The 57,671-nt window shown below is 64.7% G+C and carries 50 protein-coding genes and 1 pseudogene; 29 read left to right on the plus strand and 22 right to left on the minus strand.

Annotated elements, in window-relative coordinates; translation table 11 throughout:
• Positions 1-111: 111 nt before the first annotated feature.
• Together M8523_RS07440 and M8523_RS07445 are read left to right on the plus strand one after the other, a co-directional pair.
• Positions 112-258, plus strand: coding sequence for a hypothetical protein (locus tag M8523_RS07440; RefSeq protein WP_282584220.1), 147 nt, complete (start codon positions 112-114; stop codon positions 256-258).
• 270 nt (positions 259-528) lie between these two features.
• A pseudogene (locus M8523_RS07445) lies at positions 529-873 on the plus strand (N-6 DNA methylase); the annotation flags it as partial.
• A 183-nt stretch (positions 874-1,056) separates the two neighbouring features.
• On the opposite strand, the gene M8523_RS07450 reads toward M8523_RS07445, so the two are convergent.
• The 3 genes from M8523_RS07450 to dgoD are packed head-to-tail and all read right to left on the minus strand — an operon-like array spanning position 1,057 to position 3,798.
• Positions 1,057-1,854: a FadR/GntR family transcriptional regulator gene (locus M8523_RS07450; protein ID WP_282584221.1), complete on the minus strand. Its 798-nt coding sequence runs from the start codon at positions 1,852-1,854 to the stop codon at positions 1,057-1,059.
• The gene (locus M8523_RS07455) at positions 1,847-2,620 is read right to left on the minus strand and encodes an SDR family oxidoreductase (RefSeq protein ID WP_282584534.1); all 774 of its coding nucleotides are present in this window, start codon (positions 2,618-2,620) and stop codon (positions 1,847-1,849) included. The genes M8523_RS07450 and M8523_RS07455 overlap by 8 nt, the downstream gene beginning before the upstream one ends.
• 5 nt (positions 2,621-2,625) lie before the next feature.
• On the minus strand, positions 2,626-3,798 hold the full coding sequence (dgoD, locus tag M8523_RS07460) for a galactonate dehydratase (RefSeq protein WP_282584222.1): 1,173 nt from the start codon (positions 3,796-3,798) through the stop codon (positions 2,626-2,628).
• A gap of 245 nt (positions 3,799-4,043) precedes the next feature.
• Here dgoD and M8523_RS07465 point away from each other — a divergent pair, with 245 nt between their 5' ends.
• From M8523_RS07465 to M8523_RS07535, 15 genes are all read left to right on the plus strand, one after another.
• Complete coding sequence (locus tag M8523_RS07465) at positions 4,044-5,021, plus strand: substrate-binding domain-containing protein (protein WP_282584223.1); 978 nt, start codon at positions 4,044-4,046, stop codon at positions 5,019-5,021.
• Positions 5,022-5,108: 87 nt separating this feature from the next.
• Positions 5,109-6,158 (plus strand): zinc-dependent alcohol dehydrogenase family protein, encoded by a 1,050-nt coding sequence (locus tag M8523_RS07470; RefSeq protein WP_282584224.1) that lies wholly within the window; start codon positions 5,109-5,111, stop codon positions 6,156-6,158.
• Positions 6,159-6,184: 26 nt separating this feature from the next.
• Complete coding sequence (locus M8523_RS07475; protein ID WP_282584225.1) at positions 6,185-7,099, plus strand: aldose 1-epimerase; 915 nt, start codon at positions 6,185-6,187, stop codon at positions 7,097-7,099.
• Positions 7,096-8,094: an ABC transporter permease gene (locus M8523_RS07480; RefSeq protein WP_428350035.1), complete on the plus strand. Its 999-nt coding sequence runs from the start codon at positions 7,096-7,098 to the stop codon at positions 8,092-8,094. The genes M8523_RS07475 and M8523_RS07480 overlap by 4 nt, the downstream gene beginning before the upstream one ends.
• Complete coding sequence (locus M8523_RS07485) at positions 8,091-9,608, plus strand: sugar ABC transporter ATP-binding protein (protein ID WP_282584226.1); 1,518 nt, start codon at positions 8,091-8,093, stop codon at positions 9,606-9,608. The genes M8523_RS07480 and M8523_RS07485 overlap by 4 nt, the downstream gene beginning before the upstream one ends.
• Positions 9,609-9,672: 64 nt before the next feature.
• On the plus strand, positions 9,673-10,659 hold the full coding sequence (locus M8523_RS07490) for an arabinose ABC transporter substrate-binding protein (protein WP_282584227.1): 987 nt from the start codon (positions 9,673-9,675) through the stop codon (positions 10,657-10,659).
• Between the two features lie 10 nt (positions 10,660-10,669).
• The gene (gene araG, locus M8523_RS07495) at positions 10,670-12,175 is read left to right on the plus strand and encodes an L-arabinose ABC transporter ATP-binding protein AraG (RefSeq protein ID WP_282584228.1); all 1,506 of its coding nucleotides are present in this window, start codon (positions 10,670-10,672) and stop codon (positions 12,173-12,175) included.
• Entirely contained in the window at positions 12,172-13,119 is a 948-nt protein-coding gene (araH, locus tag M8523_RS07500; RefSeq protein ID WP_282584229.1) for an L-arabinose ABC transporter permease AraH, read from the plus strand. Before araG ends, araH begins: the two co-directional genes overlap by 4 nt.
• Before the next feature lie 918 nt (positions 13,120-14,037).
• Positions 14,038-14,919 carry an AraC family transcriptional regulator gene (locus M8523_RS07505; protein WP_282584230.1) on the plus strand — a complete coding sequence of 294 codons (882 nt, stop codon included), beginning with the start codon at positions 14,038-14,040 and terminating at the stop codon, positions 14,917-14,919.
• 104 nt (positions 14,920-15,023) lie between these two features.
• A complete protein-coding gene (locus M8523_RS07510; protein ID WP_282584231.1) occupies positions 15,024-16,109 on the plus strand; it encodes an ABC transporter substrate-binding protein in 1,086 nt (361 codons plus the stop codon).
• A gap of 78 nt (positions 16,110-16,187) precedes the next feature.
• Positions 16,188-17,009 carry an ATP-binding cassette domain-containing protein gene (locus tag M8523_RS07515; RefSeq protein WP_282584232.1) on the plus strand — a complete coding sequence of 274 codons (822 nt, stop codon included), beginning with the start codon at positions 16,188-16,190 and terminating at the stop codon, positions 17,007-17,009.
• Between the two features lie 11 nt (positions 17,010-17,020).
• The gene (locus M8523_RS07520) at positions 17,021-18,256 is read left to right on the plus strand and encodes a sugar ABC transporter permease (RefSeq protein ID WP_282584233.1); all 1,236 of its coding nucleotides are present in this window, start codon (positions 17,021-17,023) and stop codon (positions 18,254-18,256) included.
• A gap of 92 nt (positions 18,257-18,348) precedes the next feature.
• On the plus strand, positions 18,349-19,077 hold the full coding sequence (locus M8523_RS07525; protein ID WP_282584234.1) for an SDR family oxidoreductase: 729 nt from the start codon (positions 18,349-18,351) through the stop codon (positions 19,075-19,077).
• Between the two features lie 38 nt (positions 19,078-19,115).
• Positions 19,116-20,657 (plus strand): FGGY-family carbohydrate kinase, encoded by a 1,542-nt coding sequence (locus M8523_RS07530; RefSeq protein ID WP_282584235.1) that lies wholly within the window; start codon positions 19,116-19,118, stop codon positions 20,655-20,657.
• A 676-nt stretch (positions 20,658-21,333) separates the two neighbouring features.
• Entirely contained in the window at positions 21,334-23,280 is a 1,947-nt protein-coding gene (locus M8523_RS07535; RefSeq protein ID WP_282584236.1) for a putative bifunctional diguanylate cyclase/phosphodiesterase, read from the plus strand.
• Between the two features lie 135 nt (positions 23,281-23,415).
• Here M8523_RS07535 and M8523_RS07540 read toward each other — a convergent pair whose 3' ends face one another.
• Positions 23,416-24,804 (minus strand): DUF2252 domain-containing protein, encoded by a 1,389-nt coding sequence (locus tag M8523_RS07540; protein ID WP_282584237.1) that lies wholly within the window; start codon positions 24,802-24,804, stop codon positions 23,416-23,418.
• Positions 24,805-24,897: 93 nt separating this feature from the next.
• Here M8523_RS07540 and gpmI point away from each other — a divergent pair, with 93 nt between their 5' ends.
• Positions 24,898-26,430, plus strand: a complete 1,533-nt coding sequence (gene gpmI, locus M8523_RS07545; protein WP_428350041.1) for a 2,3-bisphosphoglycerate-independent phosphoglycerate mutase — start codon at positions 24,898-24,900, stop codon at positions 26,428-26,430.
• A gap of 16 nt (positions 26,431-26,446) precedes the next feature.
• Positions 26,447-27,898, plus strand: a complete 1,452-nt coding sequence (locus M8523_RS07550) for a DUF6880 family protein (protein ID WP_282584238.1) — start codon at positions 26,447-26,449, stop codon at positions 27,896-27,898.
• A gap of 42 nt (positions 27,899-27,940) precedes the next feature.
• Here the strand turns inward: M8523_RS07550 and M8523_RS07555 are convergent, their stop codons facing one another.
• The gene (locus M8523_RS07555; protein ID WP_282584239.1) at positions 27,941-28,813 is read right to left on the minus strand and encodes a dienelactone hydrolase family protein; all 873 of its coding nucleotides are present in this window, start codon (positions 28,811-28,813) and stop codon (positions 27,941-27,943) included.
• 205 nt (positions 28,814-29,018) lie between these two features.
• Here M8523_RS07555 and M8523_RS07560 point away from each other — a divergent pair, with 205 nt between their 5' ends.
• The 5 genes from M8523_RS07560 to M8523_RS07580 all read left to right on the plus strand — a co-directional run bounded on the left by M8523_RS07560 (position 29,019) and on the right by M8523_RS07580 (position 35,633).
• Entirely contained in the window at positions 29,019-30,521 is a 1,503-nt protein-coding gene (locus tag M8523_RS07560; protein WP_282584240.1) for a replicative DNA helicase, read from the plus strand.
• A gap of 208 nt (positions 30,522-30,729) precedes the next feature.
• Entirely contained in the window at positions 30,730-32,163 is a 1,434-nt protein-coding gene (gene radA, locus M8523_RS07565; RefSeq protein WP_282584241.1) for a DNA repair protein RadA, read from the plus strand.
• A gap of 91 nt (positions 32,164-32,254) precedes the next feature.
• Positions 32,255-32,968, plus strand: a complete 714-nt coding sequence (locus M8523_RS07570) for a CvpA family protein (protein WP_282584242.1) — start codon at positions 32,255-32,257, stop codon at positions 32,966-32,968.
• Between the two features lie 114 nt (positions 32,969-33,082).
• Positions 33,083-34,549 carry an amidophosphoribosyltransferase gene (gene purF, locus M8523_RS07575; RefSeq protein ID WP_428350045.1) on the plus strand — a complete coding sequence of 489 codons (1,467 nt, stop codon included), beginning with the start codon at positions 33,083-33,085 and terminating at the stop codon, positions 34,547-34,549.
• Positions 34,550-34,883: 334 nt separating this feature from the next.
• Positions 34,884-35,633, plus strand: coding sequence for an SDR family NAD(P)-dependent oxidoreductase (locus M8523_RS07580; protein WP_282584244.1), 750 nt, complete (start codon positions 34,884-34,886; stop codon positions 35,631-35,633).
• A gap of 4 nt (positions 35,634-35,637) precedes the next feature.
• On the opposite strand, the gene M8523_RS07585 is transcribed toward M8523_RS07580, so the two are convergent.
• The 6 genes from M8523_RS07585 to iolB all read right to left on the minus strand — a co-directional run bounded on the left by M8523_RS07585 (position 35,638) and on the right by iolB (position 40,417).
• On the minus strand, positions 35,638-35,997 hold the full coding sequence (locus M8523_RS07585; protein ID WP_282584245.1) for a VOC family protein: 360 nt from the start codon (positions 35,995-35,997) through the stop codon (positions 35,638-35,640).
• Between the two features lie 21 nt (positions 35,998-36,018).
• Positions 36,019-36,708 (minus strand): glutathione S-transferase family protein, encoded by a 690-nt coding sequence (locus M8523_RS07590; protein ID WP_282584246.1) that lies wholly within the window; start codon positions 36,706-36,708, stop codon positions 36,019-36,021.
• 97 nt (positions 36,709-36,805) lie between these two features.
• The gene (gene recF, locus M8523_RS07595; protein ID WP_282584247.1) at positions 36,806-37,972 is read right to left on the minus strand and encodes a DNA replication/repair protein RecF; all 1,167 of its coding nucleotides are present in this window, start codon (positions 37,970-37,972) and stop codon (positions 36,806-36,808) included.
• Between the two features lie 32 nt (positions 37,973-38,004).
• The gene (gene dnaN, locus M8523_RS07600) at positions 38,005-39,123 is read right to left on the minus strand and encodes a DNA polymerase III subunit beta (RefSeq protein ID WP_282584248.1); all 1,119 of its coding nucleotides are present in this window, start codon (positions 39,121-39,123) and stop codon (positions 38,005-38,007) included.
• A gap of 130 nt (positions 39,124-39,253) precedes the next feature.
• Complete coding sequence (locus tag M8523_RS07605; RefSeq protein ID WP_282584249.1) at positions 39,254-39,520, minus strand: hypothetical protein; 267 nt, start codon at positions 39,518-39,520, stop codon at positions 39,254-39,256.
• A 93-nt stretch (positions 39,521-39,613) separates the two neighbouring features.
• Positions 39,614-40,417 (minus strand): 5-deoxy-glucuronate isomerase, encoded by an 804-nt coding sequence (gene iolB / locus M8523_RS07610; protein WP_282584250.1) that lies wholly within the window; start codon positions 40,415-40,417, stop codon positions 39,614-39,616.
• A gap of 169 nt (positions 40,418-40,586) precedes the next feature.
• On the opposite strand from iolB, the gene M8523_RS07615 reads away from it, so the two are divergent.
• From M8523_RS07615 to M8523_RS07625, 3 genes are all read left to right on the plus strand, one after another.
• Positions 40,587-41,804 (plus strand): mandelate racemase/muconate lactonizing enzyme family protein, encoded by a 1,218-nt coding sequence (locus M8523_RS07615; RefSeq protein ID WP_282584251.1) that lies wholly within the window; start codon positions 40,587-40,589, stop codon positions 41,802-41,804.
• Positions 41,805-41,821: 17 nt separating this feature from the next.
• Complete coding sequence (locus M8523_RS07620) at positions 41,822-43,447, plus strand: GMC family oxidoreductase (RefSeq protein ID WP_282584252.1); 1,626 nt, start codon at positions 41,822-41,824, stop codon at positions 43,445-43,447.
• Between the two features lie 457 nt (positions 43,448-43,904).
• A complete protein-coding gene (locus M8523_RS07625; protein ID WP_282584253.1) occupies positions 43,905-44,489 on the plus strand; it encodes a tetratricopeptide repeat protein in 585 nt (194 codons plus the stop codon).
• Here the strand turns inward: M8523_RS07625 and M8523_RS07630 are convergent.
• From M8523_RS07630 to M8523_RS07675, 10 genes are all read right to left on the minus strand, one after another.
• Positions 44,445-45,191: a hypothetical protein gene (locus M8523_RS07630; RefSeq protein WP_282584254.1), complete on the minus strand. Its 747-nt coding sequence runs from the start codon at positions 45,189-45,191 to the stop codon at positions 44,445-44,447. The two genes, M8523_RS07625 and M8523_RS07630, sit on opposite strands and share 45 nt — an antisense overlap.
• A gap of 50 nt (positions 45,192-45,241) precedes the next feature.
• Complete coding sequence (gene glpK, locus M8523_RS07635) at positions 45,242-46,738, minus strand: glycerol kinase GlpK (RefSeq protein ID WP_282584255.1); 1,497 nt, start codon at positions 46,736-46,738, stop codon at positions 45,242-45,244.
• Positions 46,739-46,799: 61 nt separating this feature from the next.
• A complete protein-coding gene (locus M8523_RS07640; protein WP_282584256.1) occupies positions 46,800-48,569 on the minus strand; it encodes an ABC transporter substrate-binding protein in 1,770 nt (589 codons plus the stop codon).
• Positions 48,570-48,626: 57 nt separating this feature from the next.
• On the minus strand, positions 48,627-48,920 hold the full coding sequence (locus M8523_RS07645; RefSeq protein ID WP_282584257.1) for a DUF2160 domain-containing protein: 294 nt from the start codon (positions 48,918-48,920) through the stop codon (positions 48,627-48,629).
• An 11-nt stretch (positions 48,921-48,931) separates the two neighbouring features.
• Positions 48,932-49,738, minus strand: coding sequence for a carbohydrate ABC transporter permease (locus M8523_RS07650; RefSeq protein ID WP_282584258.1), 807 nt, complete (start codon positions 49,736-49,738; stop codon positions 48,932-48,934).
• A complete protein-coding gene (locus M8523_RS07655; RefSeq protein ID WP_282584259.1) occupies positions 49,738-50,631 on the minus strand; it encodes a carbohydrate ABC transporter permease in 894 nt (297 codons plus the stop codon). Before M8523_RS07655 ends, M8523_RS07650 begins: the two co-directional genes overlap by 1 nt.
• Positions 50,628-51,731 (minus strand): ABC transporter ATP-binding protein, encoded by a 1,104-nt coding sequence (locus M8523_RS07660; protein WP_282584260.1) that lies wholly within the window; start codon positions 51,729-51,731, stop codon positions 50,628-50,630. The genes M8523_RS07655 and M8523_RS07660 overlap by 4 nt, the downstream gene beginning before the upstream one ends.
• Positions 51,732-51,743: 12 nt before the next feature.
• A complete protein-coding gene (locus M8523_RS07665; protein ID WP_282584261.1) occupies positions 51,744-52,832 on the minus strand; it encodes an ABC transporter ATP-binding protein in 1,089 nt (362 codons plus the stop codon).
• A 178-nt stretch (positions 52,833-53,010) separates the two neighbouring features.
• Positions 53,011-53,820, minus strand: coding sequence for a DeoR/GlpR family DNA-binding transcription regulator (locus tag M8523_RS07670; RefSeq protein ID WP_282584262.1), 810 nt, complete (start codon positions 53,818-53,820; stop codon positions 53,011-53,013).
• Position 53,821: 1 nt separating this feature from the next.
• Positions 53,822-54,454 (minus strand): TIGR02466 family protein, encoded by a 633-nt coding sequence (locus M8523_RS07675; RefSeq protein WP_282584263.1) that lies wholly within the window; start codon positions 54,452-54,454, stop codon positions 53,822-53,824.
• Between the two features lie 218 nt (positions 54,455-54,672).
• Here M8523_RS07675 and glpD point away from each other — a divergent pair, with 218 nt between their 5' ends.
• The gene (gene glpD, locus M8523_RS07680; protein ID WP_282584264.1) at positions 54,673-56,214 is read left to right on the plus strand and encodes a glycerol-3-phosphate dehydrogenase; all 1,542 of its coding nucleotides are present in this window, start codon (positions 54,673-54,675) and stop codon (positions 56,212-56,214) included.
• 15 nt (positions 56,215-56,229) lie between these two features.
• On the opposite strand, the gene M8523_RS07685 is transcribed toward glpD, so the two are convergent.
• Positions 56,230-56,517: a hypothetical protein gene (locus tag M8523_RS07685; RefSeq protein WP_282584265.1), complete on the minus strand. Its 288-nt coding sequence runs from the start codon at positions 56,515-56,517 to the stop codon at positions 56,230-56,232.
• Between the two features lie 650 nt (positions 56,518-57,167).
• Between M8523_RS07685 and M8523_RS07690 the strand changes: the two genes are divergently transcribed.
• Positions 57,168-57,563, plus strand: a complete 396-nt coding sequence (locus M8523_RS07690) for an NAD(P)-dependent oxidoreductase (protein ID WP_282584266.1) — start codon at positions 57,168-57,170, stop codon at positions 57,561-57,563.
• Positions 57,564-57,671 lie beyond the last annotated feature (108 nt).

Consider the following 57,671-nt stretch of genomic DNA (forward strand, 5'->3'; position numbering starts at 1 on the left):
TCAACAACCGACGGCTTCTCCAGCCCATCGGTAACATCCCGCCGGCGGAGGCCGAAGCCGCCTACTATGCCTCGCTCAAGCCTTCACCTATGGCGGCGTAACTCAAACCAAATGGCCTCCGGCAAACCCGGGGCGGTTCAATCCGCCTCTGCCTATCTCAAGACGCTGGTCGAAGTGGACATCCTGAAGGAGCTGAAGGTCGGCCGGGAAAAGCTCTTCATCAATCCGCGACTTCTGCAGACACTATCGATCCGATAGGTGTCGAGCAACTGCACATTGACGTTGGCAGTTACTCTGCCTCGCACCAGATCAAGAACACTGGTCCCACCTTTCGGTGGGATAGGCTGTGCCGAGCCCTGGGCACCATCAGCCTGCTAAGTGGCTGACGCTCAACAAGTTCGAGCATTTCGAGGCACTTACGGCTACCCGGTGGTATAAACGGCGGTACAAATGCCCTTGATGGTGGCACGTCCCTACAAGCATCCAAAGACCGGAATGTATTGGTTGCGGCGTGCCGTTCCGGCCAGCGGCAACTCGATTGTCTATGATCGCGTCATCGCCGACCGCTTCTCTCTCTATCGCTAGGGGCAGACGATGTGTCGGGCGATGCGGAGAAGCATGGCCACAACTGCTTCATCCATGGCATCCGCCCAAAAACATGCGCGACATGGCCTCAATCCAGCACATGGTGACGACGCCGAAGCCGTTTGGGCCTGTGCGGCGTGGTCATGCCTCATGGCGTGCTATTTCGCGGCTCGGGGATGGTCGGATCCGCGAGGGGATGCTGAAGGCCAATTTGTTCGAGGCGATCATCGGCCTGCCGGAAACCTCTTCGCCAGTACGGGCATTCCCGCAACCGTGCTGATCCTCAGCCTCGATCGCGACGGATAGGTCTGGAACGCCAGGTTTGGCGAGACGAGCTGCGGACGCTGTTCGTCACGTCACGTCATCCTGCTATGGGCTCGACGCATCCATGCTTGCCACGCACCCGGGCGAGGACGGCAGCATGGCGCTCGATGTCGGCATCGCCGGAGCGCCGACCTTTCGGCTCGCAGGTTAATGCAGGTGAAGATCCTCGGCCGCGAGATCGAGCAGGCGGCCCATTGCGGTGCGGGCGCCGGCGGTGTCGCGCATCCGGATCGTTTCCAAGACACGGCCGTGAACGGCAAGCGCCCTCGCTTGACGCTCCATGAATGTATTGGTGATTGTGAAGGAGGCGTTCAGGGCGGCCTCCATCAGTCCTGCGAGACTGCGGAGCACGACATTGTGGCTGGCCGCGATGACGCTGCGATGGAAGGCGAGGTCTGCCTTGCAATAGCCATCGAAATCCTCCGGCACGGCGGCGGACATCGCCGCGAAGGCGGCCTCGATCGCTGCGAGATCGGAGCCCTGGGCGCGACGGGCCGCGAGTTCGGCCGCGGCCGGCTCGAAGATACGGCGCGCTTCGATCAGTCCGGCCATCAGTTCCTCGTCGTCCTGGATGCCGGGGTGCCAGCTCAGGACCGCCGGATCGAGCAGACTCCAGTCCTCCCGGCCCCGCACCCTCACGCCGACACGGCGGCGCGCCTCCACGAGACCTTTGGCCGACAGGACCTTGACGGCCTCGCGAAGCGAGGTGCGACTGACGCCGAGCATGGCGCCGAGTTCCTCCTCGCGAGGCAGCATCTCGCCTGGCTTGTAGGTACCTCCCAGGATCTGCCGCCCGAGCACGTTGACGAGCGAGTCGTGCACACGGCTGCCGTTGCCGGCCTCGCGCTCGCCCGGCATGATCGTGAAGGTGGCTTGTCCGGTGGCGTCGAGCGGCATCGATTGTTCCAGCGCCACGACGGCGACCGGCCGCGTGCCTTTAGTCATGATAAAGCACGGATCGGCCGCCATCGATCACGATACAAGCCGCGTTGATGAACGGCGCCTCGTCGGACGCCAGGAACACCGCCGTCATCGCCACCTCGTCCGGCCGGCCGATGCGCTTGGGCGGATGCAGGTTGTACGTCCGCAGGCGTTCGGCCTCCGGGTCCGGGAAGGTGTTCCAATAGTCGACCGCGATCTGCGTCTCGACATAGCCGGGCGCGATGGCGTTCACCCGCACCCCCCGCGCCGCGTAGTCGATTCCGAGCGCGCGCGTGAGGCCGAGCAGGCCGTGCTTGGCAACCGGATACGGGAAACAACCCGGAATGATGCTGAAGCTGTGCGAAGAGGCGATGTTGACGATGGCCCCGTTGCCGCGCTCCAGCATGGCGGGCAGCGCCGCTTTGCTCATCCGCCACACGCCGTCGAGGTCGACCGCGAAGCAGCGCCTCCATTCGGCCTCGCTGGTGTCGAGCGGCTCGTGGAACACGTTGATGCCGGCGTTGTTGACGAGCACGTCGATGCGGCCGAAGGCCGACAGCGTATCGGCGGCAACGCGTTCGACCGAGGCTTCGTCGGTCACGTCGCAAGGCAGGTACAACGCCGAGCCGCTCTCCGACAAGGCCGCCGCCGTGGCCGCGCCGGTCGCGGCGTCGAGTTCCGCCACCACGACATTGGCGCCTTCCCGCACGAAGGCACGCGCCGTGGCCTCGCCGATGCCGCGCCCTGCGCCGGTGATGATCGCCACCTTGCCGGCAAGCCGGCCCGGCACGGCGCTCACCAGTCCACCACGGTGCCGTCGCCCAGAACGGCGTTCTGCGTGTGCAGCACCTCCTGGGCATAGGGGTGCCGGGCACAGGCCTCCTCGTCCACCTCGACGCCGAGGCCGGGCGCCTCGGGCACCTGCCAGAAGCCGTCGACCATGCGGATCGGGCCCCGCACCACCTCGAAATACCAGGGCACCGCCCCCACCATCTCCTCCTGGATCATGTGGTTGGGCGTCGAGACGGCGAAATGCAAGGCCGCGACGCCCGCGATGGGGCCGAGCGGATTGTGCGGCGCGACGCCCACCCCGACCGATTCGGCATGGGCTGCGATCTTCTTGGCCTCCAACAGACCTCCGCAATGGCAGATGTCGGGCTGAATCACCGCCACGGCGTTGGCGGCCAGCAGCTCGACGAATTCGGTGCGCTCGACCAGCCGCTCCCCGGTCGCCAGCGGAATACCCGTGCGGCCCACGAGCGCCTTCAGGCCCGCCGTATCGCCCGGCGGCACCGGTTCTTCGACGAACATCGGGCGGCCGGGTTCCAGCGCCTGGATGTAGGGAAGCGCCGCCGCGGCCGACGCCGGCCGGCCGTGGAAGTCGACCATGATCTCGATCTTTGGACCGACGGCCTTGCGGAGGGCCTCCATCAGCCGGCCCACCTTGTCGACCTCCGGCAGCGGCGCATGGAAATGCGTGTAGGGGATGAACACCGCCTTGAAGGCCCTGTATCCCTTCGCCATCAGCTCCTGCGCGCGGAGCACCAGCGGATCGGCATCCATCGTCTCATAGACGGCGCGCATGTCGCCGAGCCCGAGGTGCGTATAGACCGCCACCTTGTCGCGGACCTGGCCACCCAGCAGGCGCCAGACCGGCACGCCGAAATGCTTGCCCATGATGTCCCACAGCGCCATCTCGATGCCCGAAATCGCGCTCATCCCGATGGCGCCCAGCCGCCAGAACGACTGCTTCTTCATGACCCGGACCGCCTGCTCGATGTCGCGCGGGTCGCGCCCGACGATCAACGGGGTGAGGTCCTCGACCGCACCGACAACGGCGCGCGTCTTCCACTCGAGCGTTGCCTCGCCCCAGCCGTAAAGGCCGGGCACGTCGGTCTCGACCCGCACGAAGACCCAGTTGCGCATCTCAGCATTGACGACGCGCGTCCGAATGCCTGTGATCTTCAAGCTGATCCTCCTTCGAATTCTCGTTTAGATCGTATCTATCGGTATTTCTATCCGCTACCAAGCGAGAAAGTTTTCTACCGCAGTGCAGCAAGGGAATGACTTAGAACTCCGATGTAAATCTCTTGACCATGAACGCGGTCTGATCGTATCAAAAACGAGTTAGGTACGATCAATTACGAGTGGGCATTTAAAGCGAGGTGTCGGCAGAACACCCGCCCATCATCGTCACGGGAGGACGTTCACCAATGCGATTCACATCGGTTGCCGCCGCTGCGGCCATGACCCTGACGTCGCTCGTTCCGGCGAGCCTGCCGGCCCGCGCCGACTCCACGACGATCGGCGCCATCTATCTGGACGACGTCGGTTTCTATGCCGCGGTCCGCAAAGGCATCCAAGACGCCGCCACGGCGCAGGGCCGTGAGGTCAGCCTGCTCGAAACCAACGCCCGCGCCGATCCTGGCGCCGAGGGTTCGTTCATCGACCGGCTGATCTCGGCGAGCGCCAAGGCCATCGTGCTGTCGGCGGTCTCCTCGGACGGCTCCGTCCGGGCGATCCGCCGCGCCCACGACGCCGGGATTCCGGTGGTCTGCTACAATACCTGCGTCAACGATGACGCGATGAAGAAATACGTCTACGCCTATGTGGTCGCCGACCCCAAGACCTTCGGAGAGAAGCTCGGCGAGGTCGCGGCCGATTACTTCATCGCCCAGGGCATCAAGGCGCCGAAGATCGCGGTGCTGAACTGCGAATTCGTCGAGGTGTGCACCTTGCGACGGGAGGGCTTCGAGGCGGCTCTCAAGGCGAGGGTGCCGGATTATCAGATCGTGTCGAACCAGCGCGGCACGGTGCTGGATCAAGCCGTGTCGATCAGCGATCAGACGATTTCGGCGCATCCGGATGTGAACGCCTTCTTCGGGGAAGGCGGCGAGGCGGGCGTGGGCGCCGTGCGGACCATCAAGCAGCGTGGCCTCGCCGGCAAGATCGTCGTGTTCGGCGCCGACATGAGCATCGCGGCCGCCCAGGAACTGGCCGACAATTCGATCATGAAGGGGGTGGCCGACGTGTCGGGCCAGGGCATCGGCAAGCTCGCGCTGGAGCAGGCCCTCAACGGCGCCGACAAGAAGCCGATCGGCTCCCTGGTGGTGCCGATGACCATCAGCATCTTCAAGACCTCGCAGGACGGCAAGACCTGGCTCGACGCCCACAAGGACGGCTTGTCCTGACCCCAGCGATCGCGCACCGGGGCGCCCGCGCGGCGCTCGGGTCACGAGGGGTCGCGCACCGGCCTGAACCACACCGGACGACACGACATGGACATGATGCTGGCCGCCTACCTTCCGGGCAATTCGACCGTCGACCTGCGCGAGGTGCCGGTGCCGCAGCCCGGCATCGGGCAGGTCCTCATCCGCATGCGGGCGTCCGGCATCTGCGGCAGCGACATCCACTACATCTACCACAAGCACCTCGGCGACGATCCGCGCACCTCCTACCAGGGTGTCATAGCCGGCCATGAGCCTGCCGGCGAGGTCGTCGAGCGCGGGCCGGGATGCCGGCACTTCAAACCCGGCGACCGGGTCGCGGTCTATCACATCTCGGGCTGCGGCTTCTGCCGCAACTGCCGCAAGGGCTTCCAGATCTCCTGCGACGATCCCCTGCGCGCGGCCTATGGTTGGCAGCGCGACGGCGGCCACGCGGCCTATCTCATCGCCGATGAACGCGACCTCGTGCACCTGCCCGACAGCCTGAGCTTCAAGGACGGCTGCTTCATCTCCTGCGGTGTCGGAACCGCCTACGAGGCGGTGCTGCGGGGCAATGTGTCGGGCAGCGATGCCGTCGTGGTCGTGGGCCTCGGGCCGGTCGGCATGGCGGCCCTGATGCTCGCCAAGGGTCGCGGCGCCCGAACCCTGGTCGGGGTCGACGTGCAGCCAGAACGTGTCGAGACGGCCCGGAGGCTCGGCCTGCTGGAGCACGGTTTCGTCGCGGGTCCCGAGACGCTCGCGGCCCTCAACGACGTCACCCGCGGAGGGGCATCGGTCACGATCGATTGCTCGGGCAATCCGCGCGGCCGGGTGCTCGCCCTGCAGGCCACTCGGACCTGGGGGCGCTGCGTCTACATCGGCGAGACCGGGGCTGTGCAGTTCGATGTGAGCGATGACCTGCTCCATCGGCAACGCACGATCTACGGGTCCTGGGTGACGAGCGTGCACAACATGGATCAGTGCTGCGACGACCTCGACGCCTGGGGCCTGCATCCGCACGACATCATCACCGACAGCTTCGGCATCGCGGAGGCGGCCGAGGCCTACGCGCTGATGGCCGGCGGCCGTTCGGGCAAGGTCGTCATCGAATTCACGGACTGACGCAACGCCGGCCGGGACACCGACGCATGGATCTTGCCATCTCCAATGACGATCTCGGCCTCGTGGTCACCACGATGGGCGGGAGCGTGTGGCGTTTCTTCGCGAAACGCGACGGTGCGGAGGTGCCGCTGTTCCGCGCACCGCCGCCCGGCACCTCCCGGACGGCTCTGCAGGCGGGCTGCTTTCCGCTCGTGCCGTTCGGCAACCGGGTGCGCGACAATCGCTTCGAGGTCGACGGCACGGCCTACGCGCTCACGCCCAACATGCCATGGGACCGCCATTACCTGCATGGTGACGGCTGGACGAGCGAATGGTCGGTCGCGGCTCACGAGACCACAAGGCTCCGGCTCGCGCTTCGTCACCGCGATGGCGGCACGCCTTATTCCTATGACGCTGAGCAGAGCTTTACGCTCGAGGGCGCCACGATGAAGCTCACGCTCGCGGTGACCAACCGCGGCGACACCACGCTGCCGTTCGGCCTCGGGTGGCACCCTTATTTCCCGCTGACGCCGCGCACCACGCTGACGGCTGCGAGTCGCTCCTATTGGGACGAGGATGAGAGTTGGCTGCCCACGGTCCAACATGCGACGGCCGGGGACCTCGACTTCCGGGCTGGTGCGCCGCTGCCGCGCCGCTGGGTGAACACCGCCTTCGAGGGTTGGGACGGCCAAGCCACCATCCGCTGGCCCGAGCATGACGCGGAGATCGCCATCGACGCCGACCCGCTTTTTGGGCGCAGCCTCGTGTTCGTCTCGGACCCGGCCTTCGATCCCGGCTATCGCTACGACTTCTTCTGCTTCGAGCCGATGAGCCACAGCGTCGATGCGCACCACGCCGCCGAGGGCGGGGGTTTGCGCCGGCTCGCTTCCGGCGAGAGCCTCGAAGGCGGCGTCCGTTTCACCCTTCGCAAGTCGCCGCACACCACCGGGAGACCTGGATGACCGCCCTGACCGGCACGAACGCGGCACCTCGCCGGAGCTTTCGGCTCGGCACGCTGGAGATGAACGAAGTCGGTCTGCTCGTCATCCTGGCATTGCTCTACGTCGGCTTCGGGTCGACCACCAACGGCTTCATTTCGGCCAACAACCAGCTTTCAATCCTGCGCGACGGCGCCTCGATCGCCATCGCGGCCTGGGCCGTGACCCTGATCATCATCGCGGGGGAGATCGACGTGAGCGTCGGGCCCATGGTGGCCTTCACCTCGGTCTGCCTGGCTTTCCTGCTGCAGGGGCACGTGCCCGTGCTGCTCGCCATCGTGGCGGCACTGGCAATCGGCGGTGCGCTCGGCACGATCGCCGGCATACTGCGGGCATATTTCGGCATGCCGTCCTTCGTGGCGACGCTCGGCCTGTGGAGCGCGTTGCGCGGCCTCGCCTTCTTCTCGACCAACGCGCTGCCTGTCACCTTCCCGGATAACGATTTCCTTGATTCCCTCGCCGACGAGTGGCTCGGCATCCCGGCCTCGGCCGTCATCATGCTGGTGCTGTTCGCGGTCTTTACTTTCATCAGCCGCAAGACAGCCTATGGCCGCTCGGTCTTCGCCATCGGGGGCAACGCCAGCGCGGCCGAGCTCTGCGGCATCCCGGTCGCACGCATCCGCGTCCTGCTCTTCACGACCTCGGGCGCGATGGCGGCGCTAGCCGGCGTTCTGCTCACCGCGCGCCTCGGCTCGGGCAATGCCGGTACCGCCTCCGGGCTTGAATTCGACGTCATCGCAGCGGTGGTGATCGGCGGCACGTCGCTATCAGGCGGGCGCGGCTCGATGCTGGGTACGCTGCTCGGCGTGTTTGTGATCACGTTGATCGGCAACGGACTCGTGTTGCGCGGCATCAACCCCTTCTTCCAGGAAGTCGTGCGCGGCGTCATTATCGTGGTGGCGGTGCTGGCCAACACGCTGGTCACGCGGGTGCGCGAAGCCCGCCGAGGGCTGCGGTGAGCCGGTCGAGCACAGCCGTCATCGACCGGGTGGCACCGGTCGCCACCGTCCATGGCGCGACCAAGCGTTATCCGGGTGTGCTGGCACTCGACAACGTTGCGTTTTCGATCGCGCCCGGCGAGGTCCGGGCCCTGCTGGGCAAGAACGGCGCCGGGAAGTCGACGCTCATCCGCCTGCTGACCGGCGCGACGGAGCCCGACGACGGCGAGGTGCTGATCGGCGGCCGTGCGCTGACCGGCAGCGGCCCGCAGCGGACCATCGAGGCGGGGCGGCTCGGGGTGCGCGCCGTCTACCAGGAACTCAGCCTCATCCCCAGCATGAGCATCGCCGAGAACTTGTTCCTCGGTCATTGGCCGAGCCGCGGCGGCGTGCTCGCGCATGGCGAGATGGACCGGCGCAGCCGCGAGACGCTCGGTGGTCTCGGGCTCGACCTCGATCCGTCCCGCAAGGTGGAGACACTGAGCCCGGCCGAGCGCCAGCTCGTCGAGATCGCGCGGGTTCTAGTGGGCGAGCCCAAGATCGTGATCCTCGACGAGCCGACGAGTTCCCTCGCCGCCGCCGAGGTCGAACTCCTGTTCAAGGCGGTCCGCAAGCTCGCTGCGGCCGGTATCGCGGTGATCTACGTGAGCCACCGCATGGCCGAGATCCGACAGATCGCGGCGAGCGCCACCGTCATGCGGGACGGCAAGGTGGCCGGCACGGTGGAGGTCGCGGGTGCCGCGACGAGCGAGATCGTCCGCATGATGCTCGGCCACGATGCGCAGGAAGAGCACCTCGTCGAGACGGCGTTGGGCGGCGCGGTCGTGCTTGAGGTCGCGGGTCTCGTGTCGCGCCCGAAGGTCGCGGGCGTCGACTTTGTCCTTCGTCGCGGCGAGGTGTTGGGTTTCGCAGGCCTGCTCGGCGTCGGACGCACCGAGCTGCTGCGCGGCATCGCCGGACTCGCGCCGGTTCAGGCCGGCACCGTCACGATGAACGGTCGCGACGTCACCGCGCTTCCCTATGCCCGGCGCGTGCGCGAGGGCCTCGGCTTCACGCCGGAGAGCCGCAAGGAGGACGGCATCCTGCCGCTGCTCGGCGTCGACGAGAACATCGTGGCGGCCGACTTCTCGAAAGTGACGGCGTTCGGGGTGATCTCGGCGCCGCGCAAGACGGCGATGGCGCGCGGCATCATCGAGCGGATGGGCATCAAGACGGCCCGCACCGGCACACCCATCGGCACCCTGTCGGGCGGCAATCAGCAGAAGGCCGTGATCGGGCGCTGGATCTATGCGGATGCGACGATCCTCTTGCTCGACGAGCCGACGCGCGGCGTCGATGTCGAGGCGAAGCTCCAGATCTATGGCATCATTCGCGACTTGGCGGCCTCGGGCCGCAGCGTGATCTTCGTATCGAGCGAGCTCGAGGAACTACCCAACGTCTGCGATCGCGTGCTCGTCCTCAAGGAGGGGCGCTTCGTCGCTGAGTTTCTGGCGCCGGACATTCGGACGGAGGGGTTGATGGCGGCCTGCCTTTGAGGCCGGCGCCCAAGAACACGCGACGGGCGGTGAACGCTCGATGACATAATCGGAGGACATGGCAATGAAGCGCACAATCAAAGTGTTGACGATCGCCGGCTTGATGGCCGGAAGCCTGTTGGGATCCGCCCTCGCGGCCGAGACCAAGATCGGTTTTGTAGTAAAGCAGCCCGAGGAACCCTGGTTTCAGGACGAGTGGAAATTCGCCGACCAGGCCGGCAAGGAGAAGGGCTTCACGGTCGTCAAGATCGGTGCCGAGGACGGCGAGAAGGCGCTGGCGGCCATCGACAACCTCGGGGCACAGGGCGCCCAGGGATTCATCATCTGCACGCCCGACGTGAAGCTCGGGCCGGCGCTCGCCGCCAAGGCCGCGGCCAACAACATCAAGATGATGACGGTCGACGATCAGTTGGTCGACGGCACCGGCAAGCCGCTTGGCGATGTCCCCCACATGGGCATCTCGGCCAGCAAGATCGGCGAGCAGGTCGGCCAGACCATCGCAGACCAGGCCAAGGCGCGCGGTTGGGACCTCAAGGACCTCGGCGTGATCCGGGTCTCCTACGACCAACTGCCGACCGCCAAGGACCGGGTGGACGGCGCGACGAATGTGCTGGTGAAGGACGGCCTGCCGCAGGCCAACATCTACAACGCACCGCAGGACAAGACCGACACCGAGGCCGCGCTCAACGCCGCCACGACCGTGATCAACGCTCATCCCGACGTAAAGCACTGGGCCGCCATCGGCCTCAACGACGAGGCGGTGCTGGGCGCCGTGCGTGCGACCGAAACGGTCGGCATCAAGCCCAATGATGTGATCGGGGTCGGTATCGGCGGCGCCGATTCAGCCATCAACGAGTTCAAGAAGGGCCAGCCCACCGGCTTCTTCGCGACCGTGATCATCTCGCCGAAGCGGCACGGCTACGAGACCGCGAGCGATATGTTCGACTGGATCACCAAGAACCAGGCGCCGGCCAAGCTCACCCAGACGGCGGGCCAGCTCGCCACGCGGGACGACTACGCCAAGGTGCGCGAGGGCCTGGGCATCCAGTAAGGCGGCCGACATGGACGCCGCGTCTCCCGTGCTGCGGGTCGACAACATCGCCAAGGGGTTTCCCGGCGTCCGGGCTTTGAAGGGCGTCTCGTTCACGGTGCCGGCCGGCACCGTGCATGGGTTGCTCGGCGAGAACGGCGCCGGCAAGTCGACGTTCATCAAGATCCTCGGCGGCGACTACCGCGCCGACGAGGGCACGATCACGATGGGCGGGACACCCTTCAGTCCCGCGACCGTCAAGGAGGCCATGGCGGCCGGGATCGCCGTGGTGCACCAGGAACTGCAGCTCGTGCCCGAGCTCACCGTCGGCGAGAACCTGACGCTCGGCCGCTTCCCCAATCGCGGCGGCATCGTGTCGTTCCGCGCGCTCCACGAGCGGGCCGAATCAGCGCTCGCGGCCGTCGGCGGGGGCATCGGCTCGCGCACCAAGGTGGCCCGTCTCTCCATCGGCCAGCGCCAGATGGTGGAAATCGCGAAGGCCGTCATGGAGGATGCCAAGGTCATTGCGCTCGACGAGCCGACCTCCTCGCTGTCCGCCAACGAGAGCGACGTGCTGTTCCGGCTCATCGACAGCCTGCGGGCCCGGGGCAAGATCATCCTCTACGTTTCGCATCGGCTCGACGAGGTGTTTCGCTTGTGCGATGGCGCAACCGTGCTGCGGGACGGGCATGTGGCAGCTCATTTCGCCTCCATGGCGGGCGTCACCCGCGACGAGATCGTGCGGCGCATGGTCGGCCGCGAGATCAAGGACATCTGGGGTTGGCGGGCGCGGCAACTACGCGAGGAGGTGTTGGCGGTTCGCGATCTGTCGGGCGCCCGGCTGCCAGCGCCGGCAAGCTTCTCGATCGCGGCCGGTGAGATCCTCGGCTTCTTCGGCCTCGTCGGTGCGGGCCGCAGCGAATTGCTCCGGCTGGTCTACGGGGCCGACATGCGCCAGGGCGGCACCGTCACGCTCGCGGGCGAGCCGGTGGTTGCCACGCCGAAGGGAGCCATCGGCGTCGGGCTCGTCATGTGCCCCGAGGACCGCAAGGCGGATGGTATCGTGCAAGGGCGATCCGTCGCGGAGAACATCGTCATCTCGACGCGGCGGCACTTCTCGCGGTTCGGCCTGATCGACAGCGCCCGCGAGGCCAGCGTGGCGAATGGCTTTATCGAGAAGCTGCGCGTGCGCACGCCAAGCCGAAAGCAGGACATCGTCAACCTCTCGGGCGGCAACCAGCAAAAGACGATCCTGGCCCGCTGGCTGGCCGAGCCCGCCTTGAAGGTTCTCCTCGTCGATGAACCCACGCGCGGCATCGATGTGGGCGCCAAGGCCGAAATCTACGCCATCCTGTACGACCTCGCCGAAAAGGGGCTCGCGGTCGGCGTCGTGTCGAGCGAATTGCCCGAGGTGATGGGCATCTGCGACCGCATCCTCGTCATGCGCGAAGGGCGCGTCGTCGCCGAATTCCTGCGCGGCTCGTTCGACGAGCACGCCATCCTCGCCGCCGCCCTGCCGGGAGATCACGATCCATGAACCACCTGCGCCGGCTCATCCTGGGCGAGCAGGGCCTTGTCGTGCTGTTCGTGGTCGCCTTCGCGGCCGTGGCGCTGCTGGTCCCCAACTTCTTCACCGAACGCAACATGCTGGGGTTGCTGCAATCGGTCGTCACGATCGGCATCGTCTCGGGCAGCATGATGCTGTGCCTCGCCTCGCGCGATTTCGACCTGTCGGTCGGCTCGACCGTGGCCTTCGCCGGCATGGCGGCCGTCATGGGCTCGAACATGACCGGCAGCGTCACGCTGGGAGTAGGGCTGGCGCTGCTCGCCGGGCTGGTGGTGGGGACCGTCAACGGCGTGGTCATCGCACGCCTGCGCATCAATGCGCTGATCGCCACACTGGCGACGCTGCAGATCGTGCGCGGCCTGGCTCTCATCGCCAGCAACGGCCGGGCCGTGGGTGTGAACGAGCCGGGCTTCTACACGATCGCGCAGACCGTGGTGTTCGGCATCCCCGCGCCGGTCTGGGTGATGGTCGTCTGCCTTGCCGCCTTCGGCTTCGTGCTCAACCGGACGGTCTTCGGCCGCAATGTCCTGGCGGTCGGGGGTAATCCCGACGCGACCCGCCTGGCCGGCGTCGATGTGGTCCGCACCCGCATCTGGATCTTCGCGATCCAGGGCGTGATGTGCGGCATCGCCGGAGTGTTGCTCGCCTCCCGCATCACCAGCGGCCAACCCAACGCCGCGACCGGCCTCGAACTCTCGGTTATCTCGGCCTGCGTGCTGGGCGGGGTATCGTTGGCCGGCGGCAGGGCCGCGATCTCGGGCGTCGTGGTCGGCGTGCTGATCCTGGGGATCGCCGAGAACGCCATGAACCTCCTCAACATCCAAGCCTTCTACCAATATCTGGTGCGCGGGCTCATCCTGCTCCTGGCCGTGATGCTGGATAACCTTCGCAGCCGCGCCTTGCGGCGCTCTTGATTTACAGGTCTGGTCCGCGGCCTCTGCAAATTCATGCAGGTAGTGCGGGTGACTCACAGCGGCTTCCGGGAGCGGTCGCGAGTTTGCTGTGGGTCCGGGATAGGGGCAATGCAGTCCAGCTGCTCTACGGTTCAAGCTCGCCGAGAGCGGAACGGCGACATCTTGAGGGACGCGGCAAAGAGCCGATATGAACTCTTGTGAGTTCCAGTGATGGTGGTTGTCCAAGAGTCGCAGGTCCGAACCGGACAATTTACCTTTTTTCTTGCTGCTCCGGCGCGGTGGATATGTCCGCCCCAGGCTTGAACTCGATCTGGCGAGGCGACACGACTCCGAACGATCTTCATGAGACAGACCGTCGTGGTCTCCTTCGCACGGCCGGCGCGCGCTTGCCACGAGCATCGTCGCGGCCTCGCCCTTGGTCGCGCAGACTGCACAAGCGGCATCATAAAAAGGTAATCTGCTGGCGAGGCTCCGGAGGCAAAACCTCTCCCAACATATGATTTGATCCAAGGCTGGCTACCACAATGCCGCGAGCTGATGAAGCGCACCCGAAGGATAAAGAAGAAGGAAGCAGGTCTTTGCCAGGCCAAGTCTACCAGCGTTGTGCCTCAAACGTCATTTCTAGCCTAAAACATCAATCGGAGTGTCCACGTCATTCAGAAGCGATATGCAATCTGGCGGAACTGTCGAGTGTCTCGGACACCTTGATCCTTCTCTCTTTTGACAAAAAAGTATCGATGCTGCGCTGCAAAGTGCGTAGTCAGGACCGTTTGCATCGGCCATCTTGCTGTCAAGAGTTGGCCCGCAGTGGCCACGGTGCCTGAAAAGCACTCAATCAAGCTTGGGTCCTGGATCAAAGTCTCGCAGCATGACTCAGCCAATGAGCGGCTTAGGGGACGGAACGGGAGGGAGGACGTTTTGGAACCTGATCTCGAACTCGTTGGCGTGCGCGACGATCAGTCGTTCAAGATATGGTCGCACGGCTATCCGTTTCGAACCGTGCGGTGGCATTTCCATCCTGAATATGAATTGCATCTGGTGACAGCGACAGAGGGCGATCGCTACGTCGGGGATCACATTGGACACTTTCGTGCCGGAGACCTGGTTTTGGTCGGGCCAAACCTTCCACACAACTGGATCAGCGAAATCCCTGCCGGCGAGACAGTAGTTGAACGCTGTCTGATCCTTCAATTCACGGGCGAATTCATCAACAGCTGCATGATGATCTTTCCAGAGCTCCGTTTCATGCAGCCGCTTCTCGACGAGGCGGTCAGAGGCGTTCGTTTCGAATCGTCCAGCGCCGAACGAGCCGGCAACCTGATGCGCGAGCTTCTGGAGGCGCAGGATGCGCGCAGGATCGCGCTCTTCATCAGCATCCTAGACGTGATCGGACATGCGGAACAGCAGACACCGCTCGCGAGCATTGGCTTTCAACCGCAACCCTCGGCCTATCTGTCCACCAGCATGAACCTGGTGCTCCAGCACATCGGTCGAAACTTCACCCTCGATCTGAACGAAACCGAACTCGCCAGGCTGAGCCGCCAGAGTGTCAGCACCTTCGCACGCTCGTTTCGCAAGCACACGGGCATGACCTTCGTTCAATACGTGAACGCGCTGCGGATTGAACTCGCATGCCAATACCTCGGTCAAAACGACCTGACCATTATGGCGATCTGCCACGAGGTCGGCTTCAACAACGTTTCGAATTTCAACCGGCAGTTCCTGGCCTTCAAGGGCATGTCGCCCTCGAAGTTTCGCAGCATGCGGCGCGACAGCAGCCGCTTCGCCTCGGCAGCCTGAACCGTCGGGACCATTCCGCGGCGCGATAACACGTTCGCGCGCCACGGATTCCCTCACACTTGAACGTCGATATCTGGCTCCAGTCCAGAGAAGAGGAAACACCCATGATCCAGCCTTTGACCTTCCCACGTTTCGGTGCCGCGGCGGCTTTCGCCCTGACTCTGCTCGGCGGGACTGCGGCCCACGCGGCACCGTTGTCGAACGTGACCGTCGCGTTCCTGATGCCCGACCAGGGCTCGACCCGCTACGAGGAGCACGACCATCCGGGCTTCGTGGCCGAGATGACGAAACTCTGCCCGACCTGCAAGGTCCTGTACCAGAACGCCAACGGCGACGCGTCGCGCCAGCAGCAGCAATTCAACTCGGTGATCTCGCAGGGCGCCAAGGCGATCGTGCTCGACCCGGTCGATTCCACCGCGGCGGCCTCGCTGGTAAAACAGGCGCAAGCGCAAGGCATCAAGGTGATCGCCTATGACCGGCCGATCCCGTCCACCCCGGCCGACTATTACGTGTCGTTCAACAACGAGGAGATCGGCAAGGCGATCGCCAAGTCGCTTGTCGATCATCTCAAGTCGACAAAGGTGGCCGCGTCGGATGTCGGCATCCTGGAGATCAACGGCTCGCCGACCGATGCGGCCGCGGGCCTGATCAAGAAGGGTATCCACGAGGGCCTGGCGGATGGCGGTTACGCAACGCTCGCGGAATATGATACGCCCGAATGGTTGCCTTCAAAGGCCCAGCAATGGGCAAGCGGTCAGATCTCGCGCTTCCAGAAGAAGATCGTGGGCGTTGTGGCGGCCAATGACGGAACCGGTGGCGCCGCGGTTGCGGCCTTCAAGGCGGCAGGCGTCGATCCCGTGCCACCGGTGACAGGCAACGATGCCACTATCGCCGGACTGCAGCTCATCATCTCGGGCGATCAATATAACACCATCTCGAAGCCAAGCGAGATCGTCGCGGCAGCCGCCGCCGATGTGGCGGTCGCGCTGCTCAGCGGCGAGACGCCGAAGGCCGAGACGACGCTCTTCGACACGCCCTCCAAATTGTTCGTTCCAGCGCTCGTCACGGCCGAGAACCTCAAGGCCGAGATCGTCGACAAGATGGTCAACGGCAAACCGATAGAGACCGCGGCGGTTCTCTGCACCGACCGATATGCCGAGGGCTGCAAGAAACTCGGCATCACGCCCTGATCAAGGCCAAACGGACCGCCCGCCGGTTTCGGCGTGCGGTCGAGGCCGCTTGTGTCTGATCTTTGAAGGGCCGCGACAATGACAATGATACGGGAAGAAACGCCGCCGCCGGGCGACGTCGTGCTCAGCCTGCGCGGGATCTGCAAGCAGTTCGGCGCCGTCTCGGCGCTGACCGACATCGACCTCGACGTGCACGCCGGCGAAGTGGTGGCGCTCGTCGGAGACAACGGGGCCGGAAAGTCGACGCTGGTCAAGGTGCTGGCCGGCGTGCACCAGCCGACGAGCGGCACCATGACGTTCCAGGGCAAGCCCGTCGCGCTCACGGGCCCGAACGATGCCCTGGCGCTCGGGATCGCCACCGTGTTCCAGGATCTGGCGCTTTGCGAGAACCTCGACGTCGTCGCGAACATCTTTCTCGGCAAGGAGCTCAACCCCTACGCGCTCGACGAAGTGTCGATGGAGATCAAGGCCTGGACGCTCCTCAACGAGCTGTCGGCCCGCATCCCCAGCGTGCGCGAGCCGATCGCCTCGTTGTCGGGTGGACAGCGCCAGACCGTGGCGATCGCTCGCTCGCTTTTGCTCGAACCCAAGCTGATCATGCTCGATGAGCCGACCGCGGCGCTCGGCGTCGCGCAGACGGCCGAGGTGCTGAACCTGATCGAGCGCGTGCGCGACCGCGGCCTCGGCGTCATCATGATCTCCCACAACATGGAAGATGTGCGGGCGGTCGCCGACCGGATTGTCGTGCTGCGCCTCGGGCGTAACAACGGTGTCTTCTATCCCGACACGTCCAACCAGGAACTCGTCAGCGCCATCACGGGCGCGGCCGACAATGCGGTGTCGCGGCGCTCCGGCCGCCGCGCCACGCAACAAGACGTCACTGGGGGGCACCGGGCGTGAGCAACACAAACATGAAATCCGCGGCCCCGCTCGACAGGGCCGACGTCCGCGTCCGACACGACGCCGGGTTCGGCGGCGCCATTCGCGGCTTCATCGATCGCGTCCGCTCGGGCGATCTCGGATCGCTGCCTGTGGTGGTCGGCCTCGCCATCATTTGGACGGTGTTCCAGACCCTGAACCCGGTTTTCCTATCGAGCAACAACCTCGTCAATCTGCTGTTCGACTGTTCGACTGTAGGCGTCATCTCGCTCGGCATCGTGTGTATCCTGATGGTCGGCGAAATCGACCTGTCGGTCGGCTCCGTCAGCGGCTTCGCCTCGGCAGTGGTTGGCGTGCTATGGGTCAACTCCGGCTGGCCGGTCGCCATCGCGGTCCTGACCGCGCTGGCGGTTGGTGCGGTGGCGGGGGTGATCTATGCCACCCTGTTCAACCGCCTGGGCATGCCGAGTTTCGTCTCAACCCTCGCGGGTCTGCTTGCCGTGCTTGGGCTGCAGCTCTACATCCTGGGCGCGAGCGGCTCGATCAATCTGCCGTATGGGTCGGGCCTCGTCAGCCTCGGCCAGCAATGGGTTATGCCCCACGTGGTGGCCTACGGGCTCGTCCTGATCGCCGGTATCGCATATTTCGTGTCGGGCTACCGCACGGCGACGCGCCGCCGTCGGGCCGGGCTGACGCCGCCGTCGATCGCTGGCCTCCTGGTCCGGGCGCTGGTCCTCACGGTCGCCATCGAGCTCGTTGCCTATTACCTCAACCAGGATCGTGGTGTTCCGTGGATGTTCGGCCTCTTCGTCGGACTCGTGATCGCCATGGACTACGCATTGCGGCGCACGAAATGGGGCCGCTCGATGACGGCGGTCGGCGGCAACCGCGAGGCGGCCCGGCGCTCCGGTATCGATGTTCATGGCATCTACACCAGCGCCTTCGTGCTGTGCTCGATGCTGGCCGCACTCGGCGGCGTCCTGTCGGCCGCAAGGCTGGCATCGGCGAGCCAGCAGGCCGGCACCGGCGACGTCAATCTGAACGCCATCGCGGCGGCGGTGATCGGCGGAACAAGCCTCTTCGGCGGTCGCGGCAACGCCTATTCGGCGTTGCTCGGCATCATCGTGATCCAGTCGATCGCGAGCGGCCTGACGCTGCTCGACCTGTCGTCGTCGCTTCGGTACATGATCACGGGTGCGGTTTTGGCCATCGCGGTCATCGTCGACTCGCTGGCACGGCGCTCGCGTGTCTCCCACGGTCGGGCCTGATCGCAAGACATACCGGTAGGCGGCAGCGCATGCCACGTCCGGCACCGCAACCCGCTTCATCACGTCACCAACTGACTCTTTGAGGAAACACCATGGGCCAGGATCTGTCGGGCAAAGTCGCAGCCATTACCGGCGCTGCCTCAGGCATCGGGCTTGAATGCGCCAAGACGCTCCTCAAGGCCGGAGCGCGGGTCGCGCTCGTAGATTTCGCGGAAGACAGGTTGAAGAGCCTCTGTTCGGAGCTTGGCGCTTCGGCGATACCCGTGGTCGTCAACCTGACGGACCCGAAAAGTGTCGCGGCCATGATGCCGCAAATTCTTGAGAAGGTCGGTCAACTCGACATCTTCCATGCCAACGCGGGCTCCTATGTGGGCGGCGACATATTGGAGGGTGATCCGGACGCTTGGGATCGCATGCTGAACCTGAACATCAATGCCGTGTTCCGGTGCGTACACGCCGTCTTGCCCCATATGGTCGAGCGCAAGACCGGCGACATCATCGTCACGAGCTCCGTGGCCGGCTTCATCCCGGTCGTGTGGGAGCCGATCTACACCGCGTCGAAACATGCGGTTCAGGCTTTTGTGCACACGGTCAGGCGCCAAGTCAGCAAACATGGCATTCGGGTCGGCGAAGTCGCACCCGGCCCCGTCGTGACGGCACTTCTCAAGGATTGGCCGAAGGCGAAGCTCGACGACGCTCTCGCATCGGGCAGTCTGATGGAACCGAACGAAGTGGCCGAGGCCGTTCTGTTCATGCTGACCCGGCCCCGCAACGTCGTAATCCGCGATCTCGTGATCCTGCCTGTTGGCCTGGACCTCTGACGCAACGCTGAACCACAAGAGGCGGACGGAGGACACACGTGGCAGAAGCTGTAATCGGTGTCGACATCGGCACGCAAAGCACCAAGGCCGTGCTGGTTCGGCTGGATGGCACGATCCTGGCGCAGGCCTCGCGCTCCTACGCGCCCGACACGCCACGTCCGAACTGGGCCGAACAGCATCCCGACGTCTGGGTGGATGCCGTCGAATCCTGTTTGGCGGAGATTGCGCAGCTGGGGACAGCTGTCGACATCCGGGGCATCTGCGTGTCGAGCCTCTATGGCGGCTCGGGCATCCCGGTAGATGCCGAGGTGAAACCGCTCCACCCCTGCCTGATCTGGATGGATCGGCGGGCCGAACGTCAAGTCGGCTGGGTCAAACAGAACGTGGATCTCGGACACCTGGGCGACATCACGGGCAACGGCGTCGACAGCTATTACGGCTTCACCAAGATGATGTGGCTGCGCGACGAGCGCCCCGAGGTCTGGGCCCGGACGGCGTGGCTTCTGCCGCCGAACGCCTATGTGATCCACCGTCTCACGGACGAGATCGCGGTCGACCACTCATCCGCCGGAAACATCGGCGGGATCTACGACATAAAGGCGAGGACCTGGTCGCAGGAGATGCTGCAGGTGCTCGGGATCCCAAGCCGACTGATGCCCGAGCGACTCGTTGACCCGACGGCGATTGTCGGCGGCCTCACGCAAGCTGCTTCCCGCCGGCTCGGTCTTGCGGAAGGTATCCCCGTGATGGCCGGTGGGGTCGACGCGGCGGTCGCGACCTTTGCCGCGGGTGTCGTGGCGCCAGGCCACCACGTCGCGATGATCGGAACAAGCATGTGCTGGGGCTATATTGCGCCCACAGCCGATGCGGCGCAGGGGCTGATCTCGATGCCTTACGTCGTGGGCACCGCTCAAGATCTCTACGTATTCGGGGGGGCGGGCACGGCGGGCGCATCGGTCAGCTGGTTTCGGGAAGAATTCTGTCAGGCGGAGATCGCCGCCGGGCGGGAAACGGGCCGGGACCCCCACGCGATCCTCGAGGAAGCCGCGAAGGATGTGCCGCCAGGCTCGCACGGCGTGGTCTTTCTTCCCTACCTGATGGGCGAACGCTCTCCCGTCTGGGACGGCCAAGCCTCCGGCGCCTTTGTCGGACTGAACCTGTTCCACACCCGGGCGCATCTGTATCGCGCCGTGCTCGAAGGCGTCACCTTTGCGCTCCGCCACAACATGGAAGCGGGCGCGAAGGGTTCGGCTGCGCTCGAAGACCGCCTGATCGTTGTGGGAGGCGCGGCCAAATCGGATCTCTGGATGCAGATCGTCGCCGATGTGACCGGCTATCCGGTTTGGACGATCAAAGAAGATGTCGAGGCGGCCCTCGGTGCTGCCCGCCTTGCGGCGCTTGGGGCGGGGCTGATCAGGCGCGACGGCGACGACACATGGATCACGCTCATCGAGCGTGCGGCCCCGGACCCGGCGTGCAAGTCACGATATGACGAGGTCTTCAAGGTCTATGCCGCTCTCTATCCAACGCTTAAAGACTCGATGCATGCTCTCGCCAAGCTAAGAGGCGGACTTGAATGAGGCACTTTAATTCAAGGTCCCATTGTTCCGATTAAAGGTGGGATGGTATTGTTCTCACAACCGCCAGCTTACCTCTCTTGCAATCATCCAACGCGCCGTGGGCATGGATCTGCGGTTCATACCAAGTGACTCAGTGCCGAAATGCTCACGCGGCTACGACCCTAGTGCAGACCGTTCTCGTCGTCGACGAGGAGTCGGCCGCCGGGCTGTTGGTGGCCGACGTGTGCGAGTCGGATAAAGCTCGACGGCATACGCCGTGAGACCAATGACTGGGAGTGAGTGAGCTGAAGCACTGACTGTCAGGTTCACGACCCGACCGGAACTAGGAAGCTCCGAAACCGGTCCTGGCATGTACCTCATGATCGGCCGGCACCAGGTCACTGGCGGGCGGCGCTCGACCCGTCGGGAGCTGCCGGTCCGATTGCCTCCAGGGTAGTCGAGCCGTGACCGGTGAAGGATCACACATGGCGCCGCGAAGCTGGCTTCGCCGATTCACCGTCGCCCCTCCGGCAATCTTGCAGACATCAAGACAAGTGCGACCAGCGCGAGATCCGGCCAAGCTTCGAGGAGCCGTTAAGGACTGTCCGACAAGTCTCCCGCGAGTCTCTTCGGTATTTACGTTTTCAGAGGGGTTCTTCGGCCACGATCCGCCGATGTGTCGGTAGCCAGATGAAGCATGCGTCGGATATTTAGGATCATCATTGACGAATTGACCATCCGCACCGAAGAACCGTTCGTCATGCGGTCGCAGATCGGCGCGCTGACGACGCAGCTTCCCCTGCTTTACGCCTCATTGTGCACCAATGCCTTGGCGCTGGCCTACACGCATTTTCACCTCGCTCCCGATTTCCTCACGCTGGTCGTCCCCGCTATCCTGGTGCCGATCTGTTTCGTCAGAGTCATCATCTGGCGTCGCATGGACATCGCGAAACTCACCGACCAGCGGGTGCGATATCAATTGCAGCGGACGGTCATTCTCGTGGCTGTTCTTGGGGTCGCGTTCTCGGCCTGGGCTCAATCCCTCTTCGCCTATGGCGGGCCCTATGAGCAGGCACACGTCCTGTTCTTCATGGCCATCACGGTCGTCGGCTGCATCTTCTGCCTCATTCATCTCCGGCCTGCGGCGCTTCTGCTCACGGCGATCGTGATCCCCACCTTCGTGATCCGCTTCGCCGCGACGGGCCATCCGGTCCTCGTGGCCCTCGCCATCAACGTCCTGATCGTCACGATCGTCATGACCGCCATGATGCTCGCCTATTACCAGGACTTCCGCCGGCTCGTTCACAGCACGCAACTCCTGGCGCGCATGGGCGAAGACCACCGGCGCGCCGCCCAGGTGGATGCCTTGACCGGGCTCGCCAACCGGCGCCGCTTCTTCCAGGATCTCGACGTGGCGATCAGCGGGGTCGAGCAAGAGGGTGTGCCATTCGCGCTGGCGTTGATCGACCTCGACGGCTTCAAGCCGGTCAATGATCTCTATGGTCATCAGGCCGGGGATTTGGTTCTTTGTGAAGTCGGCCGGCGCCTCGTGGCCGGTCTGGGCGGGAATTTGATCATTGCGCGCCTCGGCGGCGATGAATTCGGCCTTCTGGTGACTGGCGCCGACGAGGGGGCGCCGCTCGAGACGATCGGGCGCACGGTCTGTGATCTCGTGGCCCAGCCGATCTCCGTCACCCATGCCAGCGTCAAGGTGACGGCCTCGGTCGGTTTCGCCATCTGCGCCGGTCCGGGACGATCGCCCGAACAACTCTTCGAACGCGCGGATTTCGCGCTCTATCATGCCAAGGATCACTGCCGCGGCACCGCGGTGATCTTCAACGAAGAGCATGCTCTCGAGATCCGTGCCCGGCGACAGCTGGAGCATGAGTTGCAACGGGCCGACATGGACGCCGAAATGTGGCTTGCCTTCCAACCAATCGTGAACGTCGATCAGGCACATATCTTCGCCTTCGAGGCCCTGGCGCGCTGGACCAGCCCGGTTCTCGGTTCCGTTTCACCCGGCGCGTTCATTCCGGCCGCGGAACGACTGGGACTCGTCAAGGATCTGACACGGATCCTGTTTCGGAAGGCGTGTGCAGCGGCGCTGGACTGGCCTGACGACGTACGGCTCTCGTTCAACCTGTCCGTGGAGGATCTCGCGGATGCGGAATCCGGCATTCGACTGATCGCGATGGTGCGGCAATGCGGGCTCCCGCCCAACCGGCTCATTTTCGAAATCACCGAAACGGCGGTGATGCGTGACTTCGACCGCGCAAGCACCGTGCTTGCCGCCTTGCGGGCTCTCGGCTGCAGTATCGCGCTCGACGATTTCGGAACCGGCTATTCGAGCTTGAGCTACGTCAATCGTCTGCCGCTCGACAAGCTCAAGATCGATCAGAGTTTCGTCCGCTCGCTTGGCATCGAGCGCAGCAGCCGGACCATCATCGAGTCGATCTGCGACCTGAGCAAGAATCTCAGCATCGGGTGCGTGGTCGAGGGTGTCGAAACACGAGAGCAGGTGGAAATCCTCAGGTCGATCGGCTGTTTCAAGATGCAGGGCTACTACTTCGGCCGACCGATGCCAGCCGCAGCCGTTCTCGCTCACCTGTCACAAGAGCGACGGCCGGTGATGACGGTCGCCTGACACCTGGCCAGCTTCCGAGGGGTGCCGTCCGAAGAGCCAAGGTCGGATTCGACGGTCTTGATCGGCATTTGCCGTGTCGTTTCGCGAAGTCCTGCCTTGCCCCAAGGCACACCTCGCTTCACAAGACTGGCCGCCTTAGGCTGATTTCAGTTCAGGGTGTCTGGCCAGCAGCGCGGCATGGTCCGCCCGTGTTCGAGCCGCATAGCTCATGGCGAACTCCGCCAGCGCGTCGTCGAAGACGCCCGAATCACCCATGTATCCGGCCAGTGCCGCCGCGTCGCCAGAGCGGGCGTGCGAGCGGGCCAGGGTCGCGCCGCAAAGCTTGGCATATTCACCGAGGGCGTGGTCCTGGATGAGGGGCGCGATCTCGCCAAGCCGCTTGTTCTTCAGATGACGCACATAGAACTGCCTGCCGGTGGCGGCCTCGGTGGTCCAGCCGAGAAACACGTCGCTTGCGCTCTGCATCAGGCGTTGGCCCTGGACGACGCGCTCGCCCTGGTGGCCCGCGAAATTGTCCCGTCCGGTCACACGCGTCAGGACGGACGGCAACGCTTCCTTGATCTGCAGGAACAGCGATGCGCCGTCTGGTGTGGTGAACAGGCCGAGGGCGCAGAAAGTGCCCACCGAACCGACTCCCACGACCTTGAACGCGACATCGCTCAACCCGTAACGCTCGACGAGGCGGCGCCGCTCCGGCGGCAGGGTCGTCAGGTAACCCGCGAAAGCCTCGGTGGCGCGAAGCGTTTCGCGGCCCTGGTCTCCTTCGCTCCAGTGGAAGATGTTGGGGGGCTTGTCGGCAATCCGCCATTGGGCTGGCGGCTTGTCCTTGCTGTCTGCCGAGAGACGCTGAAAGTTGCCGCTGTTCTCCGGTCCTTCCATCCCTTTGGCCACGAATGTTTCGACGGACTTCCGGAGGCTCGGGTCATCGGTGTGGGCCACGAGATCGGTCGCATCCGTACGCAGATTCCAGACCTCCAGGGGTGACATGAGTGCCAGTTCGGACATGCGCCCGCGATAGGCGTGCGCGGCGCTGTGCGCGGCGTGACGCGCCTCCTCCATATCGGGCTCGGCTCCTTCGAGCACTGCCAGAGCCACGCTGGCGCAGAGCCGTTTGACGTCGACCGTGAAATCGACGTCGGGCAGCGTTTCATCGAAATCGTTGATCTCGAACAGGGGCTGGCCCTCCGGGCTCTGTCCGACCCCGAAGTTGCCGATGTGGCAGTCGCCGCAGGCCTGAACAGCGAGTCCCCCGCCCGGTGCTCCGCGAAGGTCCTCGGCCATCACGGCAGCGGCGCCCCGGAAGAAGCTGAGCGGTGACGCGCTCATGCGGCGATAGCGTTCCGGCACGAGGTCGGGCAGCCGGCTGCGGTCCGTCCCGGCCAGCACCGCGAGCGGATCGCGTCCGGCCGTGTGGGGAAGCTCGGCCAAGCGCTCACGCGGCATGGCTGCCCGCAGCCCCTTACCGAAATCGTGCCGCATCTCGCGCGTCGTGGCAGCGGAAGGAGAAGACGGGATGGTCGTCATGAAAAACCGATCGTGTAGAGGATTCCTCGCGCTATATAGGCCTCAGAACGCGATGGCCGAGGCGCTCGGCCCAGCTGATCGACGAAAGGCCCGATGATGAACGACGCGCGCCACCCCGTGATGCTGGTCATCCTCGACGGCTGGGGGCTTCGGGACGATAAGGCCGACAACGCGGTCAAGCTGGCGCGAACGCCCAACTACGACAGGCTCATCGCGGGATCGCCACAGGCGAAGCTGTCACCATCGGGCCGTGATGTCGGCCTGCCGCCAGGCCAGATGGGCAATTCGGAAGTCGGCCATCTCAACATCGGTGCAGGCCGGGTCGTCATGCAGGACCTGCCACGCATTACCGAGGCGGCGGAAAGCGGTGCCTTGGCCCATCTGCCTCCATTGAAAATCCTTGTCGACGCCCTGAAATCCAGCGGCGGCCGCTGCCATCTCCTTGGTCTTGTGTCGCCGGGCGGCGTGCACTCCCATCAGGACCACGCGGTGGCGCTCGCCAAAGCGCTCACCGAGGCCGGCGTGCCGGTCGACATTCACGTCATCACGGACGGGCGCGACACGCCGCCGCAAGCTGGCGTGGGCTATGTGAAGTCGTTCCTCGCAGCCTTGCCGCCCGGCGTCCGGGTCGCGACGGTATGCGGTCGTTACTTCGCCATGGACCGTGACAACCGGTGGGAGCGTGTCGCCAAGGCCTATGAGACCATCGTGGCCGGGCAGGGCGACCGGGCCCACGACCCTCTCGCGGTGCTGCAGCACGCCTATGCGACCAGCAAGGGCGGTGACGAGTTCGTGCCGCCGACAGCCATCGGCGAGTACTCCGGCATGCAGGACGGCGACGGGTTGATCTGCTTCAACTTCCGCGCTGATCGCGTCAGGGAGTTCCTGATGGCGCTGCTCGATCGGGACTTCACAGCCTTCACCCCGTCGCGTCGGCCGCAGCTTGCCGCAGCTGTCGGCATGACCTCCTACAGCACCGAGCTCGACAAGCATCTGGCGACGCTGTTTCCGCCGCAGGATCTCACCAAGGTGTTGGGCGAGGTCGTGGCCGCGGCGGGCCGCACCCAGGTACGCATGGCGGAAAGCGAAAAATATCCACACGTGACCTACTTTCTCAATGGCGGACGGGAAGAGCCCTATGCGGGGGAGGACCGCATCATGGTGCCGTCGCCGAAGGTCGCGACCTACGACATGCAGCCGGAAATGTCTGCGCCTGAACTGACCGACAAGGCGGTGGCGGCGATCCGTTCAGGCAAATACGACATGATCGTGCTCAACTTCGCGAACCCGGACATGGTGGGTCATACGGGCGATCTCCAGGCCGTGATCAAGGCGGTCGAGACGGTCGACGCCGGCCTGGGTCGCATCGCGGACGCGATTGAGGCGATGAGCGGGGCGTTGCTGGTGACGGCCGATCACGGCAATTGCGAACTCATGAAGGACCCCTCCACCGGCGGCCCTCATACGGCCCACACCACGAACCCGGTTCCTGTGTTCCTGGTCGGACGCAAGGGTGCGACTTTGCGCGACGGGCGTCTCGCCGATCTCGCACCGACCCTCCTCGCGCTCCTCGGCATTGCCCAGCCGCCGGAAATGACGGGCTGCCCGCTGACCGACGCCGCCTGAGCGGTCAAGGCCCCACATGGCACGCGCCCCGTCCCTGTCCATCGAGTCGCTCACCGCGCTCGGCGCCGAGAAGCTCGCCCGGCTCGTGCTCGACGGTGCCGATCGCGACGCGGCGTTCAAGCGAATCGTGGCGGCCGCCCTCGCCGGCGCCAAAGGGCCGAAGGCCGTAGCCGCACTGGTCGACAAGCGCCTTGCAGGTCTGGAGCGGGCGCGTGGATTTGTCGAGTGGGACAAGGTCAAGGCGTTCGCGGCGGATCTCGACGCGACCGTCACCACGATCATCGGTGAGCTTGGCGCCGCCGACCCGGTTCTCGCGACCGTGAGCCTGTTGCGCTTTCTCGCCACGGCGGACGGGGTGTTCGAGCGCGCCGACGATAGCCAAGGCCGGGTGCAGGCCGTCTACGAGATGGCCGTCGAGGGCCTAGGCCAACTCGCGGCCAGGATGCCGCCGGCCGATCGCGCGGCGCTGCCCGACCGGATCGCGACGGCGCTGGGGCAAGATCATAACGATTACCTGCCGCGTCTTATCGGGCAGGTGGGACCGCATCTCGATGAGGCAACCCTGATCGCATGGGATACACGCCTGGCCAAGGTCGCCAAAACGGCGCCGAAGCCCAAGGGGCGGGAGGCCGAGTGGGAGGTCACACGCCGCACACAGCAACAACTCGCGGCTCGGCAGATGATCGCCTTCGTGCGTCGCGACCTCGACGCCTTCGCGGCGCTCGAAGCCGACAAGCACCGCAACCTGCAGGATGGCTTCGGCCTCGCCAAGCTGTTCCTCGACGCCGGCCGCCCCAAAGACGCGCTGATCTGGATCCGGAAAGGGCGCGGGACGGCGATCAAATATCAAAGCCGGGCCGATCTCGCGGATGGCGAAGTGCCACGTGCATTCGACGCCGTCCCGTGTGCGGCACTCGAAGCTGACATCCTCGACGCGTTGAACGAGAAATCCGCCGCCCAGGCGCTCCGGTGGTCGACCTTCGCGGCGACGCTGAACGCCGACATCTTGCGCGCCTTCATCGGTGGCCTTGGCGAATTCGAGGAATTCGACGCACTCGACCGGGCCTTCGCGCATGCCGGGTCCGCAAAGGCGATCCATCAGGCGCTTGCCTTTTTCATCGCCTGGCCGCAACTCGAACGCGCCGCAGCCCTGGTGATCAAGCACCACAAGGCCTGGAACGGCGCGTCCTACGAATTTCTGGCGCCCGCCGCCGAAGCTCTCGAAGGCAGCCACCCGGTGGCCGCCGCCATTCTCTATCGGACCTTGCTGGTGGCCATCCTGACGCAGGGTAGATCCAATGCCTATGGCATTGGCGCCCGCTATCTCGCAAAGCTCGACGATCTCGGGGCTGAATTCGAGGCTGCCGCTTTGCCCGATGTCGCGTCCCACGTGACGTTCCGGGCCGAGATCGTCAAGAAGCACGCCCGCAAGGCGGGGTTTTGGGCCCATGTGAAGAAGGGGATGTGAGGGGGGAAGCTTGGCCTGCACCGAGAAGATCCGGATGGCCAATCAGACCACCCCATGCTCCTTGAACCAGACCTGCAACCGTGCCCAGGCGTCCTCGGCAGCCGCCTTGCGGTAGCTCGGGCGGTAATCGGCGAAAAATCCGTGCGGCGTGTCGGGGTAGATCACGATCTCGGCCGGGCTTTTGGCCTTTTGCAGTTCGCCCCGCATCTCCTCGATCATCGGCTCGGGGATGTTGTCGTCCTTGCCGCCGTAGAGGCCGAGGACCGGGGTGGTGATCGTGGCGCCGATGTCGATCGGGTTCTTGGGTTTCAGGTCGGAGGTGGGCGAGGCCTTGCCGCCGAGGATGCCGTAAAACGCGACCGCCGCCTTCAGATCCTTATTGTGCGCGGCATAGAGCCAGATGATGCGCCCACCCCAGCAGAAGCCGGTCGCGCCCAGGCGCGACACATCACTCGACCCGCTCGCCTTGGCGAAGGCGACGGTTGCATCGAGGTCCGCCATCACCTGGGCGTCGGGGACCTTCGGCACGATATCGGTGAGGATGGTCTTGATGTCGGCTTTGGTGGCATCGCACTGGCGGGCATAGAGGTCCGGCGCGATGGCATAATAGCCGAGCTTGGCGAAGCGGCGGCACACATCCTTGATGTGCTCGTGCACGCCGAAGATTTCCTGGACCACCAGCATGACCGGGAAGGGGCCTCCCGCGGCCGGCATGGCGCGATAGGCCGGGATCTCCACCCCGAGCGACGGCAGCTTCACCTCGCCGGCGGTCAGTCCTGCCGGGGGCGTCGTGATCGTCTGGGCCGAGACGGGCTGCACCGCGAGGGCGAAGCCGGTTCCGAGGCTCGTTTTCAGGAAGGCGCGCCGGCCCGGGCGGGCCGTGATCTCGGGGAACGGGTTCGTGGCGTCGTCCATGGTTTCTCCAGAAGCTCGAACGTGGGCATCGGATCATGGCATTGCGGCAAAATGGGCGGCGAAGCACGGCGGCCACGCCGCCTTGCGCTGTGCGATCCGCCTTATGTGTGAATCGGGGATAAGCCCCCGATCGGCACATCCATATTCGCTGAAGCGGATTTTCTTGTTTTGTTCTATGCTATGACGTGTCGAGAACAGGGTGGCAATGAGCAACATCGAAACCTTTCCCCGACGCGGCGAGCGCACCGATACCCAGGACCAGACCTTCCGGGTCGCGCCTCACAATGTCGAGGCCGAGCAGGCGCTGCTGGGCGCGATCCTGGTCAACAACGAGGCGTTCGACCGCGTTTCCGATTTCCTGTTGCCTGTCCATTTTTCGGAGGAAATCCACCGGCGCGTCTATGAGGTCACGTCCGCGCTCATCCGGGCCGGCAAGATCGCCACGCCGATTACGTTGAAGACGTTCCTGGGCGACCACGATCTCGGCGGCATCACGATTCCGCAATATCTCGCCCGGCTCGCGGCAGAGGCGACCACCATCATCAATGCGGCTGATTACGGGCGCACGATTTACGATCTCGCGATCCGCCGGTCGCTCATCTCGGTCGGTGAGGAGGTCGTCAACGTCGCCTATGACGCGCCTGTCGATCACAGCCCGCGGGCGCAGATCGAGGAGGCCGAGCGACAGCTCTATGCACTCGCCGAATCGGGCCGCGCCGATGGCGGGTTCCAGCGCTTTTCGGAGGCTTTGACCACCGCGATCGAGGTCGCCGCGAAGGCCTATGAGCGGGACGGTAAGCTGTCCGGCATCGCGACCGGCATGATCGATCTCGACCGCACGCTGGGCGGCCTGCAAGCCTCGGATCTCGTGATCCTGGCCGGGCGCCCCGCAATGGGCAAGACCTCGCTCGCCACGAACATCGCCTTCAACATCGCCAAGGCCTACCAGTTTCAGGTCAAGCCCGACGGCACGCACGAAACCACGAACGGCGGCATCGTCGGGTTCTTCTCGCTCGAAATGTCGGCCGAGCAGCTCGCGACCCGCATCATCGCCGAGCAATCGGGCGTGCCGTCCTACAAGATCCGCCGCGGCGACATCACGGACGACGATTTCCACCTCATCACCGACGCGGCCCGGCAGATGCAGACCGTGCCGTTCTACATCGACCAGACCGGCGGCATCTCGATCGCGCAATTGACTGCGCGTGCCCGGCGCCTGAAGCGTCAGCGCGGCCTCGACCTGTTGGTGGTCGACTACCTTCAGCTTCTGTCCGGATCGAAGTCGGGCGGCCAGACGAACCGCGTGCAGGAATTGACCGAAATCACCACCGGCCTGAAGGCCTTGGCCAAGGAATTGAAGGTGCCGATCGTGGCGCTGTCGCAGCTGTCCCGTCAGGTCGAATCGCGCGACGACAAGCGACCGCAACTGTCCGACCTTCGTGAATCCGGCTCGATCGAGCAGGACGCCGACGTGGTCATGTTCGTCTACCGCGAGGAATATTACCTCAAGAACAAGCAGCCGCGTGAAGGCACCGAAGAGTTCATCACCTGGCAGACCGACATGGAGCGGGCGCACGGCAAGGCCGAGGTGATCATCGGCAAGCAGCGCCACGGCCCGACCGGCACGGTGGAACTGCAGTTCGACGCCGAGGTGACGCGGTTCTCGACGCTGGTCAGTCAGGATCATCTGCCGGAACAGATGGGATAAGATCGAGGGGGAGGAGGAACGTCTCTCACGTCATTGTTCGCTCCTCGATATGAGCCGTAGCTCAGGCGAAAGCTCGAGTTCGGTCGCACCGGCCAATACACATTCTCGGCAGGCAACTTCGATCGCAAGCCTTGGGGCGCCGTGCCTCAGTTCATACATCCGAATACCGCAAGCGCTTGACTGCGGGTCGAAGAAGCCGGACCTCCCCATGGCCAAAACCCGCACCACCTTCGTCTGCCAAAGCTGCGGCGCCGTCTCGCCCCGCTGGCAGGGCCGGTGCGATGCCTGCGGGGCGTGGAACTCGCTCGTCGAGGAGGGCGCCGCCAGCGGCATCGGGGCCGCAGTCGCCCGAAAAGCCCGCAAGGGACGGCTCTTCGCGCTAGAGGGGCTGGCCTCGACGGGGCAAGAGCCACCGCGCACGGCCGTCGGCATCATGGAGCTCGACCGCGTGACCGGCGGGGGCTTCGTGCCGGGCTCCGTTCTGCTGCTGGGCGGCGAGCCGGGCATCGGTAAGTCGACGCTGCTCATCCAGGCCTGCGCCAAACTCGCGCTTTCGGGCAGCCGGGTCGCCTATATCTCGGGCGAGGAGGCGGTTGCGCAGGTTCGCCTCCGGGCCGAGCGGCTTGGCCTCGCGCAGGCCCCGGTCGAACTCGCGGCGGCGACATCGGTCGAAGACATCGTGGCGACGCTCGATGACGGCGAGCCCTTCAGCCTCGTGATCATCGACTCGATCCAGACCATGTGGACCGATTCGGTGGAGGCCGCGCCCGGCACGGTGAGCCAGGTGCGAGGGGCCGCCCAAAGTCTCATCCGCTTCGCCAAGACGAGCGGCGCCTGCGTGATCCTGGTCGGCCATGTGACGAAGGACGGGCAGATCGCCGGCCCCCGCGTCGTCGAGCACATGGTCGACGCGGTGATCTCCTTCGAGGGTGATGCCGGCCACCAGTTCCGCATCCTGCGGGCGCTGAAGAACCGCTTCGGTCCGACCGACGAGATCGGCGTGTTCGAGATGACGGGGCGCGGGCTCGCCGAAGTGTCGAACCCCTCCGCTTTCTTTCTGTCCGGCCGGGACACGTCGGCGCCGGGCGCGGCCGTCTTCGCCGGCATGGAGGGGACGCGGCCGCTTCTGGTCGAGTTTCAGGCGCTCGTCGCCCCGACGAGCCTCGGCATGCCGCGCCGCGCTGTCGTGGGCTGGGATTCGAACCGCCTGTCGATGATCCTGGCCGTCCTCGAAGCCCATGCGGGCGTGCGGCTCGGCGGGCACGATGTCTATCTCAACGTCGCGGGAGGCCTGAAGATCAACGAGCCCGCCGCCGATCTCGCGGCCGCCGCCGCGCTCGTGTCGTCGCTCACCGGCGCGACCCTACCGGCCCAGACGGTCTATTTCGGCGAGATCGGCCTGTCGGGTGCCGTGCGGCCCGTCACCCATGCGGCCGCGCGCCTCAAGGAAGCCGCGAAGCTTGGCTTTACCGGCGCCGTCGCACCGGCCGATACACCGCAGCCGGGCGTGCTGACGCCGGTCGCACATATCGGCGCGATGGTGGCCGAGATCGCGGCGTCGGGCGCCGCGCAGGCGGGGGAAGGGCGGGCCGTACGGCCGCAGTCGGGCAGAATGCGGCCGCGGGCGTCGGTTGAATCGTGACGTTGCCGCGACGCTCCGCTATAGCGATGCCGTGCGGGTGAACGAACGTGACCCCGATTCCTTGCCACGCGTCCGTTCGGGGTCTCGTTGAATGCCGTCCTACCTTGACCTCGCGGTGATCGCGATCGTCCTGATCTCGGCTCTTTTGTCGATGGTCCGGGGCTTTACGCGCGAGGTTCTGGCCATCGCGTCCTGGGCCGCGGCCTTTGCGGCCGCCTACCTGTTTTATCCTCAGCTGCTGCCTTATCTCGGCGAATATATTCACAAGACGGAGCTGGCGATCGCGGCTGCCGTGGCGATCATCTTCTTCGGCACGCTCATCATCGTCTCGGTCGTCACGGTCCGCCTGTCGGACGCCATTCTGGACAGCAAGGTCGGTCCGCTCGACAGGACCCTCGGCTTCTTCTTCGGCGCCGCCCGGGGCTTCGCGCTGAGCGTGATCGCCTTCATGCTGTTCAATTATCTGGCACCCAAAGCGCAGCCCGAGTGGGTCCTCAATGCCAAGACAAGGCCGCTTCTCCAGACGTCCGGCGAGGAGCTCGTCGCCGTTCTGCCTGACAACCTGGCCAACAGCATCTTCAAGGTGCTGCAGCGCCCGAAGACGTCAGGCGAAGAAGCGCCGGCCGACGACAGCGATCCCAAGGATCTGAACCCCAATGCGTCGGGCGCCGGGGATGCCGCGGGACAGCCGACCGCTCCCGCCCCGACTCCCCGCGCACCGAACGGGCCCGCGCAGACCGACAAGCAGAAGCTCGAAAATCTGCTTGGCAAAGGTATTCCGCCGACGCAGGGGAAGAAACCATAAGCGGATTCCGCATCGCCGATCTTTCTTTTCGGTGTATGACGGACCACATGAAGCTGGCCGACGATCGAGTTTTCGTCGTCGACTCCTTTTCACAACGAGTCGGACGGGTGCGGCATGGATTTTGACATGGCCGATGACTTCGATCTTGATGCGGATCGTCTACGCGAGGAATGTGGCGTGTTCGGCATCTTCGGCCACGTCGATGCGGCTGCCATCACGGCACTCGGGCTGCACGCGCTTCAGCATCGCGGCCAGGAAGCCGCCGGTATCGTCTCCTTCGACGGCACCCGATTTCATTCGGAGCGCCGTCTTGGCCTTGTCGGCGATCACTTCTCGAAGCAATCGACGATGGAAGGCCTCATGGGGCGCTCGGCCATCGGCCATGTGCGCTATTCGACAACGGGCGAGACCATTCTGCGCAATGTGCAGCCCTTGTTCGCCGAGCTTGACACGGGTGGCTTCGCGGTTGCCCACAATGGCAATCTGACGAATGGCCTGACGCTGCGCCGTGGATTGGTCCGTCAGGGTGCGATGTGCCAGTCGACATCCGACACCGAGGTGGTGTTGCATCTGACCGCCCGCTCGCGTCGACCCCGCTTCATTGAGCGCTTCACCGAGGCGTTGAATGAACTCGAAGGCGCCTACGCATTCGTGGGCCTCACCAATCATGAGCTTGTCGGCGCCCGCGATCCGCTCGGCATTCGGCCTCTCGTCCTGGGCGAGCTCGACGGCTGCTATATTCTGACGTCGGAGACCTGTGCGCTCGACATTATCGGCGCGCGCTTCGTGCGCGACATCGAAAACGGCGAGGTCGTCGTGATCAACTCACGGGGTCTGCAGAGCATCAAGCCCAGCACGCCACGGGAAGCCCGCCCCTGCATCTTTGAATATGTCTATTTCGCGCGACCCGATTCCATCGTGCACGGGCGCTCGGTTTATGGCGTGCGCAAGAACATGGGCGCCGAACTGGCGCGGGAAAGCCCGGCCGACGCCGACCTCGTCGTGCCGGTGCCGGACAGCGGCGTCCCGGCGGCGCTCGGCTTTGCGCAGGAATCGGGGCTGCCGTTCGAGTTCGGGATCATCCGCAATCATTATGTGGGCCGTACCTTCATTCAACCGACCCAGTCGGTGCGGGAGGTCGGGGTCCGCATGAAGCACAATGCCAATCGCGGCATTGTCGAAGGCAAACGAATCGTCCTGATCGACGATTCGATCGTGCGCGGCACCACCTCCGTGAAGATCGTTCAGATGATGCGCGACGCGGGTGCCAGCGAGGTGCATTTCCGCATCTCATCTCCGCCCATCACCCACCCGGACTATTATGGCATCGACACGCCGGATCGTGACAAGCTTCTGGCAGCCCGGCTGAACCTTGAGGAGATGTGCGCCTACATCGGCGCGGACAGCCTTGCGTTCCTGTCGGTTGACGGGATCTATCGCTCGATGGGCTATGCCAAGCGGGACCCCCTGCGTCCCCAGTTCACGGACCATTGCTTTACGGGCGAATACCCGACGAGATTGACCGATGTCGATGGGGTTCCAGACATGCGGCAGCTCGGTTTGCTGGCCGAAGCCGGATAACCTTTCCCTCTGCCGCCAGGATGTCGGTGTAATCGTTCGATGTGTCGGATCGACGATCCCGCATCAACTTCGCAACCTGCCGGCGACGCCGACGTTCTCATCATCGTCCTGACCACCCTTGATCTGACGTGAGAAGATCGTGGGCGCCAAGCCGGCGTGGATCACTCGGCACAGGCGACTTCAACCACGGGCCGTTGCGGCTCGGCCGCAACAACTCGTTCGATCCCGGAGACGGTAGCGAACTGATGGCTCTCCGGTTCCGGGGCTTGCGGCGCGCGGGCACGCCTGCCATGGCTAGAAGACGTTTCTGACGCTGTCCCATGGAGGAGATCTCGTGCCCAAACCCCTCGACCAGCGCATCGCTCTTGTGACGGGCGCGTCCCGGGGGATCGGGCGCGCCGTGGCCATCGATCTTGCACGCGCGGGCGCCCATGTGGTCGCCATGGCACGCACCCAGGGCGGTCTCGAGGAGCTCGACGACGCCATCAGGGCGGAAGGGGCCGAGGCCACGCTCGTGCCCTGCGACATCAAGGATTTCGGCGCCATCGACAGGTTGGGTGCCGCCTTGCACGACCGCTGGGGGAAGCTCGACATTTTCGTCGGCAACGCCGGCGTTCTCGGGCCGATCACGCCGCTTGCCCATGTCGATCCCAAGCAATGGGACGATACGCTCGCCGTGAATGTCACGGCCAATTACCGCCTGATCCGCTCGCTCGACGCGCTTCTGCGGGCTTCGGATGCCGGCCGCGTGGTGCTGGTCTCCTCGGGCGTGGCGCAGCGGGCCGAGCTGCGGCCCTATTGGGGCGCCTATGCGATCAGCAAAGGGGCGCTCGATATCATGATGCGCACCTATGCGGCCGAGACCGCGACGACCTCGGCCGTCAAGGTGATGAGTGTCAATCCTGGTCCCTTGCGCACCCGCATGCGCGCCAAGGCCATGCCGGGCGAAGACCCGCAGACCTTGAAGACGCCCGAGGACCTCAGCCCGAAGCTTGTCGAACTCTGCCTGCCCTCCTGGTCGGAGACAGGTGCCATCTATGATTTTCCGACCGACAAGATCCTGCGTTTCGCGGCGCCGGCCTGAATATTCAGCTGACGTCGGTGTGGGTCAGGATATTGACCAGGGTCCCGAACGGGTCGTGAACGAAGAAGCGCCGGACGCCCCAGGGCTCGTCGGCCGGCCCATAGACGATCGGAAACCCGGCCTGCGTCACGCGTGAGAGGGCTGCATCGAGGTCATCAACTTCGACCGACAAGCCTGGCACGGGCGTCCCCGATCCGCCTTCCGTCGCGACGCTGACCTGCACCGGCATGCTGGCCGCACTCCCGTAGGTCGCGATCCATCCGTGATCCATGAGACGGTCGAGACCCAGCACATCGCCGTAGAAGCGCTTGGCCGCCGCGACATCCGCGGCGGCGATATTTGCGATGATTCGCTTGACCCGCATCAAGGGCTCCTGGAGGTTCGGTCAGACGACAGCGGCGCGGAGGTCATCCACGATCGTGCCCGACGCCCGCGCTTCCCGTTCGTGGCCCTCCTCGCGGAACGTCTCCGCGAGAGCGTCGGCGTACCACTGCCGCATGGCCGGAAGCGCGAGCAGTCGCTCCGCGTAGGCCGTCGCGGCGCCATTCAGCTGCAGCCCGAAGGTCTGGATGCGAAACGCCACCGGCGCGAAGAAGGAGTCCACCGCCGTAAAGGCGGCACCGGCCAGATAGGGGCCGCCGAAGCGCCCGAGACCCTCGCTCCAGACTTCGTCGATGCGGGAGATGTCGCGCCGCAAGTCGTCCGGCATCTCGACGAGCGCAATGCGCAGGCCGCAGTTCATGCCGCAGCGGTTGCGCAGGGCCGAGAAGCCGGAATGCATCTCGGCCGCCGCGCAGCGGGCCCAGGCACGGGCTTTGGGGTCGGATGGCCAGACACCGTCGTGGCGCTCCGCCAGATACTCCGTGATCCCGAGGGAGTCCCACACCGCTGTCTCGCCGTCGTGCAGGCAGGGCACGGTGCCGTTCGGCGCGAAGCTGCGGAACAGGGCGCGGTTGTCGGTCGACCCGAAACGCACCTGATGCTCCTCGAAGGGAATGCCACGCTGCCGCATCAGGACCCAGGGGCGGAGCGACCAGGAGGAGTAGTTCTTGTTGGCGATGAACAGGCGATACATTGGCGGGCAGTCCCGTTACGATTGTTGCGATCCAACCTATGAGCTTCGGGTCACCGACGCCAAGCATCGTTCCCGATGGAGATCCGTCGCCGGCCAGTCAGGCGGCGACCGCCTGTCCCGGTGTGACGACAAACGTGCTGACGGGTCCTTGCAGGCCCGCAAAGGCGCCCGGATCGGCTCCAGTCATGAACACCTGGCCGCCGATCTCCATCAGGCGTCCAAACAGCGCGTCGCGCCGCGACGGGTCGAAATGGGCCGCCACTTCGTCGAGCAGCAGGGTCGGCGCCATGCCGCTCATGGCCGCCACGAGATGCGCCTGGGCCAGCACGAGGCCAACCAGAAGCGCCTTCTGTTCGCCGGTCGAGGCCCGTTCCGCCGCGATGTCCTTGGGGCCGTGTCGCACCAGAAGATCCGAAAGGTGCGGGCCGACCGTGGTGCGCCCCGCCGCCATGTCGCGGCTGCGATTGGCGCGCAGCAGGTCGCGATAACGATCCTCCGCTTCCAGCGCCGGACCTTGTGCCACGAGGGATTCGATCTCGCCCGTGAGCGCCAGCGCGGACCAGGGAAACGGCGAGGCGTCGTCCCGCTCGGCTGCGATGAGGTTTGCGAGGCGCGCGACCGTTTCATGGCGCGCGGCCGCGACCGCCACGCCAAGCGTCGCGACTTCGTGTTCGGCCGCTTCCGCCCAAGCGCGGTCGAGCCCCGTCTGGCGTCCGTCCTCCAGGATCCGGTTACGATTGCGCAGGGCGCGGTCGAGCGCCGCCACACGTGAGGCATGATCGGCATCGATCGTCAGGACGAGGCGGTCGAGGAAGCGGCGGCGCTCGGCCGCGGGGCCGCTGAAGAGCCCGTCCATGCTCGGCGTGAGCCAGACGATGCGCAGGTGCTCCGCGAAGGCGCGGGCCGACGCCACGGGGGCTCGTTCAATCCGGCATTTGCGACCGCTTTCGGGCGGCTCGACGCCGGTGCCGAGCCGAACCGGATCGTCACTCGATCCGGAGTCCGCGTGCGTGATGGCAGCCGCGACAGCCCATCCTCCGTGGCCGCCGCTCCGCGCACATTCCGCCATCTCGGCGCGGCGCAAACCACGACCTGGCGCCAGCAGCGAGATCGCTTCCAGAATGTTGGTCTTGCCAGCGCCATTGTCGCCGGTCAGCACCACCATCGGGTTCTCGAAGGCCAGATCGAGCGACGGGTAGGAGCGGAAATCCGTGAGCTTGAGCTGCGCGATGCGCGGCAGGAGGTGAGCGCGGGGCGGCGACATCACATCGTACAGCGGAGAGGGTCAGGGCGTGGCTAGACTCGCATCGGCATCAGCACATAGAGCGCTGGAGAATCATCGCGGTCTTGGATCAGGGTCGGCGAGCCGGCATCGTTCAGCTTCAGAAGCGCCGTGTCGCTGTCGAGTTGGGCCGCGATGTCGAGCAGGTAGCGGGCATTGAAGCCGATGTCGATCGGCGCGGCATCATAGTCGACGTCGAGTTCCTCGGTGGCCGATCCCGAATCCGGATTGTTGACGCTCAAGGTCAATTTGCCGTCCGCGATGGCCAGTTTCACGGCGCGTCCGCGCTCGGACGAGATGGTGGAGACGCGGTCGACCGCCTGCTGGAACGGCGCCCGATCCACGATGAGCCGCTTGTCGTTGCCGGTGGGAATGACCCGGGCATAATCCGGGAAGGTGCCGTCGATCAGCTTCGATGTGAGGATGACGCCGCCAAAGGTGAAGCGGATTTTCGAGGTCGACAGTTCCACCGTGACGTCGGCGTTCGGGTCCTCGATCAGCTTCTGCACCTCCGCCACGGCTTTGCGCGGCACGATGATGCCCGGCATATCGGCCGATCCCTCGGGCGCCGCGATCTGCACCCGTGCGAGGCGATGCCCGTCCGTCGAGACGGCGCGCATCATGGTCGCGCCATCGACGTCGAGCGTGTGCATGAAGATGCCATTCAAGTAATAGCGGGTCTCTTCGGTCGAGATCGCGAATTGCGTCTTGTCGATCAGTCCCTTGAGCTGCGCCGCCTTGAGCGTGAATTTGTGGGTCAGATCGCCGGCCGAAATGTCCGGAAAGTCCGTCTCGGGCAGGCATTGCAACTGAAAGCGCGAGCGCCCGGAGCGCAGCAGCAACTGACTGGTGTCGCCCGTCATGTCGAGTGTGACCTGGCTGCCGTCGGAGAATTTGCGGACGATGTCGTGCAGCACATGGGCCGGGAGCGTGGTGCTGCCGGCCTGGCCGACCTCGGCCGGGATCTCCTCCGTCACTTCGAGGTCGAGGTCGGTGGCCTTCAAGGTCATAGCCTGACCTTGGGCGCGCACGAGGACATTCGACAGAATCGGAATCGTGGTTCGTCGCTCGACCACCCGATGCACATGGCTCAAGGACCGAAGCAGGGACGCGCGTTCCAGTGTCACTTTCATCGTGCGGTCCCATAGTGTCGTGAAAAGACCTCCGCCCGAATTGTCAGGTGAAGGGCGCCGACTTTTGCGCATGGCTCGCGAATTCGCAAGCCTCCTTTGCGGTCGGCCGATCTGCGGTGGCGCCTGCCTGTCAGGCGGCGCCGGGTCGCGCCTGCCGGGTTCCGCGCGACTCCGGCGGCAGTCGGATCAACAGTCGGCTGCGGGCTTCGACGGTCGCGAAGGCCAGGGCATCGGCCGCGAATTCGGCGACCGGCCGGGTAGCATCGGGTGCCGCCCGTGTGTGGATTAGCGTGAGCCCGTCGGCCTCGGGAGAGACTTCGAACACGAATACGTGCCCCTGCTCGGTTTCCCAAACCGCGATACCGGTGTCACTCGCCCGCACCAATTGAAAACTCACGCGTCGTCCTCCCAGACTGGCGACGCATGTAGAGGATGAATGGCACGGATTTGCGGCGTTGGGCCGCGATGCGCCCCGACACGGGACCGAGAGCTAAGCGAGCATCCATTCGTGGGCCGGGTCGTTGTGGAACCGCCAAATACGCGTCGGCCCTGCCATCACGTTCAGATAGTACAAGGTGTAGCCGTGCGGCGCGGCGCAGGGGTGATAGCCGCGCGGCACCAGCACCACGTCGCGATCGGCGAAGCTGATCGACTCGTCGAGCGAGCGATCATCGGTATAGACGCGCTGCATGCCGTAGCCCTGCGGCGGGTTCAGACGGTGATAATAGGTTTCCTCGAGCAGGCTTTCGGCCGGGAGATTGTCCTGGTCGTGCTTGTGGGGCGGATAGCTCGACCAATTGCCGGGCGGAGTGATCACCTCGACGACCAGCAGGCTTTCGGCTTCGGCTTCCTCGGGCAGGATGTTGCGGACGTGGCGGACGTTCGACCCCTTTCCACGCGTGAGCGTGCCCACCTGTTCCGGCCCGATCAGCCGGGCCGGGTAGCGTCCCGTCCCGGGCGCCGCGCAGACCGCGAGCTCGCACGGGCCCTGCGCCACGACGGTCCAATCGGCCTTGGCCGGCACGTAGACCGACCAGGGCAGACCTTCGAAAACCGACAGACGCTCGCCGATGACCCCGAAGTCGCGACCGCCGCCGGTCACGTGCGCCTTGCCCGAGACGATTACGAGGCAGATCTCCTGGTCGCCTGTGGGGCGTTCGAGCTTCTGCCCGTCGGCAAGGTCGAACACCTCGAACCCCACATAGGTCCAGCCGGCGCTCTCCGGCGTCACGTGATGGATCCGGTTGTCGGTATCGGGCCGCTGCGGGTGCACCAGGAGAGGGGAGGGCGCCATGGTCGTTTCCCTATGTTTGAGCGCTCTTTCGGGCGATGACTCTGTTTAGCGTAACGCCCGCGGACGTCACCAGGGCGAATGTTCCGGATGCCGCCTTGGCGGCGGGGCTCCGCATAGGCTATTGCGCAGAACGGCCTCGCGTCACGGCACCTGCGGACATGTTCCCGTTATGAAGATCACCTCCCTTTCGATCCATGTGGTCGCCGTGCCCCCACCGCATCTTGGCGGCATGTACTGGATCTTCGTCCGAATCCAGACCGCCTGCGGGATCGAGGGGATCGGCGAGATCTATTCGACGGCGTTCCATCCCCAGGCTCTCGTGCCGTTGATCGAAGACGTTTTCGGGCGGCATCTCTTCGGCCACGATCCGCACCATGTGGAGCGCTTCTGGCGATCGGCCTTCTCGTCCGGTTTCACGCAGCGGCCTGACCCGACCGTGATGGGGATCGTTTCGGGTCTGGAGATCGCCTGCTGGGACATCATCGGCAAGGCGGCCGGCAAGCCCGTCTACGAGCTGATGGGTGGCCGCGTCCACGAAAAGCTCCGCGCCTATACCTACCTCTATCCCAAGGGTCCTGACGGCGACTTCGACTTCAACGACCCCGATCTGGCCGCGACCTGCGCGGCCGAGATGGTCGAGATGGGGTTCACCGCAGTCAAGTTCGATCCCGCCGGGCCCTACACGAACTATTCCGGGCACCAGCTCTCGATGGGCGTGCTCGATCGGTGCGAAACCTTCTGCCGCAAGATCCGCGAGGCGGTGGGGAGCCGGGCCGATCTCCTGTTCGGCACACACGGCCAGATGGTGCCGTCCTCCGCGTCGCGGTTGGCACGCCGCCTCGAGCGCTACGATCCGCTCTGGTTCGAGGAGCCGGTGCCGCCCGGCCAGGAGGAGGCCATGGCCGAGGTCGCGCGCAAGACCACGATCCCGATCGCCACGGGCGAGCGGCTGACCACCAAATACGAGTTCCTGCGCGTGCTGCAGACGGGCGCCGCCTCGATCCTGCAAATGAATGTCGGTCGGGTCGGCGGCCTCCTCGAGGCTAAGAAGATCGCCGGCATGGCAGAGGCCTTCTATGCCCAGGTGGCGCCGCATCTCTACAACGGCCCGGTCGGCGCGGCGGCCAGCATCCAACTGGCCGTGACCCTGCCGAACTTCCTGATCCAGGAGGCTATCCTGGATTTCGGCGACTTCCATGCCGCCTGCCTCAAGACCAAGATCACGTTCGAGGACGGCTATCTGATCCCCTCACGCGAACCGGGACTGGGGATCGAGCTCGATCTGTCGGTGGTGGAACGCCATTCGCCCTATACGGGCGAGCGCCTGCACCTGCAGATGGCCGACAAGCCTGCCGACGCCAAGGATTTCGCCCCGGCGCGGGGCTGAGGTTGGTTCGATCGACCATGGATGACTTCGACTACGTGATCGTCGGCGCGGGCTCGGCCGGTTGCATTCTGGCGAGCCGGCTCAGCGAGAGTGGCGAATACAGAGTGGCGCTCATCGAGGCCGGGGGCCCGGACGATTCCTTCTGGTTCCGCATTCCGGTCGGCTATGCGCGCAGCTATTTCGACCCGCGCGTGAACTGGATGTATTCGACCGAACCCGAGCGAGAACTCGGCGACCGCCGCATCTATACGCCGCGCGGCAAGGTGCAGGGTGGATCGGGCTCGATCAACGCCATGATCTTCGTGCGGGGCGCGGCGCAGGATTTCGACGATTGGGCCGAGGTCAGCAGCCCCGACTGGCGTTTCGAGGCTGTGCTGCCGTATTTCCGCAAGCTCGAAACCCACGCGGATGGCGGTTCCGACTGGCACGGCGACCAAGGACCGATCCATGTCACGCCGATGCGCGACGGCATTCACCCCGTCACGAAGGTCTTTCTCGATGCCTGCCGTGAACTTCAATTGCCGCTCAATCGCGACTTCAACGGCGCCAGCCTGGAAGGGGCCGGCGTCTACGACATCTCGACCCGGCTTGGGCGGCGCTCCTCGTCGAGCTTCGAATATCTCCGCCCGGCTTTGAAGCGGCCCAACCTGACGATCCTGCGCAACGCGCATGCCCAGCGGGTGCTATTCGATGACGCGCGGCGCGCGGTGGGGGTCGACATCCTGCAGGATCGCATGGTGCGGCGAATCGCAGCACGACGCGAGATCATTTTGGCGGCCGGTGCGGTCGGCTCGCCAAAGCTGCTTCAGCTCTCCGGGATCGGCGATGGCGCGACGCTGCGCGCAGGTGGAGTCGAAGTGCTGCACGACCTGCCGGCAGTCGGCTGGAACCTGCAAGACCATCTCTGTGCGAGTTTCTATTACCACTCCCGGATCCCGACCCTGAATGGGGCCTTCGGCAGCCGGTTTGGCCAGGCAGCGCTCGGTCTACGCTATCTGCTGACCCGCAAGGGGCCGTTCGCGATGAGCGTCAATCAGGCCGGAGGATTCTTCCGTGGAACCCCGGCTGAAGCGCGCCCGAACATCCAGCTCTATTTCAATCCGCTCTCCTACCGCGTTCCGGAAAACCCCAGGAGCGGCCTGAAGCCCGAGCCCTATCCGGGCTTTCTTCTGGCGTTCAATGCCTGCCGGCCGTCGAGCCGTGGGGCTGTCACGATCGACGGGCCGGACCCGGAGGCCGCGCCTCTTATCCGGCCGAACTATCTTTCCACGGACCACGACCGCAGCGAAGCCGTGCAAGGCGCGCGTCTGGCCCGCCGCATCATGGAGGCACCTTCGCTGCGAGATGTGACGCTGGCCGAAATGCCACCTTCGGCCGAAGCGTCGACGGATGCCGATCTCCTCGCCTGGTTCCGCCAGTCGTCAGGCTCGATCTACCATCTCTGCGGCAGTTGCGGCATGGGGCGTGATCCACAGCGTTCGGTGGTCGATGCCAAGCTGCGCGTCCACGGTTTGCCAAATCTGCGCGTGGTGGATGCGTCGATCTTTCCCAACGTGACCACAGGAAACATCAACGCGCCGACGATGATGGTCGCTGAGAAAGGGGCTGCAATCATCCTGGCGGACACGCGATCGTCAGCTTGAGCTAAGCCATCGCTGTTTCGCATATCTGCCTTGCAGAGGGTCGGCGATTGTGCTCTATAACGGCTCCTAGACAAAAAAAGAGCCGCCCGAAGGCGGCCCAAGTCTAGGGAGGAAACGCCCAAGAAGGGCATGCAGCGCGAACGCTGCAAAGCGAATATGATCTTGCAGTGCACAAATGTCAACCCCCGCTCTGGGGGTTTTCATGTTTTGGCTTGAGGATGCCGGCCGCCGACCTGTCGCGGAAAAGAAGGCTGGCTCTCTCACGATCTTTTTGGCCGCGGCTCCGATCTTTGCTGTTTGCTGTCTGGACATGACATCGAGTGAACTGGACCGGCGGAGGGCGTCGGCGCGGCACCTTTTTGAACAAGGGGAGTCCGCCCTCAGGAGAGGTGATATCGGCAGAGCCGGGGAGGCTTTCGAGGCGGCGGCGTGGGAAGCACCCGACTGGCCTGATCCTGTGTTCTCCCATTGCCTCGTGCTTTTGGAGCGAGCCGAACCGGCGGCAGTCAAGCTTCTGCAGGATCTGCTCACACGTTACCCGGATCACGCACCGGGTTGGGAGGCGATAGGACAGGCGCTTTTGAGAGCCCGCAAGGCCGAGGCGGCACTCGCCTGTTTCGAACGGGCGACGCACGTCAGCCCAAGCTGTACGCGTGCCATGGGACGCGGCTCGGCCCTCCGGATGTTGGGACGAGTCGCGGAGGCCCGGGATGCATTCGATGAGGCTGGCCGCCTCGACCCGCACTCCGGGCGTGCGACCTTCCTGCTGGCGCTGTCCGCACAGGATCTGCAGGACTTTGCCGCCGCCCGCGACGGCTATCTGCGTGTCCTGGCGAACAACCCTGAACTCGTCGAGGCGCACGTCAATCTCGGGACGGTGTTGCAGGCCATGGGCGATCTCGAAGGAGCCAAGCAGGCCTATGGAGCCGCCGTACGGCAGCGGGGCGACACCTTCGGCCGCGTGAGCCAGGCCATGACGATGTCGCCCAAGGGCGAGCTATGGCTCGACCTCGAAAGTCTCCGGCGTCACCTCGCCGGCTGAGCGCGGCCGTTTGACCCGATAGGACTTTCGATAGACGCCGGGTTGCCCGAGCAGGGCCTGGGCCGTGTTTTCGTAGGATCGTTGTCGCGCGGCGTCGAAGGGCTCGCAGACCAGATCGAGTGGCGCACGCGCCACCGGAAAACACTGGGCGACCGGTGTGCCACGGGGCAGGGTGCCCTCGAAATCGGGGTTGGTCCAGACAGCGGGGAACAGGATGCCCACGTCGGTGAACCGGTCGGCGTCGACCATGCCGGTCAAAAGGCGGAACGGCAGGTCGTCGCGGTTCACCGGATGCGTGGCGAAGAGCGAATAGCCCGCCTCCAGCTCGATCGTCCAGAAGCTGTTGAACTTCACCACCGCACGGTCTTCACGGTGGAACGGTGTTCCGGTCACCTGAGCCGGCACATGGAAGGACAGCGGCGAGCGGGGATGCGCTTCGACCGACAAGGGTGGCAGGTCCCAGTCCCACGACAGTCGTCCCTCGGCGACCGTCACGTCGCAGGGCAGCGGGATGATGAAGCCGTGGCTCATCGCATCGACGAAGGGCGGACAGTGCTTCACCGTGCGTACATCGGCGGCGTGAACTTGCGAAAAGGCCGTGGCCGGCATGGCGCGCAGCCAATCGGGAAGCTTCGTCCGCGCCGGCACGGGCCGTTCGAGCCGGTCGATGAGGGCGGGGTCACAGCGGAAGGTGATCTGCACTGTCTTAGCTGGTCTCCCCGATCGTCATGAGACCATGCGGTGACGACAAGCTACGGCTTCAACACCGTCCGGGCAATCGCCGCGCGCCAGCCGGTCACCTTCGCGTGTCGGGTCGCTGCGTCCATGCCCGGTGTGAACCGCTTGTCGCAGTGCCAGGCTTTGGCGAAGATTTCGGGCTCCGGATATAGGCCTGATTGCAGGCCCGCCAGGTAGCCGGCGCCCAATGCCGTCGTCTCCAGCACCACGGGGCGGTCGACTGGCGCATCGATCATGTCGGCGACGCTCTGCATGGTCCAGTCGCTTGCGCTCATGCCGCCATCGGCGCGGATCACGGCCGCGGCACCATCTCCCGCGTTGAAATCGGCCCGCATGGCCTCGACAAGGTCGAGCGTCTGATAGGCAACGCTTTCGAGCGCTGCTCGGGCGATCTCGCGCCGGGTCGTGCCGCGCGTGATGCCGACGATCGTGCCCCGCGCGTCGGCATCCCAGATGGGTGCGCCGAGGCCCACGAAGGCCGGCACAAGATAGACATGCTGATCCGGATCGGATTGCGCCGCGAGTTGCCCGGTTTCGGCCGAGGAGCGGACGATGCCGAGACCGTCGCGCAGCCACTGAACCGTTGCGCCAGCCGCAAAGATAGAGCCCTCGATGGCATAGTGCCGCCTGCCTTTGAGCTGGTAGGCGACCGTTGTGAGCAGGCGATGCGTGGACGCAACCGGCGAGGTGCCGGTGTTCAACAGCACGAAGGCGCCCGTGCCGAATGTCGATTTCACCATGCCGGGATCAAAACAGGCCTGGCCGATCAGGGCCGCCTGCTGGTCGCCCGCGATGCCACGGATCGGCAGGGCTTCACCCAGATGTGAAGCGGCTGCCGTGCCGAACTCGGCGGCACAGTCGCGGACCTCCGGCAGCATCGCGGCCGGCACCCCGAACAGGGCGAGAAGATCCGTGTCCCATTGCCCGGAATGGATATCGAAGAGCGCCGTGCGCGACGCGTTGGTGGCATCGGTCGCGTGCACTTTGCCGTTCGTGAATTGCCACAGAAGATAGCTGTCGACCGTGCCGAACGCGAGTTCGCCGCGCTCGGCACGCGCCCGCGCGCCGGACACATGATCGAGCAGCCACGCAATCTTTGTGGCCGAAAAATAGGGGTCGAGCAGCAGGCCCGACGTTTTCTGGACGAGTGCTTCCGCGCCGTCCTGCTTCAAGTCGGCGCAGGCCTGAGCCGTGCGGCGGTCTTGCCAGACGATGGCATTGTGGATCGGCGCGCCCGTCTTTCGGTCCCAGATGACCACGGTTTCGCGCTGGTTGGTGATGCCGAGCGCCGCAATCGTCAGCCCCTGGTCGGTCGCCTTCGCGAGGGCGATGCGCGCCGTCGACAGCGTCGTGCGCCAGAGGTCCTTCGGGTCGTGCTCGACCCAGCCCGGATAAGGGTAGAATTGCGGAAACTCCTCCTGCGCCGTCGCCACCGGCAAGGCATCGGGCCCGAACACGATGGCGCGGGTCGAGGTGGTGCCTTGGTCGATGACGAGGATGGCGGGAGGCATTTGGGGGCTCGCGGGTAATGATCCCTTCTCCCGCTCAGGCGGGAGAAGGGAGTGTCGGTCGTCAGGCCTTCTTGGGTGGGGTCGACGGCCAGCTCTTGACGAGCGTGTCGTAGTCGACCGTTTCGCCTTGTGGCTTCTCGTTGGCCATCTTGCGCTGGGGCGCGAGGTTGCCGTCCTTCTCAGCCTGGGCAAACCAATATTCGGCGGTCTGCTCCTTGTTCATCTTCGGTCCGAGCTTGCCTTGCACACCGGACTTCTCGATGCGGGCCATGATCGCGTCCTGGTCGCGGGCGAGACCATCCATCGCCTGCTGCGGCGTTACTTGGCCCGAAATCGCATTGGCGATGTTCTGCCACCACACCTGGGCCATCTTGCCGTAGTCGGGCACGTTCACGCCGGTGGGCGTCCACTGCTTGCGGGCCGGGCTGCGATAGAACTCGACGAGACCACCGACCTTTGGCGCCAGTTCGGTCATGGCCGGGTGCCAGACGTCGCTTTCGCGGATCAGATGAAGCGTCGTCAGCGCCTTCTTCAGCGTCACGCTTTTCGAGGTGGTAAACTGGGCATAGAGCCAGCCAGCCTTCACATGCTCGATCGGCGCATATTTCAGCATGGTCCAGCAACCGACGTCCTGGTAGCCGAGCTTCATGCCCTCTTTCCAGTAGGCGCCATGCGGCGAGGGTGCCATGCGCCACTTCGGCGTGCCGTCCTCGTTCATCACCGGGCCGGGCTGACGTGCCGAGTCGGTGAAGGCCGAGTACCAGAAGATCTGCTGCGCGATATGGCCCTGGCCGACCACAGGGCCGGATTCGAGGAAGTCCATGCCGGCTGCTTCCGGGGGCGCGTATTTCTTCAGCCACTCGATATATTTGGTCAGAGCGTAGACGGCGGCAGGGCCGTTGGCGTCGCCGCCGCGAGTGATCGAGGAGCCGACCGGCAGGCCGTTTTCGAGACGGATGCCCCATTCGTCGACGGGCTTGCCATTCGGCAGACCGCGGTCGCCAGCGCCGGCCATGGAAAGCCAGGCATCGGTGAAACGCCAGCCAAGCGACGGGTCCTTCTTGCCGTAATCCATATGGCCATAGACCTTCTGGCCATCGATCTCCTTCACCTCGTTGGTGAAGAAGTCGGCGATGTCTTCGTAGGCCGACCAGTTCACCGGCACGCCGAGTTCGTAGCCGTACTTCTTCTTGAAGGCGGCCTTCAGCTCCGGCTTCTGGAACCAGTCGTAGCGGAACCAATAGAGGTTCGCGAATTGCTGGTCGGGCAGCTGGTAGAGCTTGCCGTCCGTGAAGGTGCCGAAGCTCAGACCCATGAAGTCTTCGAGGTCGAGTGTCGGGCTCGTGACATCCTTGCCGCTCTTCGCCATGAAGTCGGTCAGCGAACCGTCGACAATGTCGTTGTAGCGCGGATGGGTGCCGATGAAATCGGAATCGTTCATCCAGAAGTCGTAGATCGGGCGACCCGACTGCATTTCGACTTCGATCTTATCGACGAGCGTTCCCTCGTCCATGATGTCGTGCTTGACCTCGATGCCGGTGATTTCGGCAAAGGCCTTGGTCAGGGTCTTCGACTCGTAGTCATGAACCTTGAGGGATTCCGAAACGCAGCTCAGCTTCATGCCCGCGTAGGGCTTGGCGGCGTTGATAAACCATTCCATCTCCGCCATCTGCTGGTCTTTCGACAGGGTTGACGGCTGAAATTCGTTGTCCACCCACTTTTTCGCGGCATCCATTTTCTGCGCGAAGCTCGGGGTGCTTTTGATGACCCCTGCCGCACCGGCGACGCCCACAGCGGCGGCGCCCTTCAACACTGATCGACGATCAACCATTGCGTTCCTCCTAGATAGGCCGGCTGCATTATTGCCCCGGTTCTTGCTTTTGGTTCTTCAGGCGAAGCGGAACATCGCCGCCGCCATCAGCAGCGCTACGACCGCGGGGTAGAGAGGGTTGTCTCCGCCGATCTTGATGAAGAACAGAAAAATGAAGGCCGCGAGAATGAGCGACACGAAGAAGCGGTCGCCACGAGTCGTGGCGAACCCGAGGATGCCGACACGCGGCGTCTCCGGCCGCACAACGGCCAGCGTCGTCAGAATGGCCAAGCAGGCCGCGATGCTGCCGAAGAAAACCATCGTCTGCCAGGTCCAGGCCATCCAGCCGAGGTGTTCGGAAAGGTAGTCCATGCCAGCCCTCCTCAAACCCGGCCGAGGGCAAAGCCCTTGGCGATGTGGTTGCGCACGAACCAGATGACGATGGCGCCCGGGATCATGGTCAGCACGCCGGCCGCCGAGAGAAGCCCCCAGTCGAGACCGGCGGCCGAATAGGCCCTCGACATCATGCCGGCGATGGGTTTGGCGTCGACCGTCGTCAGCGTCGTGGCGAGCAACTGCTCGACCCAGGAGAACATGAAGCAGAAGAACGCCGCAACCCCGATGCCGTTGGCGATCAACGGCAGGAAGATCTTGATGAAGAAACGCGGAAAGGAATAGCCGTCGATCATCGCGGTTTCGTCGATCTCGCGCGGCACGCCCGAGATGAAGCCTTCGAGAATCCACACGGCGAGCGGGACATTGAAGAGGCAGTGGGCGAGGGCCACGGCCCAGATCGAATCGAACAGGCCGACTGCCGAATAGAGGTTGAAGAACGGCATGGCATAGACGGCCGGCGGCGCCATCAGGTTCGACAGGAGCCAGAAGAACAGCGGCTTGTCGCCAACGAAGCGATAGCGGCTGAACGCATAGGCGGCCGGCAGCGCCACGGCGACCGAGATGACCGTGTTGATCAGCACATAGGAGATGGAGTTGAGAAAGCTCGCATGCCAATCGGGATCGATGAAGATCTTCTGGTAGTTCTCAAGCGTCGGATGCTGCGGCCAGAACGATAGGCTCGCCAGGATGTCGGGGTTGGTCTTGAAGCTGAGATTGATCAGCCAGTAGATCGGCACCATCAGGAACAGGATGTAGAGCGCCATGCCGACGCGATTGGCGGCTGAACTTTGCATCAGGCGTCCTTTCGCTGGTCGGCGTGGGTCGTATAGGTGAAGAAGATCCAGCAGACCGTCAGCGTGATGAGGTTATAGACGAGCGACATGGCGGCGCCGTTGCCGAGATCGACCTGTCCGAGGGCGGTCTTCACGAGATCGATCGACAGGAAACTCGTCGATTCGCCAGGGCCACCGCCGGTAACCACGAAGGGTTCGGTGTAGATCATGAAGCTACCCATGAAGCGCAGCAGCATGCCGATCACCAACACCTTGCGCAGCTTGGGGAACTCGATATTGGCGAAAACGGCCCAGCGGCTCGCGCCATCGATACGGGCCGCCTGATAATAAGCGTCAGGAATGGCCTTCAACCCGGCGTAGCACAGCAGCGCGACCATTGAGCTCCAGTGCCACACGTCCATGATCACGATCGTGAACCAGGCCGAAGTGGCGTCCTGCCGGGTGTCGAATGGAATGTGCAGCGCGTTGAGCGAGGCGCCGAGAAGGCCCACGTCGGTGCGGGTGAACAATTGCCAGATCACGCCCACCACATTGTAGGGAATGAGTAGCGGAAGGGCGATCACCACGAGCACCGCGCCGACCTGCCAGCCGCGCTTCGGGATGCAAAGTGACACCGCGATGCCGAGCGGGACTTCGATCGCCAGGATCACGAAGGAGAAGATCAGATTGCGCAGGAGGGCGCCCTGAAACCGTTGTCCGGCCTCGGTGGACGAATCCAGCAGGTTCGCGAACCATCCGGCGCCGTTCCAGAAGAAGTTGTTCTGCCCCATCGTGTCCTGAACCGAATAGTTCACGACCGTCATCATCGGCAGCAGCGAGGAGAACAGGACGAACACCATGACCGGCAGGACGAAGAACCAGGCGCGGTTGTCCCAGACGCGATTGTCGGTCATGCGGCCCTCCCTTCGGACAGGCTTTGTCCCTCGACGCGGTGATCGTCGACATAGATGTGCGTGCGGGCGGGATCGAACTGGACGCACGCCTGCGTGCCCTCCAGACTCATTCCGTGGGGTACGGTCGCGACGAGCGGCTGGCCGCCGAGGCTGACATGGGCGAGGCGCTTGCGGCCGAGATCGTCGATGCGGCGGACCTGGACGGGAAGACCGGCCGAGGTGCTGAGCCTAGCATAATCGGGACGGATGCCGAGCTTCACGGGGCTACCGGCGGCGAGCCCCGGATAGGCAGCCCCGAGAGCGATCTCCTGGCCGTCGAGGATGACTCGTGTGCCTTGGATCTTGCCCTGCAGCAGGTTCATGCCGGGCGAGCCGATGAAATAGCCCACGAACGTGTGCTCCGGCTTTTCGAACAATTCGGCTGGTGTGCCGATCTGCACGGCCCGGCCGTCATTCATCACCACGACCTTGTCGGCGAATGTCAGCGCCTCGACCTGATCGTGGGTGACGTAGATCATCAGGAGGTCGAGCGCGCGATGCACGGCCTTGAGCTTCGAGCGCAGTTCCCACTTGAGCGCCGGGTCGATGACGGTCAGCGGCTCGTCGAACAAGACGGCGGACACGTCGGAGCGCACGAGCCCCCGCCCGAGCGAAATTTTCTGCTTGGCATCGGCCGTAAGGCCGCGCGCGCGGCGATTGAGGTCGTGGTTGAGATCGAGCATCGTGGCGATCTCATTGACCCGTGCCGCGATCCTGTCCTTGGGCATGCCGCGATTCTTGAGCGGAAAGGCGAGGTTTTCCGCCACCGTCATCGTGTCGTAGATGACGGGGAACTGGAACACCTGGGCGATGTTGCGCTGTTCCGTCGGCAGACGGGTCACATCGCGGTCGTCGAACAGGAGCCGTCCTTCGGAGGGAATCACCAGCCCCGAAATGATGTTCAAAAGCGTGGTCTTGCCGCAGCCGGACGGGCCGAGCAACGCATAGGCTTTGCCGGCTTCCCACACGTGGTGCAAGGGCTTCAGGGCATAGCCGGCATCCGTCGCGGGCTTGCCGCCGCCATAGGCGTGACCGACGCCGTCGAGGGTGATCTGTGCCATCGGTCGCCCTCCTCAGGCTGTCGCCGCGAGACCGGGCGCCGTCACGCGCTGGCCTTGCGATCCAAAAACAAAGGCGCGGCCGGGATCGAACTGCGCTTCAGTCCGGTCGCCCGGCTCCCATTGATGCACGCCCTCCACCAGGCACACCCAGGTGCCGAGGCCCGTGTCGACATGCACGAAGCTTTCCGAGCCGCTGATCTCGGTGACCGAAACAGTGCCGGGGAAGCTCAGCATGCCGGGTTGCGGGTGGCCGATCGTCACCGCATCGGCCCGGAAGCCGAGCCGATAGACGCCATCCGGCATGCCGGACAGAACACCTTCGGCCGGCACTTTGCGGCCGCTTTCGAGTGTGGCCATCGCTCCCGCCTTGGTCACCGAAACTTCGTTCAATGGCGGATCGGAGAACACGCGTGCGGCATCGATGTTGTCCGGTTCGCGATAGGCGGTCGCGGACGGCCCGACCTGGGTGACGCGACCCTGCCACAATGTGGCGGTCTGACCACGCAAGAGCAGCGCCTCGGTCGGCTCGGTCGTGGCGTAGACCAGGATGGCGCCGGTTTCGGCGAAGATGCGTGGCAGCTCCTCGCGCAATTCTTCCCGCAGCTTATAGTCCAGGTTGGCAAGGGGTTCGTCGAGCAGCACCAGTTTGGCCTGCTTCACCAAAGCTCGTGCAATCGCGGTACGCTGCTGCTGGCCGCCCGAGAGTTGCGCTGGCGTGCGCTTCAGCATGGGCTCGAGCCTCAAGAGCGCCGCGGCGCGGCCCACCCTGGCCTCGATCTCGGCCTTTGGGAGACCGGCGACGCGGAGCGGAGAAGCGATGTTCTCGTAGACGCTGAGCGTCGGGTAATTGACGAATTGCTGGTACACCATGGCGACCGATCGCTTGCGGACGGGCACGCCGGTGATGTCGACACCGTTATCAATGATCTTGCCGGCCGTCGGTCGGTCGAGCCCGGCCATGAGGCGCATGAGCGTCGTCTTGCCCGACAAGGTCGGGCCGAGCAACACGTTCATGCTGCCAGGCTCGAGCCGCAGCGAGACATTGTCGATGAAGGTCTCTTCGCCGACCCTGTAGGATATCTGATCGAGGACGAAACTCAACGAACCGACCTTCCTTCGAAGGACTGCGCCGGAGCTCCGATCGCTCGAACGCGCAACATGCGCATCGTGCCTTCCTCCCGTATCTCGACGCTTGAATGCGTCTTGGATTGCTTGCGCGTAGCCTATGTCGAAAATCGCGAGCTCGGCAAGCGAATAAAACGAGCATAAGAACGAAAGCTTAAGTGGACTCGTCCTCGTTTTCGAGCGGGCCCCCCGCCTCGATGACCTCGACGCCGTTGACCCGACAAAGATCGGCGATGGCCGGCGACGGCAGGCGGTCGGTGACGAAAATATCGATCTCGCTGAGATGGGCGACCCGCACCGGGGCCGAGCGAGCGAATTTGCTGCTGTCGGACACGAGCACGACTTTGCGCGCGTGCTCGATAATGGCCCGCGCAGCCTGCACCTCGCGAATGTCGAAGTCGAGCAGCGTCCCGTCGGCATCGAGCGCCGAGGTCCCGATGATCGCAAGGTCGACCCGGAATTGGGCGATCATATTGATGGCATGCGAGCCGACGATGCCGCCATCGGCCTGCCGCACCGTGCCGCCTGTGAGGAACACTTCGATGGCGCTGTGCCGGTAGAGTTCTGCCGCGACATTCAGGTTGTTGGTGATCACCAAAAGGCCTGTGTGGCCCGTCAGGGCCCGCGCGACCTCTTCGGTCGTGGTCCCAATGTTGATGAACACGGAGGAATGATCGGGCACGAGCCGCGCCGCGGCCTCGCCGATCAGCTTTTTGTGCGGCCCGGCGATCAGCTTGCGAGCCTCGTAGGCGAGGTTGACGACCCCCGACGACACCATTGCGCCGCCGTGCACCCGGACGACCATCTGGGCGTCGCTCAAATCGTTAAGATCACGGCGGATCGTCTGCGGTGTGACGCCGAAATGCGTCGCGAGATCCTCGACAGCGACACGGCCCTTCTCGCGCAACCAGTCGACGATCTCGATCTGGCGCCGTGAGGCGATTTTGGTTGGCAGCGGCGTCATCCTAGAGGCTCAGGTTGAACGCGATGGAGATGCGGGCACGGGTTCCGCGATAGGGCCGCACCTGATGCATGAGCCAGGATGGAAACAGCACCATCAGGCCTGGCTTCGGCCGGATGATCTCGGCGCCACCCACCGAGGCTCCATCCTCGCCGGCGAATTTCAGATGCGGCGCATACATGCCAGGCCCCGGTCCACGCGGATCGAGCATCTCGAATTCACCGCCGAGGCTGTGGTCCGAGGCGCAACCGCCATCGTCCACATAGTAGGTTCCGGACCAGAACGAGCCCGCGTGGTAGTGACACACATTGGCATGACCGGCCGTGTTCACATTCGCCCAAGCCTGGATCTTCCAGGAGGGATGCGCGAGTGCGCCCTGCCGGTCTGTCGTCATCTGCCCGGCGATGCCTTTTGCCAGGTCGATGATCTGTCCACTCCACGGCGCTCCCCAATCGAGGATCTCGCGGTCGGAGTGCCAGCCACCCGCATTCGAGGCCTGGACCGAAGGGTAAGCCTCGCGTCGTGCGAGGATGGCGGCCGACAGGGCCTCGTTGAGGGCTGCCGCGTTCGGCACTTCGAGAGCCGCGACCGGAGTCGCAAACAGGCCGCGCACCGCAATGTTCATCCGCGTCGCCATTCGCGCTTCCTCCGGTTCGCTGCGCCTCAAGCGCGCGATTGAACGGCCAGTCGCGTGCGACTCCGCCATTTTTTCCCGCAAGTCTCGGATGTTCGCTGAGCAAGTGCAAGCCAAAGTCCAGGCAGGCCTGCGTCAAAGCAGGTTCGATGTTCGCTTGTTCGTGCTCTATTTTCGTTTTATGTTCGAAAAAACAGCAAAGACGATGGGGAGGGGCGGCCTTGGAGACACTCTACGATCTCGCCATCATCGGCGGCGGCGTCAACGGCTGCGGTATCGCCCGAGACGCGACCGGCCGGGGCCTCAAGGTTTTTCTGTGCGAGCAGAACGATCTGGCCAGCGGCACATCCTCGGCCGCCACGAAACTCATTCACGGCGGCCTCCGCTATCTCGAACATTACGAGTTTCGGCTGGTCCGGGAAGCCCTGATGGAGCGCGAGGTCCTCTGGGGAATCGCGCCCCACATCATTTGGCCGCTTCGGTTCGTGCTGCCCTACCACAAGGGTCTGCGGCCGGCCTGGATGCTGCGGCTCGGCCTGTTCCTCTACGACCACCTCGGCGGTCGCAAGCGCCTGCCGGCCACCCGCACGCTCGATCTCACCCGTGACGAGGCCGGCCAGCCGCTCAAGCCGGGCGAGTTCACCAAGGGGTTCGAGTATTCGGATTGCTGGGTGGACGATGCCCGGATGGTCGCCCTGAACGCGCGGGACGCCGCCGATCGCGGTGCGACCGTGATGACGCGCACCAAGGCGGTGAGCGCTGAGCGTGGCGCGGCCGAATGGGCGCTGACCCTGCAGGACAAGACGACCGGCACAACGCAGGTGATCCGTGCCAAAGCGGTCGTGAACGCAGCTGGCCCCTGGGCGGGCGCGGTGTTGAACACGGCCCTCCGGATCAATGCCGAGGCCAAAGTCCGTCTCGTGCAGGGCTCCCACATCGTGGTGCCGAAAATCTATGAGCACGATCGCTGCTATATCTTTCAAAATGCCGATGGCCGCATCTTCTTCGCAATTCCTTACGAACAGGATTTCACGCTGATCGGCACTACCGACCGCGACTACGAAGGCGACCCTGCCGCCGTCAAAGCCTCCGATGAGGAGATCGGTTACATCTGCCGTTCAGCCACGGAATATTTTGCCAAGCCCGTCCTGCCCACCGACATCGTCTGGACCTACTCCGGCGTGCGACCGCTCTATGACAAGGGAGACGGCGCCGCCCAGGCCGCGACGCGCGACTACGTGCTGGAACTCGAAGGCGAGAGCGGCCGTGCGCCGCTCCTCTCGGTCTTCGGTGGCAAGCTCACGACCTACCGTCGCTTGGCCGAGCACGCGCTCGAATTGCTGCAGCCGCACCTCCCCGCCTTGAAGGGGAATGTCGGCTGGACCGGCCGAAGCGCATTGCCGGGCGGCGACTTTCCGATCGACGGGTTCGATGCGCTCGTGGACTCCCTGCGTCAGGGCTGGCCTTTCCTGACGCTCACCCACGCCCATCGCCTCGCCCGGCTCTATGGTACGACAGCGCGCACGATCCTGGGAGATGCGCGTTCGTTGGACGCGCTCGGCCGGGATTTCGGGGCGACGCTCACCCAGGCCGAGGTCGATCATCTGGTTCGAACCGAGTGGGCGGAGACGGCCGACGACATCCTCTGGCGCCGGACGAAGCTTGGTCTCCGCCTGGGTCCCGCACAAGTGCGGGCCCTCGAAACCTACCTCAACGGCGTCGCGTCCCAGCCCGTGGGCGGGCTTGCCAGCGCGACGGCCTGAAGGAGCTGCGAGTGGTCAGTCGCCATTGCAATCCGGCGTATTCAGATCGCCGGGCTGGAGCACTTCGGGGTTGGCTGCCGGATTGGTGCCGGTCACACGCTCGACGAATTCGTCGAGCCTTTCGCTCGGCCGCGTAACGAGGCCGGCGGGACCCATCAGGGTGACGACCGTTTCGGGGCGAGCGCCAAGTTCGTCGATGTGCTTTTCACGGACCCACGCGACGGTTTGGCCGATCGCAGCCGCGTCACTCTCCGCCGTCAGTCCAAGGGGGTCATCAGTGCCGATCGAAAACGTGTAGTCCATGTGACGATCACCCCTGTGTAGTCTGCCTCTCGATGTCAGCTTGGATTTCTCACGCACAAGTCAAGGGAGAGACAGCGGCAAGAGACCCATCGGGTGTGCGTTGCCCGGGACCGCCGGCATTCGCAACCGCTCGATCGGTAACAAGCAGGGCCGTTGAAGCCGGCCGGGGCGGTGTTCGTTCGCGCATATTTCATCGTCCCTGCGCCGTACAGCCGTTGGTGACGGCCAATCGGTTTGAGGGACGACCCCGTGCTTCTGAGATGCCAATAGTCCAGCTCAAGGGTTGGTTGATCATGCGGAATCATCACTCCCGTCGCCAAAACCGTTCCAAATGCAGCCCCGATCCATGGCATAGTTGACTCGTCTTATAGACTTTGTAAGATGGGCCGTCTGCTGTGGAGGCGTGCCGACGATGAAAAGGACATTCGGGGCCGACCTCGGCGAACTCGCTGGAGACGATATTCGGCGGTGGCAGGGCGAATTGGGCGGTGATGTTCAAGCCGCTCGGCGGGGCAAGATCGAAGCCGTTCTATCGGTCGCCGCTCTGTGGATGCGGAGGATTATCGGACAGGGGAATGGCCATGGGAGCTGTCGACCCAGGTTGACTACCAGGCCTGCCGATCTGCCCTTCTCCGACCCGAGCCTTTCCCATGCGACTCAGCCAAACAGCCCAACACGGCCGTCCGCCCTCAGCGCGTAACCGCGTCCTCGTCGTCGCGTCGCCCACGCATTCTCTCGAACTCCTGCGGTGGGCGACAATCCTCAGCGATGACATCCTTTTCGTCGCGGAGAGCATCGACGCGGCGTCACAGCGTTTCGCGACGCACTTCGCCATTGAAACGCGCCGGCGAACGTTTCGGCACAGCGATCTTTCCCATGCGGGTACGCTGCTCCTGTCGCTGCCCGATCCTGAAAAGGAAAATCAGATCGTTCGCGCCGCACGTCGTCAGGGCGTCGCCGCCCATGTGGTCGACCGCCCGCTTGTGTCCGATTTCACGGTCTTGGCTCTCCTCCAACAGCCGCTAGGGTCGAGTCTGGCCGCATAGGGCGCGATCCGGGGTGGCGAAGCTCGGAAATCAACCTTGCCTTAACCTTGTGAGGTCAATCTCCATCGGCGTTCGTTCGCGCGAGCCGTCGCGCATGCCGGCGCGGGC

Source organism: Lichenifustis flavocetrariae (assembly GCF_026130545.1).
GTDB lineage: Bacteria > Pseudomonadota > Alphaproteobacteria > Rhizobiales > Beijerinckiaceae > Lichenihabitans > Lichenihabitans flavocetrariae.

Coding starts and splice junctions, on each gene's coding strand:
- M8523_RS07650 (WP_282584258.1), bottom strand. CDS start 49,738: ATGCAAAGTTCAGCCGCCAATCGCGTCGGCATGGCGCTCTACATCCTG.
- M8523_RS07515 (WP_282584232.1), top strand. CDS start 16,188: ATGACAATGATACGGGAAGAAACGCCGCCGCCGGGCGACGTCGTGCTC.
- purF (WP_428350045.1), top strand. CDS start 33,083: ATGGATTTTGACATGGCCGATGACTTCGATCTTGATGCGGATCGTCTA.
- radA (WP_282584241.1), top strand. CDS start 30,730: ATGGCCAAAACCCGCACCACCTTCGTCTGCCAAAGCTGCGGCGCCGTC.
- M8523_RS07660 (WP_282584260.1), bottom strand. CDS start 51,731: ATGGCACAGATCACCCTCGACGGCGTCGGTCACGCCTATGGCGGCGGC.
- glpK (WP_282584255.1), bottom strand. CDS start 46,738: ATGCCTCCCGCCATCCTCGTCATCGACCAAGGCACCACCTCGACCCGC.
- M8523_RS07520 (WP_282584233.1), top strand. CDS start 17,021: ATGAAATCCGCGGCCCCGCTCGACAGGGCCGACGTCCGCGTCCGACAC.
- M8523_RS07670 (WP_282584262.1), bottom strand. CDS start 53,820: ATGACGCCGCTGCCAACCAAAATCGCCTCACGGCGCCAGATCGAGATC.
- M8523_RS07480 (WP_428350035.1), top strand. CDS start 7,096: ATGACCGCCCTGACCGGCACGAACGCGGCACCTCGCCGGAGCTTTCGG.
- iolB (WP_282584250.1), bottom strand. CDS start 40,417: ATGGCGCCCTCCCCTCTCCTGGTGCACCCGCAGCGGCCCGATACCGAC.
- M8523_RS07690 (WP_282584266.1), top strand. CDS start 57,168: ATGCGACTCAGCCAAACAGCCCAACACGGCCGTCCGCCCTCAGCGCGT.
- recF (WP_282584247.1), bottom strand. CDS start 37,972: ATGTCGCCGCCCCGCGCTCACCTCCTGCCGCGCATCGCGCAGCTCAAG.
- araH (WP_282584229.1), top strand. CDS start 12,172: ATGAACCACCTGCGCCGGCTCATCCTGGGCGAGCAGGGCCTTGTCGTG.
- M8523_RS07450 (WP_282584221.1), bottom strand. CDS start 1,854: ATGACTAAAGGCACGCGGCCGGTCGCCGTCGTGGCGCTGGAACAATCG.
- araG (WP_282584228.1), top strand. CDS start 10,670: ATGGACGCCGCGTCTCCCGTGCTGCGGGTCGACAACATCGCCAAGGGG.
- M8523_RS07440 (WP_282584220.1), top strand. CDS start 112: ATGGCCTCCGGCAAACCCGGGGCGGTTCAATCCGCCTCTGCCTATCTC.
- M8523_RS07465 (WP_282584223.1), top strand. CDS start 4,044: ATGCGATTCACATCGGTTGCCGCCGCTGCGGCCATGACCCTGACGTCG.
- gpmI (WP_428350041.1), top strand. CDS start 24,898: ATGATGAACGACGCGCGCCACCCCGTGATGCTGGTCATCCTCGACGGC.
- M8523_RS07525 (WP_282584234.1), top strand. CDS start 18,349: ATGGGCCAGGATCTGTCGGGCAAAGTCGCAGCCATTACCGGCGCTGCC.
- M8523_RS07645 (WP_282584257.1), bottom strand. CDS start 48,920: ATGGACTACCTTTCCGAACACCTCGGCTGGATGGCCTGGACCTGGCAG.
- M8523_RS07555 (WP_282584239.1), bottom strand. CDS start 28,813: ATGGACGACGCCACGAACCCGTTCCCCGAGATCACGGCCCGCCCGGGC.
- M8523_RS07540 (WP_282584237.1), bottom strand. CDS start 24,804: ATGACGACCATCCCGTCTTCTCCTTCCGCTGCCACGACGCGCGAGATG.
- M8523_RS07590 (WP_282584246.1), bottom strand. CDS start 36,708: ATGTATCGCCTGTTCATCGCCAACAAGAACTACTCCTCCTGGTCGCTC.
- M8523_RS07550 (WP_282584238.1), top strand. CDS start 26,447: ATGGCACGCGCCCCGTCCCTGTCCATCGAGTCGCTCACCGCGCTCGGC.
- M8523_RS07615 (WP_282584251.1), top strand. CDS start 40,587: ATGAAGATCACCTCCCTTTCGATCCATGTGGTCGCCGTGCCCCCACCG.
- M8523_RS07535 (WP_282584236.1), top strand. CDS start 21,334: ATGCGTCGGATATTTAGGATCATCATTGACGAATTGACCATCCGCACC.
- M8523_RS07655 (WP_282584259.1), bottom strand. CDS start 50,631: ATGACCGACAATCGCGTCTGGGACAACCGCGCCTGGTTCTTCGTCCTG.
- M8523_RS07585 (WP_282584245.1), bottom strand. CDS start 35,997: ATGCGGGTCAAGCGAATCATCGCAAATATCGCCGCCGCGGATGTCGCG.
- M8523_RS07685 (WP_282584265.1), bottom strand. CDS start 56,517: ATGGACTACACGTTTTCGATCGGCACTGATGACCCCCTTGGACTGACG.
- M8523_RS07470 (WP_282584224.1), top strand. CDS start 5,109: ATGGACATGATGCTGGCCGCCTACCTTCCGGGCAATTCGACCGTCGAC.
- M8523_RS07640 (WP_282584256.1), bottom strand. CDS start 48,569: ATGGTTGATCGTCGATCAGTGTTGAAGGGCGCCGCCGCTGTGGGCGTC.
- M8523_RS07560 (WP_282584240.1), top strand. CDS start 29,019: ATGAGCAACATCGAAACCTTTCCCCGACGCGGCGAGCGCACCGATACC.
- M8523_RS07490 (WP_282584227.1), top strand. CDS start 9,673: ATGAAGCGCACAATCAAAGTGTTGACGATCGCCGGCTTGATGGCCGGA.
- M8523_RS07675 (WP_282584263.1), bottom strand. CDS start 54,454: ATGGCGACGCGGATGAACATTGCGGTGCGCGGCCTGTTTGCGACTCCG.
- M8523_RS07620 (WP_282584252.1), top strand. CDS start 41,822: ATGGATGACTTCGACTACGTGATCGTCGGCGCGGGCTCGGCCGGTTGC.
- M8523_RS07510 (WP_282584231.1), top strand. CDS start 15,024: ATGATCCAGCCTTTGACCTTCCCACGTTTCGGTGCCGCGGCGGCTTTC.
- dnaN (WP_282584248.1), bottom strand. CDS start 39,123: ATGAAAGTGACACTGGAACGCGCGTCCCTGCTTCGGTCCTTGAGCCAT.
- M8523_RS07570 (WP_282584242.1), top strand. CDS start 32,255: ATGCCGTCCTACCTTGACCTCGCGGTGATCGCGATCGTCCTGATCTCG.
- M8523_RS07475 (WP_282584225.1), top strand. CDS start 6,185: ATGGATCTTGCCATCTCCAATGACGATCTCGGCCTCGTGGTCACCACG.